The organism is Paenibacillus enshidis (assembly GCF_042136365.1).
Lineage (GTDB): Bacteria > Bacillota > Bacilli > Paenibacillales > Paenibacillaceae > Paenibacillus > Paenibacillus enshidis.
In genome coordinates, this window is sequence record NZ_JBHHMI010000010.1 from 1 (window position 1) to 57,671 (window position 57,671).

Genomic DNA, 57,671 nt, shown 5'->3' on the forward strand with positions numbered 1-57,671 from the left:
CTATACGATTACGTCAACTGGTTTAACAAGCATCGCATTCACGGAACACTGGGATACATGACACCCGTTCAGTACCGCCAAGAGGCCCTTAAAAAAGCTGTCTGATTTACTGTTGACAATCCAAAAAAACACCCGCTTCCCTGAAGTTAAAAACGGGTGTTCACTTATCTATTTATATATTATTAACCAAAAAAATTAACAAATTATAATCCTTCTCAAGTAGGTAACGTACCATATTTCCTTACCCCTTCTGCCTAAAAAACTCATGATGTAGCTTCAATGAGCGCCAGATTCGATCATTACTTCCTTCTTGCGGTCGGCGAGAAGGCCGAGGTTGCTGTAGATTTTGCTTTTCTCGATTTTGAGCTGCACTGTATTGATCCGTCACCATCCTCGGAACCGAGGATATCTATCAGTGTAATTTCATTGCCTTCTTTGTCAGTCCCTATAGGATTATGCAAGGAGACTACTTAAATGAAGTATCAATAGAATTCGATCAATATCCGATTCACCCGATGAATCGATCCGCTCCAATGTCTTAGGAGCATAATCTCTGAAGTAAGCTCAAGTATCCTTCTCCTAAATTTACAATCAGAGCAACAAACAAGCTGTCGCCCGGTTTTCTATTTCTCACCAGGAAACAAAATAGCAACAATCAGAATCTCACTCTTATACTGCTCAAAGTAAATCCTAAACCTCTTTATAACGATGCGGTATATGCCTGCATATGGACCATCTTCTTCTGTATAAGCTTTACCTAAGATAGGATTGGAAAGTATGGCTTCTGTTTCAAGAATCAATTGAGAAATAAAATCAAACGTTCCGCGGGGGAAAATCGTTCGCTGCGAAACTGGGAGAGTTTGTTTCTTACAGCCGGAGACCATAGAACTACACGACTCATTATCGAAAGTCCTCGAGAGAAAATGACTTTAGGATTTCCAATGTCCTCATCGCTTGACCAAGCTTGTATTCACCTCTATTGAATCAGGTTACTGAGCGCTATGATGTCAAACAGCCCACAACATGAGGACATGATGGGGGCTGTTTGACGCTTATAAATATACAAAAACAGACGACCGTTATCGGTGCGCCTGTTATGTAAAGTAATATTCGCTTTTACCCCTTCTGCTTATAAAACTCATGATACAGCTTCATGAGCGCACGCTTCTCGATCCGCGACACATAACTGCGGCTGATGCCCAGTTCCTTGGCGATTTCGCGCTGAGTCCGTTCCTCACCGCCTGTCTCCAGCCCGAAGCGCCCGACCACCACTTCTTTCTCGCGGTCATCGAGAATGTCGAGGTTACGGTAGATTTTACTTTTCTCGATCTTGAGCTGCACCGTATTGATCACATCATCATCCTCGGAGCCGAGGATATCGATCAGTGTAATTTCATTGCCTTCCTTGTCAGTCCCTATCGGATCATGCAAGGACACGTCCTTGCGGGTTTTCTTGAGGGAACGCAAATGCATGAGGATTTCATTTTCGATACATCTGGCCGCAAATGTTGCCAATTTGGTGCCTTTGCCGGTTTGAAAGCTTTCGATGGCCTTGATGAGGCCAATGGTGCCGATGGAGATCAGATCCTCCAGGTCTTCGCCGGTATTATCGAATTTTTTTACGATATGTGCCACTAAGCGCAGATTATGCTCGATCAGCATATTACGGGAATGTGCGCTGCCTTCGGCCATCAGCTTTAAATGTCTGGCTTCTTCCGGCTCGCTGAGCGGCTGGGGGAATGCATTGTTTTTGACATACGAAACAAGCAGCGTCAGTTCCTTGATAAACAGGGCAATTGCGGTAAACAGTCCGGGCACGGATGACACCTCCTGAATTTTTGCCTGATACCGGCCTTTCGTATCATTTTTGCGGTCTGTTCATTGTATGTGGGCACCTGCCCATCCGTGCCTGTACGTATGCAAAAAAGGCCAGTTATGCTGTTCATTTCAGGAAATGGGGGGAAAGTCATTCTATTCACCCCCGTTTAATATTCTTATACCATCCTAGAATCTCATCACAGTCTTGCTCGGTAACCCCCGGCATACGATATTCCCGTGCGTTCGCCGGAGAATAGATGTCCATTTTCAGCTGATATAGGTGAAGCAACCGCTGCCACCATGATTGTCTTATATTTATGGACTCTGTGGATTCACGCAAGAGATACACGGTTGTCTGATTGATGCCGGCTTTGCGTAAAACAAACAAATTCGCACAGATATCCCATTTTGTCTGGTCATAGATGTACTTTTTATATCTATAGACTAAATACAATACGGGAACGGTTGTCAAAAACCATAAGGTAAAATAACAACCAACAAGGATACTCAGTAGAAGCAACGATAAGATTGGAATCGCCGCAACAAATTTTGCGTTCTGGTGTAAAGCTCGCTTTGGAGTTCTAAGCTGAAACTCGGGTGTCAGCCAGTTCAACACGCCCGCTAATTCCGATGTTCGGATAGAAGGGATAAGCAATTTCACTCTCCGTTCCCCATGGTAACCGACGCAATCCATACAAACGGATGCATATCCGTACAAACGCCCAAACATCAGTTTTTTGATTCGAAGGGATTGGATTCGTTTCGCTTGGATTTGCACCGATTTTCGCCCCATCCACCCATGATGAATGGAAATCACGTCTCCGTTTCTTGAAATATGCCAACCTCTGTACCGAAATTGTGCCATCCCTATGGAGAATAACCAAGTAACCATTACGCATATCCCCAAGAAAATCAACAGATACAGCACCACTTTGATGCTTTCATCCAAGGTTACCCCACTCCAAGTTTCCTTCCCAAACCATTCGATAAAGCTGACTTGTTCTTCTTCCGGCGTAGGATATAACCAACCCCACACATGTTGAATGACGGCGATCGTGACGGGAAGTCCCAGCCAGAATGTATTCGAACTCATGGACAGCATCAAAATTTCTTTTTTGGTAACGTAATGTTCTCTTAGCACAGGGATCATACTTCGGTTTTCGGCGAGTCCGATTGACCTCTTGAGTAAATCCGCCATTTTCCCAGATGTAACCAAGTGAGCAGCAGCATGAGCATTGGAATCACTCGTTTGCAGTTCGACATTAGCGATCCCAAGCAGCCGATAAATCCAGCTTTGCTCGATTTGTATATTATTAATTTTCATCAGTGGTATCGTTCTCTGTGTTACAGTAAAGACACCTTTTGTGATATGTAGTACCTTATGATCCAATTGATAGGTTTCTTTATACCAAGACAGGATCGACCAAACTCCAGCTACAACACCGTACATTGTTGCTGCGATATATACCCAATAAGCTTGTTGCCCTGTCCCAGCTCGAATCTCATTTAACAGAAACGCGGCAAAGGGAATAATCAAATAACGGATTTGACTGTATATTTTATAGACAACTGTAACGGGATGATGCCGTTTAATCATAATAAGCATCCTTTTCGTCTAATTTGGACAATTCGATGATTTGTCTACGCAGCCGAACAGCGTCCTCCTCTGCCAGTCCCATAATAAAATGATGATCTCCTGCCGTTGTGATGGTTAGCTCAGATAAACCCAGTTTTTTAGCAAGCATATCTTGTTCTTGATCCACATGCTGCACCCGGCTAATCGGAATAATGGAAGAGTTGTCCGACCACGCATTCCCCCATCGAATCATGATTTCATCGTCACCGAGGACATAGCTTCTGCGGGAGTATTTTTTATGGACCCCGTAACAAACAAAGGTGAGCCCCCTGATAAAGAAAAATAGTACCGCCAGGCAGGAAATCATCGTTAACCATCCCCAGGCTGGCAACCAAACTGCCCGGATAATCAAAGGCATGCTGCAGATAAGTATCCATTTAAACGTATGTAGGATATACATAATATTCCAATAATAAATAACATTCGGATGAAGCTTTTGTTCCACCTCAATCAACTCCTATTACCGCTCTATAAAACAATATATCATAGCGGATTGACAATAATTTGTCAGCGAACGAATGTTCTAAATGCAAAAAACGACTATCAGACATAGCCGTTTTTATCTCTTGGTTATTGGGTAACTGTCCATTTCATTCCACTCTTCCTCACGCATTTTCTTGACTTCATCTGCCAACTGTAGCACCGAGAAGTAAATAAAGCAGAGCCATTCGGATAAACAGGCCGTTTTCGCTTTGCCTGAAATAAATGGCCCGAGGATCAGAGTCCAGCTCCTGCGCAATCTCCTGATTCCTCGGCAGGGGATGCATGAGCAGCGACTGATCGGAAAAGCGGTTCATGGCCGCCTGGTCGATAATGATCTCTCCCGAGCCTGCCTGCTCTCCGTTCATCCGCTCCGTCTGGGTTCGTGTATGATACAGCACATCGACGAACACGGGAATATCCTCCAGGGAAGAGAGCGCATGGTAGGTTATGCCGCGGTCTTTTAAATAATGAATATATTCGTCCGGCAGCTCCAGCCCCTTGCGGCTCAGACCGTATACCTCGATATCGCTGTACAGAGCCAGTCCCTTCAGCAGGGAATGGATGGTTCGTCCATTTTTCAAATCACCGAGAACCGCGACTTTGGTGCCGGAGATTCTTTTCTTGAAGCTGTGAATCGTATATAAATCCAGCAGCGCCTGCGTGGGGTGCTCTCCGGTGCCCCCGCCCGCATTGATGACAGGCACCCTTGCCACTTCAGTGGCTTTGCGGGCAGCGTCATTTTCATAGTGGCGAAGGATGATCGCATCACAGTACCCCTGCACAACCCGTATGGAATCCAAAATGTTCTCGCCTTTAATCGCCGAAGACATTTCCCTGGCATTCTCCGTGCTGATCAATTTGGCTCCGAGCCGCTGTACCGCAGATTCGAAAGAGAGGCGTGTACGTGTGCTCGGTTCATAAAACAGGGTAGCAACCACTTTGTGCTTGAGTACATCGTCAAAATCCCTTGGATGGCTTTTCATTTGGTCAGCCAGTACGAACAGTTCATGAAGAAGGTCGGCAGTAAATTGTTCCGATGAAATTAGATGCTTCATTTTTTCCTCCATTGGGCTCGCATTTGTTTTAGAAGATTGTAGTCAGCTCATCAGCGGATGTAAATACTTATTTTTTAGGCCGGAACCTGCCCTGATAAAGCACGGCATCGACCAGTTCATAATCCTTGAGATGTATATGTACCTCCAAAGCCCTGACGATAAACAATCTCCTGGCAGGATCGTAGATAATATCTCCCGCAGGGTCCAGATCATATAGAGGCTGCGTGAACTTCTTGGCAAGGTGAAACAGCTGAAACACCTCTCCCCAAATGATGCGCCCCGGATCACGGCTGTAATCCAGCAGCAGCTTCTTCAATTTCTCCAAATCCAAGGGAATAACCGCCTTTATCCGCCTGATTTCGACATTTTACACTTGGATCTAATTATATTCCTCGCCAGGTCTTATGTCACTGTTTTGGACTGAAATTTCTTCAATTGTCAGGAAAATAATTTAATCCCATGGGCCTAAATCACAAAAGCCTGAAACTCATATTTTCAGTGAGTTTCAGGCTTTTTCATAGTCAGAGAGTCTGCAGGATGCTCTGATTTAGCGAAGTCACTCCACCTTGAAGCGGGAGGCGGATGTGGCCAATGCACTTGTCAGCTGCTCTATGCTTTCCACCATCACCGCCAGCTGATCCACCATGGAGGACTGCTCCTGAGCAGTTGCCGTCACTTCTTCAGCCGATGCGGATACTTCCTGTCCGGCAGCGGACAGGCTATGGGCGGATTCCAGCAGTTCGTCCTTGCTGTGATTCATGGTTGTAATTTCCTGTGCCATCGTTTGAATCCGGCCCGTAATATCTGTCACATCCTCTATAATATGCTGAAATGAATCCCTGGTTTTTTCAACAAACTCATCCTGTAAACCGGCAATATTCTGAATTTCGCCCACACTCTGATTGCTTTTCTCCACCTGAACAAGGGCTTGCCGGATAATACCCTCGATCTCCCCTGCCTGCCGTGAGGATTGTTCCGCAAGCTTGCGGATCTCATCGGCCACTACCGCAAAGCCGCGTCCATGCTCCCCGGCCCGTGCAGCTTCAATCGAGGCATTCAAAGCAAGCAGATTGGTCTGGGCTGCGATTTCATTGATAGCTCCCGTAATCCTGCCAATTTGGGCGGAGCTTTCGGCAAGCATGGAAGTAATGGCGGAAATGTTGCTTACTTCCCGTTCATTTCTATGGTTAACTTCAATCAGAGATTCAATAATTTCGTGATTGGCATGGAACACATTCATGATGGAAGCCGCTCTTTCCCTGATTGCTTCCGAGCTATGGCTGATCGAGACCATTTTGTTGCCAAGCTCCGTAAATTGGCCCACCATATGCTCTGTATTTTGCGACTGGGATTCCATGGCCTGGGATATTTCCATCGTAGCAATCGATGTTTCTTTTATAGATACCGCCGTTTGCCTGGAGGTTTCCTCCAGCTGTTTCGTGTTGCTGTTTAACACTTCAATCGAACGGTTCATATGCCCGATCAGCTGCCTGTTATTTTCCGCCATTACGTTAAAACTGTCCGCCAGATCACGGAATTCACTTTTGAAGCTGCCTTCCGCCCGAATGGTCAGATCTCCTTCCGCCTGCTTTTGGAATAATTCTTTAATACGAACAATAGGGAGCGTAATGGCACGGGAAAGAAAAATCCCCGCAATGCCAGCAGCCGCAACAGCAGCTAGTATTACGATAACCATATCCTGCAACAGCTTCACAAGCGGTCGGATAATATCACTGAAGCTGTCTTCGACAAAAACCGTCCAATCGGCGCCGGGAACTTTGGAATAACGAATGTATTTTTCACGATTGGTGATCTCGCCTGTCTGAAGATCCCGGGAAGGCTGTAAGCTCAGCGCATTGGCATATTCCGGGGCTTCCAGCACCTTTCCGGCAAGGGATTCATCCTTGGAGTCATATACAACCGTGGCGTCGCGGCTGGTGACAAAAATGTGGCCTTCGTTGTTGATCTGAATGCCCTGCAGCATGTCCACAAACATCGACGTATCTATCGAACTGCTCAATACACCCAGGACACTGCCGTCGTCCCCTTTAATGGGTTGTGCGAACGTAACCCCTAGTTTCCCAGTCGTTTTGGATATGAGCGCATCGCTGATGACAGGCTCTCCTTTAAGTGCCTCCTTAAAGTACTCACGATCGGAGCGGTCTCCCTTCACCGAATCAGGACTGCTGGAAGCGACCACCGTACCCTTCGTGTCGATAAGCGCCATCACCTGAATGCCCAGGCTTCTCTCAAGGTTCGCAAGCAACAGGCTGTTGGCTTCCGTAATAAGCTCATTGTCCTGAGAGAAAAACTGTTCATCCGGTGCACCCTCACTGCGGTCGATCAGCAGATCTTTAAGCATTTTATTATTTGAAGCTATGAATGTGGACTGCTGCTCCAGCTTCACGATGGAATAAATATTTTCACCGATCCTGTCAGCGTTGGCCTTGACCTCGTCCATGCTCTTATCCAGCAGCATCTTTGCTCCGAACAGATACATCACCACACCTGACACCGTCAGTGCAATGACCAACAGAACGCTGATGTACAGCGGCAGCTTGACTCGAAGTGAAAGACTTGATAAAGCGAAACGCCTTCTGACCTTGCTTTGTGGTTTCATATGATGTCTCCTTTGATTTGAGTCCAATACGAGCCTTTATGAAGGCATGACATATATATCGGAAGATCTGTTTGAAAAAATTATTCATAAATATAAGAAAATCCCCTTTCGACGTACATTCAAAGAAGAAAGACCTTAAAAAAGACTCTATAGCCTGTAGGCTAAAGAGTCCCAAAATTGCAGCCACTATAATCAAACACTTAAAATCCCCGCACACGGTGTTACCTCGAAAGTCTTGGCCAGAGCGGCCAGCTCTTCGTCCGTTATTCTCTGCCTGATGTCTTTACCGGCTATCAGCATGTAGATTTGCGCAGCCTTCTCAATCGTTTCAATCAATCCGAACGCTTCATCCAGGGTGCTCCCCGTTCCGAATATCCCGTGATGCGGCCATAGCACCGCCCGGTGCTGCTTCATTTTGTCAGCTGTCGCGCGGCCAATGCTGCCGGAACCTGGTACCATCCAGGGAATAATGCCCAGGCCCTCGGGAAAAACGACAATGCACTCTGTACACATTTCCCACAGTGTTTTTGTGAATTTTTTCTCATTTAATTCATGCACAAAACTCATGGCAACCACATGGGTCGCATGATTATGAATAACTGCCCGGTGCTGCGGGTCCACCTGCAGACGTTCGATATGACTCATAAAATGGGAGGCAAGCTCGCTTGTCGGCACAGCTTCGCCCCGAAGTCCCCACACAAGCTCGATATGTTCCCCGTCCGCCGCGACCCGCAGTACGCCCAGATTGGCCTCCGGGTCCCTGATCACATTTTTGAAGTATTTGCCTGAGCCTGTCACGATGAAATAGGTGCCTGCCAGCTCATGCACCGGGAACGCAAGCTTGATGGTGCGCTGCACTTGATGAATATCCATATATTTTGCAACCGTATCTTCATCGAGAATCCAGCTGACATTGCCGCCGTTCCGTTCATCCCAGCCGAATCTCCACATATCCCGGGTCAGCTCGGCCATTTCGCGGACAAACGGGATGTCAAGACCGGGAACGGCGGTTTCGCCTTTTTGCATGCCTAAGGTGCTCATGAACTCCACTCCTTGATCAAAGTGTATTTTGGATTGCTCCTGTTCATTATGATTTGCACCTTTAGCGTACTGCCGGATGTAGTGAGAGTCAATAAGATTATATTTGTTTGTGTTGTTTTGTTTTTGTTTGTGTCTATTCCATGAAAAAAAGGAACGGCTCCCTGTCCTAGGCTTTGGCCTCCTGCAGAGGCAGTTCGCCGGACCCGGTAATGTTGGGCTTCCCGTTTTTATTTTGGAATTTGGCCCAATAAGCGGTCAGGATCGGCACCAGAATGGAAGTGACGATCACGCAGGCTGCAACGAGCGCGGTAGCGGATTGGGCCGCAGGCAGAAATTCAGGCTTCATATTGGCCACGATAACCGGATTCGCCACGGCCGCGCCTGCTGTGCTGGAAGCCGCAAGGCCGGCGGTTCCGTTGCCGCCGCCGATAAATTTGTCAGCCAGCATGAGCGGAATGCCTGTAATGATAATGACTGCAATCCCCAGCAGAATTCCGAGCAGGCCTGTCTGGAGGATCACACCCAGATCAATGGTACAGCCAAGCGCAAAGCCGAAGAATGGAATCAGCGTATGCGTTGCCTTACCGAAAAATTCACGAAAATCAAGATCCAGGTTGCCCAGCAGGAAACCGATCAGGAAAGGCAGAACAGCGCCAACAAAGGTTTGCGGCTCAAACACAGCAAGTCCTGTGCTGCCCAAAATGATCATCGTAACGAGCGGGCCGGATTCCAGCGACATCAGCACAAACGCGCCCGCTTCCTCCTTGGAGCCGTACTGCTGCATAATGGAAGCATACAGTCCCCCATTGGTCATATCCATGGCCGAAACCAGTGCCAAAATGGATAATCCCGCGAAAAATCCGGTCTGGATACCTCCCTCCGGCAGGAAGCTCGAGGCAATCATCGCCACAACCCAGGCGACAGCAATTTTGGTCAATACGAGTGTACCCGATTTTCTGAGTACCGTGCCTGTTGCGCGCACATCAATGGACGCCCCCATGCAGAAAAACCATACGGCCAGAATCGGCACCGTGCCTGTCATCAGTCCATTGGTAAATGACCCGAAATACTCACCTGCACCAGCCCAAAATGTATGCACAAGGGCGCCAATGAACAGGGGAACCAGCATCATTCCTCCAGGAATTTTCTCAATACTTTTTTTAATTTTCATCCATACCATACCTTTCTTTTAGCCATCACACGAATTAAAGCGCTCTCATTTTCGGCTCAATCCAAGCTCTCGTATCAGCTGTGCTAACATATCATGATTTTCTTTCAGCTGGCGGCCGAAACCTTCACCGTCTTTCACCAGCAATCCCAATCCGTTCTCTTCCATCTGTTCCTTGAATTCCGGATCTTCGACTGCGTTCATAAAAGCTTGCGTCAATACATCCGTGACCTCGTCGGGTGTGCCTTTCGGCACCGCAAGTCCCCTCCAGGTTCCTGCGAAGGTGACATCCAGCCCGGTGGCCTCCTTCAGGGTCGGAACTCCCGGAAGCGCTTTCGAAGAGACGGTATCATTAATTGCCAGCGTACGCAGCTTCCCCTGTTGCACGTAGGTTTTCACCTCTGCCGGACTTACAGGCACTGCATCCACAAACCCGCTCAGGAGCGCCGATACCGCTGGCCCCGCTCCCTCATACGGAATATGCGTGAACGCAAGACCGCTTTCTTTTTCCAACGTCGCTGCAGCCAGATGCCATATGCTCCCTGTTCCCGCATTGCCCATTTTGATTTCACCGGGATGGGCCTTGGCGTAATCCAGGAATTCAGCCGCCGTCTTCCACGGCGCGTCCGCCCGTACGGTGATGGCGGATGGATCATGATTAATCTGCGCAATCGGCTTGAATTGCTCATAGGTGATCGGAAGCAACCCGAGATGGGGCAGAATCGTCAGCTCCGTTACCATGCAGGTGATGGTATAGCCGTCCGCTTTGGCATCCGCACCTTCCATTAATCCGATGGCGCCTCCTCCACCTGTCCGGTTCACGACGACAACCGGCTGACCGAGATGCTTTTCCGCCGCTTTTGCGAGTGCTCTCGCCATAATGTCTGTTCCGCCGCCGGCAGCATACGGGACGACCAGTGTGACCGGTTTGTTGGGAAAGGCAGCCGTACTGCGTTGCTCCGCCTTCAAAGTCCAACCGTTCCCTTGAAAGGTTAAGAACCAAACCCCTGCCAGCACCACAGCCGCCGCTGCGAGTGCTGCCCAGCTCCGCCTTCTTCTGCTTTTCACGTCATCCCTCTTTTCTTCACGTATGCGGCCGTCGCCCGGCTTGACCCTCCACAGTGTAATCCAGGGTGAGGGGCCGATCCATCGTTCAATCTGCTTAACTATCTTCAATAATGCCGGAGTAGCGCGATTTTGGCGGATCTGCATATCTGTTGGCAGATTTGCTGCTTTCCCGGAATTTGCCCGGGGTAACCGCTTTGATTTTACGGAATACACGAATAAAGCTGTTTTCATTCTGATAGCCGACCATACTGGCGATGCTGGCAATTTTGTAGTTGCTTTCCGTGAGCAGCTCACATGCTTTTTCGATACGCAAATGGGTCAGGTAGTCATATACGGTCGATCCGGTTTGTTCTTTGAACATACTGCTGACAGATGACACACTCATCCCGACATGTGCGGCGATATCCTGCAATCCGATATTTTCCTGCATATGTTCTTCCATGTACTGAATCATATCCTGTACACGCTTGTACTCCTTTGTATGGCTGTGAACCTGAAACTGTTCCGCGACTTTGGCGGTAACCTGGCACAGCATTTGCTCAATGTCCGCCAGATCCATCGTCTGCACCTGGCTCCAGTTATAGTTGTTGATTTCCTCAGGCGGGTCCATGCTGCGGGCGGCAGTGATGTCCAGAATTTCCTCCAAAATATGATCCGCCGCCCTGTAGACCTGCTCCGGTTCTACACCATGCTCCCGGATGAGGGAAGCCCATTTCGCCACCAGCACTGCGTTCACACTGCTGTCCCTGGTCTGCAAAGCCTGAATGATCTCGGCTGACCAGGCTTCCTCCATGCCGGCGTTCATATGGTTATCCCAAGCCGCATGCTCGCGCATCCGCCCATAGCCTTCGTACAGCCTGTAAGCAAGAATCTTGCGTGCAGCAGCATACGACTGCTCCAAAGCGAAAATATCCTGCACCTCCGGGCCAATAGCTGTGGAGACGGACAATTTCAGATGCCTGTTGACAGTTTCTATCAGCTTCTCCGCATCCAACCGCAGTTCCCCGGCCCCGGCCGCACCATCCTTCGACTGCAGCAGCACCACAAAGCTGTCCTTCTTCGCCGTTATGCATACCGTCCTCCAGGCCGGAGCGAGCACCTCTTCCATAATATTTTGCAGAGCATATTTGAGCAGCATCCTGTCTTCCTCCATAAAAGAAGCAGCCCACTGCCAGTACCGGTCAATGGACACCACCATGACAGTCAGCGGACCTGCGCTCCAATCATGAAAATAATGGCTCCATTTCGTACGGACCTCCTTCATCCCAATGCAGCGGTTCAGTATATCCTGGATATACTTGCTCCTCAGCTCAGGCAGGCTTCTTTCCGCCACGAATGTCCTGCGCTGGAATTCCCCCACCCATTTGCCGATCACAGGCTCCAGATCATACAAATTGCCCTGGGGGCTTCCGCCGGAAGCCGGATTCAACAGCTGGTGAATTCTGCGCAAAGGCCGGAAAGCCGCATAATTATAGTAGTAAATAGCCGAACAGCCCACGATGATCGAGACCAGGGACAGGAACAGCATCATGTTTCTCGCCAGCTTGACATTTTTGAGCAAATGGTCCATCGGCACCAGAGACACCAGCCTCCAGCCGGTCACGTCCGAGAAGGTCTGGTTGGCCATATATTCCTGGCCCTGTACCTTTACATAGCTGAACGGGCTGACATCAAGCTCCTCTATAACCGCGTCCATGTCGGACGGCTGAACACCTGTGTTCAGCTTCGGATAGATCAGCTCTCCGTCCAGGTTATATACATACTGCTGGCTGGACAGGTGCGTATACATTTGCGAGAAAAACAGATCGTAATCCAGATTGACGATAACCGCCCCTGCCGCCTTGCCATCCGCCATCACCGGCCTGACAATGCTCAGCAGCTCGGTGCCGCTATCCCCCGCTTCAGAACCTAGCCATCTCCGCTTGATCAGCAGCGGGCGGTTCTCGATATCCTGAACCCATGCCGTCCACGAGGCATCCGGCGCTTCCTCCCATTTCGCCTTGTAGCCAAAGTCGCTGGAGACCACGGATTGATCGGCAAAATCGGCTACCGTCACCGATTGAACTTTTTTGTCCGCTGCGACGCTTGCCAGCAGCTGTTGAACCTCAGCAGCCTCAGTCCGCTTCCCGGAAGCAGCAGCATTCAGATATGACATCATTTCCGGGCGGTAGGACAAATCCACGGCCTTCTCGTCTGCCTCCCGGAAAGCACGGTTCGTAACATCCATATTAATTTGCAGCAGCTCCACGTTAGGCGCATTCAGATCGGTATCCAGACCTTCACGGTAGCGGGCGTACGACCCCAGCCCAATCAGCGTAATCAGCAGGGATACGCATAAAGTGAGCAGCAGAATTAACCGGGTTTGTTTGTTTTTCAGCATATATCTGAATTTAAAACGGATCATGTATGCTTCATCCTTCCATGCTTGCAATCTCGCAGAAACGCCCGCCTTGAGCGGCCTGTTTTGTCAAATATATGAATCCGCCTTCTTTTTCAAGAAAATGGATATCCTAATCTATTGTAGCTAATTTCCAACAGAATTGCAGTGCCGTTTTTTACACATGGCGAGAACACAAAAAAACGGCAGACGCCGCTGCCGCTTTTTAGAGGTAGTTCAAAAAGTCATCTTTTGATCACGAAGGAAGTCAGGAAGCGGACTCGACATCGAATCTTGAATTCAGCCGGGCCTTCCGGTGCTCACGTACACAAAACGTACGCTCCGCTCCTCAGTCCCTAGCTTCATCCAACCTTCTTGGTGCTGAAAACCTGACTTTTTGAACACGCACTTTTAGAAAAGTGTGGAAGGGATATTTCATTTTTTATCGACCAGCAGCATCTGCACCGGCTTTAACGACACGGCAGGACGGATCGTTTCCTCCGAAATGACCTTCAGCTTGAGCAGGCTTGAGATTTTCGCCGGATCCGCTTTGGACAGCAGACGCCAGACCTCAGGGTCGGACAGCACTTCATACAACTTTTCATCGTCATACTCCTTGTTATTCTTCTGCACCAACTTCAATGTATACCCGCCCGACTCGAGCTCACTGATTCCACGGTTTTGGCAGTATGCGGTGATTTCTTCGCGCAGGGCCGCCAGTTCCTTCTCCGTCTCCTTCTGCCGCTGCTTCAGCAGATAATACCGCTTCACTTTTATATCCATCCTCTCCCCTCCTCTGCTATGTATGTATGCTGCCGGGCTGTTTTTTAGGACATGACGGTTACACCCGGTACAATGGAACTTTAATCATAGGGCTTTCTATTTCCATTTGGCGTTTGGAAAAAATTAACTTGGTCTAAATTACTAATTTTATTGTATTCTCCATATATTGATTGAATTATAAACTTCTTTTATACTTCTTGTATCCGGAAACTAAGGGAGGAAAAACATGTGGACAAGAGCAACCGTTCCGGAATAGAAGATCTGGACACCCTTGTAAATATGCTGAACATGGCTTTTTCATTCGAAAACTGGGACAAGATCATAGAGCTGTCTGAAGACTTGCTCTCCCTTGTTTCCCTTAACCAAGCCGACACATTGAGGTCGAGCCGTACAAAACCTTTAGTTTCTTACTACGGTTATGGTCATATGATGAAAGGACAAGCTCTGAAAAAGCTGCAGCAATACGATCAAGCCCTGGTATGCATTGCAGAATATGCCGAGTTGGGCCGGTTCGAGGGCCTTGACGATCATGGCCGTGAAGAAGTAGAATACTATCGCTTCAAAGCCAAAGCTAATCTGTTTGAAATCAATATGCTTTCCGGACAAACGGAGGTGCTTGGAGATTACGTCCGCTTTCTGCAGGAAAATCCTTCTGAGATGCTGCCCGGCCTGACCACGATTGTGGAGGCCGCCCATAAGCATGGATTGAACATTGACGCCATTCTGGAGCAATTCTCCGAACAAATCCGGGAATTCGGCCATACAGAAGAGGCCGTCAAACTGGCCTATTACCATTCCTTCCTGCTGGAGCTGGCCAAATACCAAATCGGCCGGGATGAACAAGGTGCTGCGGCGGAAAGCATTTTGATCGTTCTGGAAGCGGCTGAGAAAATGAAGGATCATAGTAAATTCAGAAAATGTGCCGCCCTGTTCGAGATCATTCGGGACTTGGCATCCCCGGCGCAGAGAGAACGTTACAGAGGCATAATGCAGACGATTGTTGAAAAGGAGCTTAAGTAATACCTCCATGGAAAAAGTTAAAAACAGCTATACCGCATTTGCCGGTAGCAGCTGTTTTTTGTCCTCATTTCCGGATGCTATGTTACAATACATGCGACAAATACATATTAAAGGCGGTAGATTCATTGATTTATGTCATCAAATTCGCATACAGCTTCGTTCTGCCTCCCGGGCTGTTCGTGCTGCTGCTGCTGGCGTTTGTGGTATGGTTATGGCGATGGAGGCGGGAGCGTAAAGCGGCGTCGATTCTGCTGACGATTACGCTTCTCTTCTATTTATCCTCCACCAATTTGGTGGGAGACGCCCTGATTGCCGGGCTGGAAAATGATTATCCGCAGCCTTCCGCCGTGCAGGGCGACGTCATTGTCGTCCTGGGCGGAGGCGCCGCATCCGGGACGCCGGATGTGGACGGGGAAGGCAATATGTACGGCTCGGCGGCCAACCGTCTCATCACCGCGGTGCGGCTGCATGAACAGACAGGGTTGCCCGTTTTGTTCTCGGGAGGCCAGGTCTTTGCGGATAACGGCAATGAAGGGGACATCGCCCGCCGGCAACTGCTCGGGATGGGCATCCCGGACAGCAGCATTCTGATCGAGAACCGGTCGCTCAATACGGAGCAGAATGCGCAGAATACGGCAGCCCTTTTGCGGGAGAAAGGGTTGTCCCGGCCTGTGCTCGTAACCTCCGGCTTCCATATGACCCGGGCGGTTCTGCAATTTGAGAAGGCTGGCGTTACGGTGCAGCCGTATCCGACCGACTATCTGGTGAGCCGGCCGATGAAGATGTATGCTGGCAGACTGTCCCCCTCTGCGGGGGCGATGTCCAATATGGGGCTTGCGCTGAAGGAGCACTTGGGGATATTGGCAGCCAGGCTGGATTAGCGGGAAAGCGAATAAATGCAAAAACCTCGTTCCAGGTACAAGACAGACGTCCAAGGTACAGAGAACGAGGTTTTTTCATTCAGCCGAGCAGCTCTGCTGCAGCAGCCGGCTTGAATTTTTGCTCAAATCCATGCTGCAACAGTTGGGTAATGACACCCGGAATTCCGGAGCCAACCTTGATGCCATTGATCATCGTGACCGGCATCACTTCCTTGGTCGTGCTTGTCACGAACACCTCATCGGCGTCCATCAGTTCTTCGAGGGTAAATCCTGCATTCCGGTACGGAATGCCGCTCAGCTTCGCGAGCCGTTCCACCACTTGCTTCGTAATTCCGTCCAGGATCAAAGGGCCGTTCGGATGTGTAATAATTACACCCTTCTTGACGATCATCACATTGGAAGCCGTGCATTCCGTTACCCGCCCGTCACGAACCAGAATGGCTTCTTCCGCACCTGCATCCGCCGCCTCCTGCCGTGCCAGCGTATTGGCCAATAGATTCAGGGATTTAATATGACACTTATGCCATCTTTCATCGTCCAGTGTAATCGTGTTAATGCCTTTTTTAAGTTGCTCAACAGGACGCACAACTTCTTCACAGTAACCGAGCATACTCGGCTCGGCGGATTCGGGAAGCAAATGCGACCGCTTCGCTGCGCCACGCGTAATCTGCAGGTACAGAATTCCGTCCTTCTTCCCAAACGTTTCGGCCAGAGAATCCACCATAGCGGACAGCTCCGCTTCGCTCCATGGCAGTGTGATTCTCACTTCGCGCAAGCTTTGGAACAGCCTGTTCAGATGGGCCTGCTTCTCAAACAGCTTGCCGTCATAAATCCGGAACACTTCGTAAATACCGTCACCGAAATAGTAGCCGCGGTCCAGGTAAGAGACCTGAATTTCATCTTCCTGCACAAGTCTACCGTTCCATAAAAACATGATCTCCACTCCTATCTTAGTGAATTGATTGGCATAAGAGGCCACCTACACTTTGCGGTTCATCTCTGTGGGTATTCAAATACAATCTAGCTGTATCATGCACATTTTTTGTATATTTACTTAATTAAATGATTTTTACACTTCACCGTCAACTGTTAATTTCCGATAATCCCCTCGCTTTCGTGGATTGTTTATATCAAGTTTGCTAGATTGCCCGTATCGTCATATAATCAGCTTTAGGCAATCTTCATTGCATTCTCGAACACTATCTAGGAGGACCGATATGTTACTGCTGGTTTCTGCCATGCTGTCTTGTCTGCTGGTCATACTGCTGATCCCTCCCCTTCGTAAATTAGCCATTAAGATTGATTTTGTTGACAAACCCCGTCCTGATCTGGAGCGGAAGATCCATCGTGAGCCGATACCGCTTACTGCCGGAATCGCTATCTTTATCGGTTTTTTTGCCACCTATTTTATTTCTGCCGGCTTTACAGGTGCCGGGCTGACTGACAAATCTGCGGCCATTTTCTGTGGAAGCCTGCTCATTCTCGGCATCGGCATGCTGGATGACTGGTACAAAACCCGTGGAAAAGAGCTGGCCTCCTTGCCCAAAATGATCGTTCAGGTGGCCGCTGCACTTATTGTTTATTTTTCAGGCATCGCTTTTGAAGGCTTCACCAATCCTTTCAACGGACATTATATCAGCCTCCCGGAATGGCTGCAGCTTATCCTGACCATTTTGTGGATTTTCGGCGTGACGACAGTCATTAATTTTTCCGACGGGATTGATGGCCTGGCAGGCGGCCTGTCCGCCATTTCAGGTGGCACCCTCTTTATTGTAGCCCTGACGATGGGACAAAGCGAATCAGCACTGATGTCGGTCATTCTCGTCGGTTCTGCAATTGGGTATCTCCGCTATAACAAACCGCCGGCCCGTGTATTCATGGGTGATGCCGGTGCTACATTCCTTGGCTTCATGCTAGGCATTATCGCTTTGGACGGGGCTTTCAAGGGGGCCACCCTCGCTTCCCTGTTCATCCCGATTTTTGCTCTGGGAGTTCCGATACTGGACAATGTCATCGTGATCATCCGCAGATTGATCCAGCAAAAACCAATCTATAAAGCCGATGCCTCGCAGGCTCACTACCGGCTGCTTGCAATAGGACTAAATCAGACCCAGACACTCGTTTTTCTCTGTCTGCTCAATATTTGCTTCGGGCTAACCGCCATTATTCTTGCACTTCAATCCGATATGTAGCTTCGCCTATATGATTGATCCACCGTTTCCGGTGGATCAAATTTTAAATTCTCCTGAAATGTAGATGCTTGCGAACTCCCAAAAAACATTTGACCAACAAGAAATAAATGGTTATATTTGTAACATAATAGCAATTTTTATCAGGGGTGGTTTATTTGAATGATACAACCACGATTCGCTCCGAAATGGAGGATTATATAAAACAGCACGGCCTGAATATTACCCAGTTTGGCAAATTGTCAGGTTTAAACCCTGGCACCATGAGTGCCATTTTGAACGGTAACCGGGTGATGGCCGTCAATCAATTGGACCGGATCACCGCTACGCTTGCCTTGCCTGAAGGTTACTTCTATGAACAATATATACAGGAATATTTAAATGAAGCTTCTCCGAACTGGCGCAGAATCAGACCCTTTATGTACCGCTGTGCCGAGTTGAACAAGCTTGGGTGCATCCGGCAGGCTCTGAAGTTATTAATGGACAATTTGCTTTATTCCCCCCTGCTGTTTGAAATGGCGGAGGTGTTTTTTCAAGAGGGAAAAAAAGAAGCGGCCATCCTTTTATTTGAATGTGTGGCCGCAAACGAGAGAAGCCAGTATTCGGAGCGGCTTGCTTTCTGCCAGTACCGTCTGTTTAGCCTTAAATTGGGAGGCGACCAGGCACTGAATTTGCTCGTTGCCCATCAGTTTGAGCCATATGTAGACCGTCTTGACGAGACAGATCAGCTCGATGCGCTAAAGGATTTGGTAAATACATACCGCTCTTTGCGGCAGTGGGATAAAGTAAATGAGCTGGCACAGCAAATGGGACATAAGGCACAGATTCAATATAATCTGGAACAACGGCAGACTCGAAAAAACGGCAGGGAAAGCAAAAAAATGTCCAGACCATTATTTGTGTATATTGCTTACGCTAATTTGTTGAGAGCCGCCGTTTGTGACGCAAGGAAAGATTACAAGCAGGCACTGCAATTTACCTATGCCTATGCGGATTTGAGCTGGGTGGAGGAAACAGACCCTGAAACAGTGCATTGGAAGGGCCTTTTTCAGCACTGGGCGCAGGTCAATACCTATGTAAACAGATTAATGATGGGGGATATCAGCATACTTCCCAAGTATGTAGAATATATTGAGGGTAAAAAAGAAATATTTTCAGAGCTCCTGAACATTGTGGAGGCAGCCAACCTTTACAATATCGACGTCGATCATATCCTGGGCCAGTTTAATGATGCCATCCTGTCCTATGAACAGCAGCCAACCTCGACCGATATTTACACGCAACAGGTCATTCCGGAACAAGCCACACGCTTCTGGTATGAACTCGCTAAATATTACTTGAGCAAAGGCCGTTACTCCAACGGGTTCGGGTACTTGTTTAGGGCAATGGAAAAGTCTTCGGAAATTAATAATAAAACGGTCATTATTAATTGCGTAGGCTTATATGAGCGCTTTAAAAAATTCGCGGCAGACGAAATCCAGCACCAGTATCAATTTTATATCAAAAAGGTGTGGGCAGAAAATGAGAAAAAAGATCCCATTGTCATTAATTATTAGCCTTGTTTTTGTACTCTTCCCTTTAATCCAGGCTCTGAATGCGCTCAATGAAACTTCCGAGCAGGTTGGAGGAGCATAAGGTATTCTTTAAACTTTGTACTCTTTTTGTATTCAAGAGACGATTGACAGAAATGCTTTAGTTTCTGTTCAATCGTCTTTTTTTGCTGCAAGACAATAAAGCCGACTGCTTCTGGCAATCGGCTCTTTGGCGAGAAACTTTTGCCGGGTCGCTCGCAACTTTATTTTAACCGCTAACACCTTTTTTTGACCTTCATCCATTTTTTGCAACGCAAAAATACTTATCCTCCGATATGGGACATTTCCACCTTGGTCGATCCGCTGTCCTTGCCTGTCCCGCGTTCGAGGGAATATTGGTCATGCCTGTTCGTCCAGATGGATGAAATGGTACCATCAAGCTGCTCGTCACTGTTGCCGGACCGCAGCAGATGACGCAGCGAATGTCCTTGCGATGCGAAAAGGCAGGTGTATAACGTTCCGTCCGCAGACAGGCGGGCCCGGGTGCAGGATGCACAAAAAGCCTGGGTAACTGATGAAATAAATCCGACTTCACCTCTGCCGTCCAAAAAACGGTACCTGGCCGCCACTTCACCGAGATAGTTCGGTTCAACCGGCTCAAGCGGCCAGCGTTCTTCGATCCGCTGCAGCAGCTCCTTCGTGCTGACCACATGCTCCCTGTTCCAACCGTTGGTGTTGCCGACGTCCATATATTCAACCATCCGCAGAATATGGCCTTTATTCCGGAAGTATTCAACCATGGGCAGAACGGCGCTGTCGTTTACTCCCTTCTGCACCACCATGTTGACCTTCACCGACAGGCCTGCCGCCGCGGCGGCATCGATTCCGTCAAGCACAGGCTGAACCCGCCCTCTCCCCCCGTTCATGAACAGAAATGTATCGTCATCGAGCGCGTCCAGGCTGACCGTAATGCGATGCAGCCCGGCCCGCTTCAGCTTGCTTGCATTTCTGGCCAAAAGGCTGCCGTTGGTCGTCAGCGAAATATCTTCCACGTCCAGCGCTGCAAGCCTTGTAATAATCTCCGGCAAGTCCTTGCGCAGCAAGGGTTCGCCCCCGGTGATGCGCAGCTTGCGTACCCCGAGCGAGACGAAGACGCGGGCCAGTCTGCTGATTTCTTCCGCTGTCAGCATATGCCCCTTGGGCAGATATGCATAATCCTGATCAAAAATTTCCGCAGGCATACAGTAACGGCAGCGGAAGTTGCAGCGGTCTGTGACCGAAATACGCAAATCCCGCAAATACCTGCTATGCTGATCGTATACAGTCATCGAGATCCCCTTCCTGCCGCTGCTTAAGCATATTTGTGTAATACTCCTAGCGTACCACAAATTGGCCCGTTATGCCTCCGGATATGTTTTAATGTATTCTTCCAATTGATCCAGCCAATTGCCGATGTCTTCCTTGACCAACGCGCTGCTGAAACGCCCCAGTTCCTTGCCCGAATGGCTTGCAACGATGGTGGGAATATACTTTTCCAGCGCCATCCTTTGATAGAAAAAAACAGAGCCGTCTCCTGTGAGGAAAACAAGCTCCGTTCGTTGATTTTTCTTTGAAGGTACGTCAAATGTACGTCGATAGACGTTATAATGGCTGGACAGAAGCGGGAGGTGTGGCGATAGTCACGATACAAGCGCGGTCCGCTTCCGCTCCGCACGCGCCCGGGGTTGGGCTAAAATGCTTCATATGGCTATGCAAAACAGCAGCATGCTCCCTCAGCTCCGGCTCGTTCATATCAACCGCAGCCACCCGGATTTCTTCAGGCTCAATGTGCACCGTCCGGAAGGACGGCGAATCCAGGCAGGCTGACAGCTGAACGAACGTCCACCGCTCCCTGCGGACGATAGAATCCACATGCGTATGTCCGTTGAAATACAGTCCTGTGCCTTCCTTTTGGCTTAAAATATCCCACAGATCCACATCCGGATGAATCGATCCTTTATCCGCCATCGAGCCTGCCGTTGTATCATAAACAGGATGATGAGCGAACACGAGCAGCGGCTTGCTGCCAGACAGCTTCACCATTTCCAGCAGCCAGTGCAGTTGCTCGTCATCCATCCAGCCGCTCCAGTCCTCACAATCCATTTCACGCGTCGTATCCAGAAATACCAGCAGCACTTCATCGGTCATCACCGCATGATAGCCGGCTTGTCCTGTAAAACCGAGCACATCACGCTTCGGTTGACCATACACGTCGTGATTGCCGAGCACATGATAGAAGGTTCTGTTATGGCTTCTAATCCGCTCATATACGTCCTCCAACTCGGTGGGTGTCCCGAAGTTTGTCAAATCCCCCAGCGCAATATGCGCATCTCCTTCCAGCTCCAGAAAACGGTCGAGCACGGCCTCGTAAAACCGTTCCCTCGCCTCTGCCCATTCCTGAACATTCCCGTCCGCATCATGATAATGCAGGTCTCCCATCAGAACCAATTTCATCCGTTTGTCTCCTCCCGGGTATGAAGTTATCCCTGATTATAGGGAAGTTTTGTGAATTGTAGGCTAGGATTCGATGAAATGGATATAAAATTTGGTTAAAAGGAAGTCATTTCAATTCAATATCGGGTATTGCCAAAGCGTAATAATTACGATATTATTCTAATCGTAATTATTACATATTAGGAGGATTTCGTATTTTGATGACTACGAACCAAAGCAAGCCAGTACCAGCCCTATTGTTTCTCCTGGTCTGCATCAGTCTGTTAAGTGCATGCGGACAAGCTGCTCCGGCGGGTGAGAACTCCTCGGCCGCCAAGCATATCAGCTTCCTGTACAATTTCTCCACCAATTCTCTGGACCCGCATGTGGACTCCAGCTACGTTCCGCTCAGAGCCGGCATAACGGAAACGCTGGTCAGGCTGGATGAGGATAATTTGACCGTAGCCCCTTGGCTGGCCGAAAGCTGGGAAAGCCGGGATGGACAGCACTGGACGATCAGACTGCGGGAAGACGTTACCTTTCAGAACGGCAAAAGCATGACAAGTGAAGCTGTCAAAGCCTCTCTGGAACGGGCGCTTCAGGAGAGTGCAGCCATCCGGAACGCGCTGAAAATTGATACGATCAAGGTAGACGGGCACACGCTGAAAATCACAACGACACAGCCTTTCCCCGAATTCGTGTCCGAACTCGTCAATCCGAATGTCTCCATTATCGATATCACCGAACCCGATATCGTTAACAACCCGGTCGGCACCGGCCCTTTCAAGCTCAAGGCTTTTACGCCCGGAAGCAAGCTTGAACTGGAGCGCTACGATGAGTATTGGGACGGGGCTTCTCCGCTGGATTCCGTCACCTTCGCGTTTAATGAAGATGCCAATGCCCGTTCCCTTGCCCTCAAATCCGGGGAGGTCGATATTGTATACCGCCCGGGGGTGGAAAGTCTGGAAGCACTTGATGCCGTGGAAGGGATCAAAGTCGAATCGACAGCTACTTTTCGGGTGCATCAGCTTACCATGAACATGGAACGTGAGAGCATGAAGGAACTCAACGTGCGCCGCGCCATGAATGCGCTAATTGATCGCCAGGAAATCGTGGATACGATTTTGCTCGGATATGGTGAGCCTGCCATTGGCCCGTTCCTGCCTTCCCTGCCGTTTGCTCCCAAATATGAAGACAGCAGGCTGGAGACCGGTCCCGAGACGGCTGTGCAGTATTTGAAGGAGGCGGGTTACTCACTTCAGGACGGTATGATGCAGAAGAATGGCAAGCCATTGCGGCTCACACTGCTGACTTACTCGTCCAGGGCTGACCTGCCCTTGATTGCCCAGGTATTTCAGTCCGATGCCAAACGCATAGGAATCGATGTGCAAATTCAGCAGATTGATACGCCAGAAGAATATATGGCCGCCAACCGCGACTGGGATCTGGCCACCTACAGCAACCTGACGGCTCCGCGGGGAGATGCCGGCTATTATTTAAATGCAACCTATCACCCGACAGGGGCGCTCAACTTTAGCGGGGCTTATGAAGAAGAACTTACAGAGATCATTGATGAGCTTAACCGCACCGTCGAGCCCGGGCAGCGGGCAGTGCTGGCTGAAAAGGCGGCAAATTATGTGCACAAAAATGTGATCAATTCCTTCGTCCTTCATCCTTCAACGATCGTTGCTTATAACGAAAACAAGGTTGCCAACTGGGTGACGACAAGAAGCGAGTATTACATGATGACCAATAAGCTGGATGTGAAAAAATGATTCGGATTCTGATCCGCAAATTTGCGGAAGTGCTCCTGTTTATGTTGTTTATCACGTTTATCAGCTTTCTGTTTATCCGTCTTGCGCCCGGCGATCCGACGCTTACGATCCTGAATGTGGACGAGCTGTCCGTAAGTCAGGAGCAGATCGAAGCCCTGCGGGAGGAAATGGGCTTCAACAAGCCGCTGCTCGTACAGTACGGTCTTTGGCTGCTTGATTTCGTGCGGCTCGATTTCGGACAATCCTATGTCACCGGCCAGCCGGTTATGGAAATGATCCTGACAGGTCTGCCCGCCACACTGGAATTAACCGCAGGCGCGCTGCTCGTCATGCTGCTGGTATCAATTCCGCTCGGATCGCTGGCAGCATTGCACCGCAATAGCTGGATTGATCAGATCAGCAGAATTTTATCGATTATCGGTGCGGCTGTTCCAAGCTTCTGGCTGGGGCTTATCTTCATCGACCTGTTCGGCGTGCGTTTCAACTGGCTGCCGACCATGGGCAGGGACGGACTTCAGTCCCTGCTGCTGCCGTCCCTGACGCTCGGGCTTGCCATCTCGGGAGTGTATGTACGTCTGCTCCGCTCCAGTCTGCTCGATTCGCTGAGTCAGGAATTCATTCGCGCAGCGAGATCACGCGGCCTGTCTGAACGACGCATCTTCGTGATGCATGCGTTCCGGCACAGCCTTCCGCCGGTTATTACCGTGTTCGGCGTCAGTCTCGGCAGCCTGATCGGCGGTGTGGTGGTAGTTGAGGTGTTATTCGCTTATCCGGGGATAGGCAAGCTGGTGGTGGACGCGATCAGACAACGGGATTACCCGCTAATCCAGGGTTACATCCTCATTATGGCGGGCTTCGTGTTTGTAGTGAATACGGCCGTCGATCTGTCCTACCGTTATCTGAACCCGGAAATGAAGCTGAAGGAAAGAGAGGCATGGTCATGAAAGCAGTGTCCCTTCATTTTATCGGACGGAAAAAACACGGCTGGCAAGCCGTCATTGCGCTGCTATTCGTACTGTCTGCTGTGGCGGCAGCCCTGTATGCCTTCGTGTATTTGCGGCACGACCCGACGCTGGCCGATCTGAGTGAGCGGCTGCAGGATACGAGCCTGCAGCATCCGCTCGGCACCGATCATCTGGGGCGTGACGTATTAACCCGGCTGCTGCTGGGCGGATGGCAGACGATGGGCTACAGCCTGCTGGCCCTAACGGCAGCGCTGCTGATCGGCGTTCCGTTCGGCCTGATTTCCGGTTACTGCCGTGGCTGGGTTGACCGCCTCTTCATGCGCATTGCAGATAGCTTTCTCGCCTTCCCGGACACCATCGTCGCCATTGTGCTCAGCGGGCTGCTCGGTGCAGGAATCGGCAATCTGGTGCTTGCTATCGTCATCGTCAAATGGGTCAGCTACGCCCGGCTTGTACGCAGCACGGTCCTGATCGAATCACAGAAGGAGTACGTGCTGATTGCCCGCATTAATGGCTTGTCTCCTACCAGTATCATGCGCAAGCATCTTTTGCCCCATATTGCAGGCCATGTGCTTGTACTTGCCAGTCTCGATCTCGGCAAAATCATTCTGCTGATCTCCGCCTTCTCTTACATCGGGCTTGGTGTACAGCCGCCACTTGCCGAATGGGGGGCCATGCTGAACGATGCCCGGCCTTATTTTCAATCCAAACCCGCATTAATGATCTATCCGGGTCTGGCCATAGTCATAGTGGTTTTGCTCGCCAATATGCTGGGGGATTATTTGCGCGACCGTTTTGATGTGAAAAAGGAGGTGCTGTCTTGATTTTATCCATAGAGCAACTATCCGTTCGCAGCCGAGAGAAAGCACTTGTTCACGAGGTATCGCTATCTATTCGCAAGGGAGAATGGTTTGCTCTCGTTGGGCAAAGCGGCAGCGGGAAAAGCCTGCTCTCGCAGGCCGTCGGGCAAATGCTGCCTTCCAATCTGCGGGCGGACGGTCAAATTCTGTTTCAGGGGCTGGATCTGCTGAAGCTGCCTCCATCGCGCGCACGATCTATACGCGGCCGCACTTTGTCGTACGTCTTTCAGGATTACCAGGGCTCCTTTACCCCGTTTCGGACCATCGGCCAGCATTTTGACGAGTATCAGAAAACGCACGGCATTGCACCAGTTGCAGTTCGCAAGCAGCGGGCTGTAGAGGCGCTCGAATCAGTGGGGCTTGATGGCCAGCTTCTCTTCCGCTATCCGTTCCAGCTGAGCGGGGGACAGCTGCAGCGGACATCGATTGCCATCGCGCTCCTGCTGTCGCCCGAGTTGTTGATTGCGGATGAAGTCACGACGGCGCTGGACAGCGTATCCGCTCACCGCATTCTGCAGCTGCTTGCCGCCAAACAGCGCCAAACCGGCTGTGCCATCCTCTTCATTACTCATGACTGGCGTCATGTCAGACGTTATGCCCAGCGTATCGCTGTGATGAAAGAAGGAAAAATGGTCGAATCCGGCAGCAGGGACCGTATCCTGGATCATCCGCAGCATGACTATACCAGACAGCTCATTCAGGCTGCACCTGTATTGCCTGTACCGGAAAGCAACCTGCCTTCCAGCCTAATGGAGGTGGAACGATGATGAGCCTCCTGGTTGTAGATCGTCTGACCAAATCCTACCGGGAGGGTAAGACTGCGGTGAACGGCCTTTCTTTTCACTTAAACAAGGGAGAATGTCTGGGACTTGTGGGGGAAAGCGGCTGCGGCAAGAGCACATTGGCCCGCTGCCTGCTGCGTATTGAAACCATCGACAGCGGCACCATTGCGTTGAACGGTCAGCCGATAGAGCACCTTAACGAGCGTAAGCTAAGACCTTACCGGAAGCAGATGCAGATCGTGTTCCAGAATCCGTCGGCTGCCCTTAATCCGAAGCTGAGAATCAAAGACTCTCTGATCGACCCTTACGAACAGTTCAACCATCAGCTAAGATTGAAGCATTTCACGTTTACTTCCAAAGCCGCATATATCAAGCAGCTGCTGGAGGCTGTTGAACTGCCGGCCTCTCTCGCCGACCGGTACCCGCATGAACTGAGCGGCGGCCAGCGTCAGCGGGCAACCATTGCCAGGGCCATCAGTATCGAGCCGGAAATGATCGTGCTGGACGAACCAACGGCCAGCCTGGACGTGATCTCCCAAGGGGCGGTGCTCAACTTGTTAACATCATTGCGGACCCACTTGAATCTGTCCTACTTGTTTATATCTCACGACCTTGCCGCCGTACACCAGATGAGCCAGTGCATTCTCGTTATGAAAGAAGGTAAGCTCGTTGATCAGTTCAACCGTGATCATATATTCAAAGAAGATCGTCATCCATATACCAAAGAGCTTATTTCGATTTTTTAAGTATATATAGGCTCCCCTCTATCTGCTGTGGAGGCGCTCCGGGAACGAACCATTCCTTTAATTAATGTTGCCCCCGAATTTTGTTTCATTATTTTTAAACGGAAGAAATTCGGGGACAGCCTCTTCTGAGTTTTTATAATTTTGAAGTTATGTACCTTGACCGACTGAGAATACATCGTTAAAGGTAAGCACCTTGCTTGCCTGTCGTTTACCCAAATTGCTTAAAATAACTCCTCTCGTACGCCAGTCCCGAGTCAAGCAGTTCAAGAAGCTCCTCAGCCGTGTACATCTTTTCCTCTGTCTGCTTCACGGCATTCTGAATTCCCTCGACCAAATGTCTCAACAGGTTACGGCTTTCCCCTTCCTCCAAAGAGCCCCATTTTTCCATATAATCCTGCAAGCTGCCACCTTCTGAATTTGGTTATTTCCCCTGTTCCTCAATATTTCGCTAAAGTAAGTTGTCCTCCCTGCTCGGCGTGTCAGAATTGTTGGTGCAGAGAGGGCAATGCTTGGTACTGATTCCGAAAAAAAGGACCCTGCCGAGGTTCGGCAGGGTCAAGCATCTATATAAAGGGGGTTATTGATTACAACTATAAAGCCTGTAGATTAATGCAATATGAAGAGAAACTAAAATTCCACTTAAAAATCGGATTTCGGCAAAATTTTTGCCGTTTGAAAAGGTTGCTATCGTTTCATCCGTGTTTCTTGTCATCTTTGCGGAGCTTGTCCCCTTTCCAGCCGCCTGTAAACGGTTCCGGCTCGCGCTCCACAATGTCCATGGCCTTCTCTGCTCGCCGCCCTTTGAACAAAGTGATGATCTCCTCCAGATCCTCGCGATCCAGCAGGGAAACCCCGTTGGCGCTGGCCAATATATCGCAGGAATCCGTATATCTGCCGGATGTAATGACGATGGACTTGTGCGCACGGTAATAATTCATGGAGGCGTAAATCTCCTGAACGGCTCCCAAGCCGACCGGACTCTGCAGCCCGTAACGCTTGGCCTGCACCACATTCCGCAGTCCACTGCGGTCGGTGAACACAAGATCCGCTCCGAAATCACGGCTGCCTGTCGTTTTGTACACCTCTTCATAGCCCAGTTCGCTTAGCAAACGGTACAAATAGGTTTCAAACTCGGAGCCGTCCTCCATACGATCAATATCCTTCATTGTAATTTTACGGGGATTGAGCTCCCGCAGTACCCGCGCTCTCCGGCGGCGAATCCACCCGGCAACAAACGCCGCCAAAATGAGCAGGCCTATGATCCATACTGTCAAAGGGCCCAAATATGTATATATAATGTCCATGTTCTGTTACCTTTCTGTTTTTCCAAACCATGCGCTCTTAAAAATAGGTTTCACGCATCGGGCTGCCCTTCTTCCGCTCCCGTGACTTCATCAGGATGTAACGCTGTAGCCCATTAGCTCCTTCGATGGCAAGGTCTCCATACTTCTCGGCTTGATCATGCTCCCCCCTGCGAAAAGCGGCCTCCGCCTCCAGTGCATGAATGAGGACCTGCTGCTTTAGCAGCGCCTTCTGAGCTTCGAAATCATCCCAGTCATTTTTATAGATGGCAATCAGTGCTTTGAAGTAAGGGCCGGGATTTGGATGTCTGATTTGATCAACTATGCTCTCTGCCTTAGCTATATCCCTGCTCTCCAGGTCGATCTGGACTTTGGTCGTAAGCTGCATCTGCTTGCCTTTGACCTTCTCCTGCTCCCGTGCTGCCTTTTCCAGATCACCGTTGACCATGTAATAAATCATTCTGAAGTAAGGATTTTCGGCCTGTTTTAGCGCTTTTTCAATCTTGGCATAATTCTTCATATACTTAACAACATAGACGGTGTAAGCAAGGTTGATGATCTGGATTACAGCTGCTACGCTGAGCACCCAGACCAAAGGCTTTAAAGAGACTCTTTCATTGGCCATTCCCGGGTCTTCACCCATAAATCCCGTGACTAATCCAATCACAATCGCAATCCCGATGAGCCAGGGCCATTTAATTAACTGCAAACTATTTTCTCCTCCCACTGTAATTTTGTATGGCTGCTTTCATTCATCATATTTTTTAATTGTAACTAAGGCACGGCCCCATTACCATAAGCAAGAAATAAGAAAAACGTCTATCGTCGTACATTCACAGAAGCCAGACCGCGTTTAGTAGTAGATTTTATTGAGATATTAAGGGTATTATTCCAGAAAATTTATACTTTCTGGCGTATAATATAATCTAGCCGCTTCAACAAAACCTCCTCCCTGCTTCTTTTTTATGGAATTTCCATAAGCGAAACATAATATTATGTCTTTCTCGGCCATCCTTTTTTTCGGCATAATAATTTTTTTCAATATAGGACTAATAGTACGATTTTTTACCATGTAAAATGAATAATAGAAATAGACATCCTTTTATCCATATCTCCTACTCTTTCCTCATCGCTTGCTCCCGGTATTGTCCGGGTGTAACACCTTCCAGCTTCTTGAACAACCGATTCAAATAAGAAGGGCGATAACCGATCTGCTGTGCGATCTCATTTACCATCATGTCTGTTCCGATTAACATTTCCTTTGCCTTATCAATCTTTAACCGCATAAGGAAATCAATATAATTGCTGCCGGTTACTTGTTTAAACGCTTTGCTGAGCGTAAAAGGGCTAGTTCCCAGATGCTCCGCGCACCGTTCAAGCGACAGATCGGAAGCGAACGTCAATTTTATATAGTCCATGGCCCGCTCTACAAGGAGGCGAAGATGCAGCGTTTGGTCCCTCTTCAGTGTCTCGCAGTAAGGCTCAACAATCCTGTGCTTCAGCCATACCGTAATTTGATCAGGCTCGCGAAGCTGGCGGAGCTCTTCGTACAAATCGTCATCGCCGTATAAGGCACGGGGATGGTAGCCTGTTTCCAGGATCGCATGCTGAATGCTGCCCAGCAGTTGAACGGCTCCGTCCTGAATGAACATCTCCTTACTCCCTTCCCTGACCAGCGTCTCCATAAATGATTGAATCGCATCGTATACTTCATCCTTAAATCCCATACGAATCGCCTGCGTAACTTCCTTTTCGGCCGCAAACGGATAAGGAACCGTATCTCCGGTTACACCTGGCAACAGCTCTTCCAAAGATAAAATCTGGTTGCCCTCCCCAACTTCACGATAGCGTACAACCTGCCGAAGCTGCTGGAGCGAACCGGGAATATCCGTAATCCTCATCATTGGCGTACCAGCCAAAACGGTGCTGTGAAATTTCAGTACGGCACTCGACGCTTGCGCAAGCGAATTTGCGAGATGAAAAGCCCGACTGCGAACCGTTTCTGCAGGCTCCTCTTTATTGAAGGACAGCAGAATACCGACAGACATATCCTGAAAATTGATGGTGTCCGCTTCTTCGTCAAGCGCCCTCGTTAGCTCCTGTACTAAATTCTCGGCCGCAAAAGAAACAAGCTGCACGTCGTTCTCCTCGAACCTTCCCTGCTGCCGGCCAAGGCCTGTCACCTGAAACAAAATAAGCAGAAAACCCTTATCGTTCACAGTCCAGCCAAAACCACTCATCCGCTCACGCAGCTCTTCCTCATTCAAATAATAGTAATGCCCTTGAATCAAATGCAGCAGAAAGCTGGAGCGCAGCCCGGGCCTGGCTTTCTCTAGCTTATCCCGCAGTTCATGGCTTTCTTCATAGAGATGGCGCCACTCATTCTCGAGAAAGCCAATCTCATCCGGGTTCGGCTCACTGAGGTGCCTGTTGTCCCGGAATAAGCGAACCAGCCTTGAAATGGGAGAATACATGCGTTTGGAGGCCAGCCAGGACAGAAGCAGCGCAAGGACAAAGCCGCATAGACTGATGGCGATAATGATCTTCGACAATAATTGGACAGGCGCTGTTAACGAGGAAAGCGAAGCGGCGGTTACATAAGTCCACTCCAAGCCCAGCTTGGAAAAATCACCGTACGTAACGGTATAGGTCCTGTTCTCCCATTCATACAGGAAGGTACCGCTCTCGCTTGTTCTATGCCGCATAATTTGCGCGCTTAATGCAGACTCAAACGGCGATCCTTCCGGCAGCCCGGCCCCTTTGTCCGTAACGACAAAATTGCCCTGCTCATCAAAGATGAATGAATGGCCGGATTTGCCAAGTGACAGCTCCCGAACCATCTCCACCAGCTTGTCTCTGTTTAAATAAAAGACTAAAAGACCATACGGTTCCCCCACGCCTGGCACCTTTTGGGCAAGCACAACTTCATGGTTGTCTTGTTGATTAACGCGAGGAAAACCGTTCAGCCAAAAGGAGCTTTTATTGGGGCTGTCTATGATCCCGCGATACGCAGCTTTATCCTCGTAGCCGTCAACGGCTTCAATGCCGTCAGGATCGGATACAATCCGTGGAGAGAGACCGTCGAGGTAGAGATGAACCTGATCGATAAGCGGATTAAATCCTTTCATGCCAACCAAGGTACGGTACAATTCCTGGGTAGTGCTGTATTCCTGCTTGAGATCGATATTCCGCAGGCTGCCGTCAAACCGGGGATCATACGCCCACTGCACAGCTGTCAGCTCAAGCTGGTTTAAGTCCTCCTCCATCCGCTTCAAAGCGTTCTGTAGCAGCGCTTCATTGGAATAGGTGACTTCCTCTTTGATGTTAGCGCTTCCAAATATGTAAAATAAACATCCCATGATAATGGTTGGCAAGCAAGTAATGCCGAGCATAAGCAGCAGGCTTTTCCGGTAAAATTGGCCTTTTACGGCAGGCAGCAAAAACCCCGTTTTCCGTATGCGGGCAAATAAATGTTTCATCCTATTCCCCCTCACAGTCCCTTTTGAATATATGAATTTCATTCACCCATAGCAAAAACCCTCTTTTGAGGGGCGTGAAAAAGAGGGTTTTTGTCTATTATTGAATGCCTGCTGTGCGCTGCTGATAAGCCGCGTTGATTTCCTCCGTCATTTTAAGCAGATCCGGATTGCTCTTAAGCTCATGAACGAAATTGTCCCATTCACTAACCGGCAATTTGCCCAAGATTATTTTCGTCTTCATATCCTGTATGCTTTTCTGCAGCTCGTTCCCAACCCTCGTGCTCGTTTCGGAATAAAGACCGGCCGCGGGATCCGGTACGCTGATTTTCGCTCGTTCATCGATAATTTTTTTGTTTCGCTCCAGCACATCGTCAGGCATCCCCGAACGGTAAGCCCGTAAATATTTATCATATTTGAGGAAAATTTGGCCGAGCGCCTGCTGGGCGACGATATCGGTTTTGGCTTGCTCCGTCGGCACCTTGATGCCGTTCTCTTCGGTATAATGCACATCCTTAAGGCCATAGTTTGCCAGATCGCTGCCTTCTTCGGACGCACCGTAGTCCATCAGCTCAAGCAGCTTTTTCATCTTCTCTTCCGGCACGGTTTTTGGGATGGCGAACATGCCGAAAAATCCGGCATCACGATTGACATATCCGTTGAGAGAAACAAGCGGCTCAAAATCGGCTTTCGGATCTGTTTTGCGAAGCTCTTCAGTCGGCTCCCATGCGGCCTCAACCGTATCCTGGAACCCGCCTGCCCGGCCAGCCTTCAGCATATCCTTCGCCTGCGAGTTTTTCAACGTCGCCAGGTCCTCAGGAAGAAGCTTCTCTTTATATGCTTTGTTTAGCCATTGCAGAGCGTCTTTCATTTCCGGAAGCAGGTTAACATTGACCAGCTTGCCGTCCACAAGCTTCCAGTCCCCGTTGTTTTGAACAAAAGCATTCTGCAGTGAGTTTAAAGTACCCATGCTGGATTGATCTACATACCCCGCATAACCGATCGTATCTGCCTTGCCGTTGCCATCCGGGTCCTGTTCGACAAAAGCCTTCAGCACCGTATACAATTCATCGGTCGTCTTCGGAACTTCAAGACCAAGCTTATCAAGCCAGTCCTTGCGGATGTACAGGAAGCTGCCGCCATCCACCGGACGAACGCGCGGGATGCCGTAGTTTTTCCCGTCCGCCTGCTTCGTGTTGATCCATGCCTCCTCCGGGTATTTCATCAAATTCGGATAGTCCTGGATATACGGCGTTAAATCCCAAAATGCCCCTTGCTGCACCATCATGCGCACCTGTGCGGTAAATGCGTTATCAAGCAGCATCAGGTCGGGAATATCACCTGAAGCCAATGTGACGTTAACCTTGTCTCCATAGTTGTTGGGCGACACCCACGTAATGTTCAATTTGGTATTCGTCCGCTTGCCGATTTCCTCTACAATGACATTGTCTTCGCCCGGCGGCTCGGGCGTATAATACACCGACATGATATCCACATTTAACACTGCGTCGCCCGCTCCGGACTCGCCGCCGTTACCGCCGCAGCCGGCCAGCAAAGCAAGGCTGAGCACGATGGAAACGATGTTTCGCGCGGGTTTCCAAGAGAAATGTTTGAACATATTTTCCCCTCCAGGATAACTTTACTTTTTTTATTCCTTAACGGAACCGACCATCGCACCTTTGGCAAAATGCTTCTGCAGAAAAGGATACACAAGCAGGATCGGCACCGTTGCGATAACAACCGCGGCCATCTTCAGCGTCTCTGGCGGAATTCGCTGCTCCGACATCATCTCGGCCGCGGCCGAGCCGCCTGCTGCTGTTGACGCATCAATCAGCATGTTCTGAAGCAGCACCTGCAGCGGTTGTTTTGAAAAATCGTTAATATAGAGCAGCGCATTAAAAAAGGTGTTCCAATAAGCGACCGCGTAAAATAATCCGAATGCGGCCATGGACGGCAGCGAAAGGGGCAGGATCACCCGGACCCAGACGCTAAAGTCATTGCATCCGTCAATTCGCGCGGCCTCCTCCAGGCTCGCCGGGATGCTGTCGAAAAAACCTTTCATCAGCAGCACGTACCAGCCGCTTGTCAGCACGGGCAGAATCAGCGACCAGGTGCTGTTGATCAAATGTAAATCGCGCACCAGCAAATACGGCGGTATAATGCCGGGATTAAACAAGGTGGTGAGCAGAATCGCCAGCAGCATCAAGCGTCTGCCCTGCAGCCTTTTGCGGGATAGAGCATACGAAAGACCCGAGGTGACGATCAGACTGAGCGCTGTGCCGACGATCGCCAGGAAAGCGCTGTTGCCGGTCGCCCGCATAAAAGCGTTCGTGGACAACAAATATTCATAAGAGGCCAGGCTCCACTTCTCCGGAAACAGGACGAGTCCGCGCCGGATATACTCTGACGGATCGGTAAATGACACGATAAAGACATAATAGAACGGAAAAAACGTAATCAGAGAGACCAAACCAAGTACGGCGGCATTTACAATGCCAAACAGACGATCCCCCAAACTTTCTCTCAAGAGCCTCCACCTCCAGCCAGGATCACTAAATATAGTTTGGAGATAGTTTAGTAGACGCCTTCTTCACCGAATTTCTTGGCAAGCCGGTTTGCGCCAATGACAAGCAGCAAACCGACAATGGATTTAAATAAACCAACGGCTGTACTGAAGCTGAACTGCCCCTGCTTGATGCCCAGACGGTAGACATACGTATCGAACACGTCGGCCACCTCGGACACGGCTCCGTTCATCATTAGAAAAACCTGCTCGAACCCGACATCCATCATATGACCGATCCGTAAAATAAGCAGAATCACAATGACCGGACGGATCGCCGGCAGCGTTACATGCCAGATCTGTCTAATCCGGCTAGCCCCGTCCATCTTTGCCGCTTCGTACAGCTGCGGATCGACGCCCGCGATCGCGGCCAGGAATATAATCGTCCCCCACCCGGCATCCTTCCAGATCGATTGCACCGTCAGAAGCCCCCAGAAATAATGGCTTTCCGTCAAAAAATCGATTTTCTCCCATCCGAAGCTCACCAGCAGCTTATTAACCACACCGTCCCCCGTAGATAACAGAAGGAAGGTTATGCCTACGATGATGACCCATGACAGAAAATGCGGCAAATAAATGATCGACTGCACGATTTTCTTATAGGAAGATACGCGAATCTCGTTTAACAGAACGGCCAGCAAAATCGGCAGCGGAAAGAAAAAAATCAGATTGAGCAGATTGATCGCCATCGTATTGCGAAACAGCATCAGGAAATCCGGATTCGCGAAAAAGCGGATAAAGTGTTCAAATCCGACCCAAGGGCTGTTCATGACACCCTGGTAAGGAGAATAATCCTGAAAGGCGATGACGATCCCCCACATCGGAACGTACTTAAAAATAATGAAATACAAAATCCCCGGCAGTGCCAGCAAATATAAATACCTGTCCCTCCTGAGACCTGCCAAAGCAAAGCTAAAGCTCGAAATTCCCCTGTTAACTTTTGGTGTTCCCGCTCGCGCATTGTCGGAGGACTTATCCGCTTGAACTTCCATTATCGCCCCTCCCTATTGTAGTGAAATTTAGTCAGGTACTCCATGGATGCGCTTTCAAAATCATAGGGTTAACATACCTTCGTGTTCAATTTCCGGCAATAGCTCATTCTTGTATAGCGATTTCCGGGCATTGATTTTTCTTGCCAAAGACATAAATAAAACCCCGCCTGATTAGACGGGGCACAGCTCGCAAATTCAGTTTACTCCCTGTTCAGCAGCTCCTCGCCGGCGATTCCCGGCTGGGTCATCTGATATGGGTCGAGAATAATGTCGAGCTCTTCTTCGGTCAGCACGTTATAGAGCAGGCATAGCTCGCGGACGGATTTGCCTGTTGTGATGGCCTCACGCGCAATGCGGGACACCACTTCATAGCCAAGGTGCGGGTTCAGCGCTGTGATGATGCCAACGCTGTTCTCCACATACTCCCGGCAGCGTTCTACGTTGGCCTGGATGCCCTCGATGCAGTGCACCCGGAACACCGTGAAGCCCTGGTTCATAATCTCCAGTGACTGCAGCAGATTGTATACGAGCACCGGCTCCATGACGTTAAGCTCCAACTGGCCCGCCTCGGAAGCAAGGCAAATCGTATTATCGTTGCCGATGACCTGGAACGCGATCTGGTTAATGACCTCAGGGATAACCGGATTCACCTTGCCGGGCATGATGGATGAGCCTGGCTGCCGTGCAGGCAGCAGCAGCTCGCCGAAGCCGGCGCGCGGACCGGAGGCCATGAGCCGGATATCATTGGCTACCTTGGACATATTCATCATGCAGATTTTAAGGGAGGCAGACACCTCTGTATAGGCATCCGTATTCTGTGTCGCATCCACCAGATGCTCGTCGGCATGCAGTGGAAAACCGCTGATCTCCGACAGCACCTCGGCAACACGCTGAATGTAACGGCGGTCCGCATTCAATCCGGTTCCTACCGCTGTTGCGCCCATGTTGATGCTCAGCAAATGCTCACGTGTCGCGGCAACCCGCTTGATGTCGCGGCCCAGCACGCGTGCATAAGCGTCAAACTCCTGGCCCAACCGGATGGGAACCGCATCCTGCAGATGCGTGCGGCCCATTTTAATTACACCATCAAACTCCTGTGATTTGCGCTGGAACGCATCACGCAGCTCATTCATCGTACCGAGCAGTTTGTCCAACATCACCAATGTCGCAACATGGACCGCTGTCGGGAACGAATCATTCGTCGACTGGGCCATATTCACATGGTTGTTCGGACTGAGCTCTTTATAATCTCCCTTGGACAATCCCATCAGCTCAAGCGCGCGGTTCGCAATCACTTCATTTGTATTCATATTAATGGACGTGCCCGCCCCACCCTGGATCGGATCCACGATGAAATGATCAAGCCATTGGCCGTTAATCACTTCTTCCGCTGCCTTGACGATTGCTTCCCCCTTTGGCCGATGCAGCCGGGTAAGCTCTATATTGACCGTTGCGGCCGCCTTTTTCACCATCGCCATCGCCTTGATCAGTTCGGGGTGCAAACGCTGTCCCGTAATCGGAAAATTTTCCGCAGCTCTCATCGTCTGAACGCCGTAATAAGCGTCATCCGGCACCTCTTTTGTGCCTAAAAAGTCATGTTCCAGCCTCATTCTTCATTCCTCCGCTGTGCGTACTCGTATTGCAATTTTCCCGGTACAACTTTCCTTTTCGGGTCCTCACTCATTATACGGTTCCCGCGCAGCAGATTTCCAGTCAAACATCATGAGTTAATACAAAGGGCGCCAAAAGCTTCAAGACACATGATCCTCCCGACCAACAGGATATCAAAAGTCTGTTCTATTCGAATCATTTACTAAATTCAGACCGGGCGAATTCTGTGGTACACTAATCACAATATGCATTCAAAAATAGAACCGATAGGATGAACACAATGATGGAACATTTGATTAACCCGCATGTAACAGACATTCAGATCAGCGGTATTCGTAAAATCGCCAACAAGGCAGCAGGCATACCGGACGTTGTGTCCCTGACCCTCGGGCAACCCGATTTTCCGACTCCCCGCCATATTATGGAGGCTGCTCACCGTGCCATTGATGAAGGACGCACCGCCTATACACCAAATGCGGGATTGCCTGAGCTGCGCGACGCCGCCGCCAATTACATAGCAGGCAAATACGGACTTTATTACCGGGGAAATGATGAGGTTATTATCACGAACGGAGCCAGCCAGGCGCTTGATATTACGCTGCGTACCATCCTTTCCCCTGGCGACGAGGTGATTCTATCCGGGCCGATCTATCCGGGCTACGAGCCATTGATCCGTCTGTCAGGTGGTATTCCCGTTCTTGTCGATACCCGTCATTCCGGCTTCAAGCTGACAACCGAGCTGCTTGAACCTCATCTGACGTCCAAAACAAAGGCGGTCATTCTCGGTTATCCGTCCAATCCGACGGGACGCGTCATGACGGCAGCAGAACTGCAGCAAATCGCTGAGCTGCTGCAGGAGCGTGAAATTTTTGTCATTTCCGACGAAATTTACAGCGAGCTCGTTTATGATGTGCCTCATGCCTCCATCGCTTCCATGAAGGGGATGCGTGAGCGAACCATTGTCATCAACGGCCTGTCCAAATCCCATTCCATGACCGGCTGGCGGATCGGCTTTACCTTGGCACCCGTTGAAATTACGCAGCATATGGTCAAGGTCCACCAATACAATGTGACCTGCGCCAGCTCGGTCAGCCAGTACGCAGCCCTGGAGGCATTAACGGCCGGCGTCGATGATGCGCTGCCCATGCGCGAAGAATACCGCAAGCGCCGGGACTATGTTCACAGCCGCCTGACTGCGATGGGCATGCCTTTAGAGAAACCGGAAGGGGCCTTCTATTTGTTCCCATCCATTCAGCAGTTTGGTCTGACATCCATGGAGTTTTCGCTGCGCCTGCTTGAAGAATACGCCACCGCTGTAGTGCCGGGGGACGCGTTTTCCATGTATGGTGAAGGTTATATCCGCCTCTCCTATGCGTGCTCGCAAACGGTTTTGGAGCAGGGGCTGAGCAGACTGGAAGCCTTTATGGGGAAACTGTCATTAAAAAACGCTCATCGTCATAATTCCCAAGAGGACTGACCGTGTCTAACGGAAATTTTTCTTACGATTATAGAATCGTTCCCCTCAAAGTCTGGTAGCCAGAGTGAGACGAGTGTCTATAGGGTGTAGGGTGTGGCGCGTGGTGTCTGGTGTCCGTTGCCTGATGCCTCTTCATACAGCTTTGCACGATTATCCCTTTTGTTCAGAATGAGTGAGTTGAGGGCACGATCAAACAATAATAGACCCATTCAATGGTCCTGAATCGCGTAACTACAGGCATTTTCGGCCGCCGGGACTCTGTTTTTTCGCACCTTATCAAACGGGATAATCGTGCAAAGCTACCGGACAGCGAGTTCACATGCCTTGCCACGATCGATTGGAGGCTTGATTTTCAAGCACGGATGATTAGGTTGAGTCCATAAAATGAGTTAACTTAACTTTCGCGGTTTCTTACTCAAAAAAAGCCTCCGCCCCACTTTACAGTGGAGCCGGGGGCTTCTTTGTACTGCCTGGCTAATCCAGACTCATTTTAAACTGTAAAAACAACTCGTTATAATGAGCCAACATGCGTTTGCCCAGATTGTTATACACCTCAAGGCGCTTGAGCAGCTCGGCATCCGGATAGAAGCGGGTGTCGCCAGAAATATCCTCCGGCAGCAGCGCCAGGGCCGCCTTGTTCGGGGTAGAGTAACCGACGTATTCGGTGTTCTGTGCCGCCACCTCCGGATCCAGCATGAAGTTGATAAATTTATGGGCCGCCTCCACATGGGTGGCCGTCTTCGGGATGACCATATTGTCAAACCACAGATTGGAGCCTTCCTCCGGAACGATGTAATCCAGCTTCTCGTTCTCCCCCATAATTTCCGAGGCGTCACCGGACCAGACGAGCCCAACCGCAGCTTCCTCATTGGCCAGCATCATCTTGATTTCATCGCCAACAACGGCCTTCACATTCGGGGAGAGCTGCTTGAGCTTGGCCAAGGCCTCCTGCAGATGGGGCTCATTCGTATCATTGAGCGAGTAACCGAGGCTGTTCAGTCCCATGCCCATCACTTCACGGGTTCCGTCCGCCAGCAGGATATTGTTGCGCAGCCTGGGATCCCAGAGATCGTCCCAGCTATTAAAGTCAATTCCCTGTATCAATTCGGGATTGTATACAATTCCGACCGTCCCCCAGAAATAAGGGATTGAATACGTATTGCCTTCATCAAAGGACAGATTCATAAAGCGGGAATCGATATTTTTCAGGTTTGGCAGCTTGGAATGATCAAGCGGAATCAGCAGATTCTGTTCCTTCATCTTCGAAATCGCGTATTCCGAAGGCATAGCCACATCGAAGGAGGTGCCCCCCTGCTCGATTTTTGTCAGCATCGCTTCATTCGAATCGAAGGTCTGATAGATGACCGTGATGCCTGTTTCCTCCTGGAACCTGTCCAGCAGCTCCGGGTCAATATAATCGCCCCAGTTGTAAATGGTCAGCGTATTGCCGCCCGAGTAGCCTTCACTGGAATTCAGCCATGCGGCAACCCCCATCAGGATAAAGGCGGCAGCAAAAACCGATACGAACACTCTAACAAGGGAATTCATTGCGACACCCCCGCTTCCGCCGCAGACTCTTTCACCCGGGCCACCTTTTGCATGGAAGTCTGGTTATACCTGCGGTTAATGAAATAGTAGCCGATGACCAGCAGTACCGTGAACAGGAAGATCAGCGTGGACAGGGCATTGATCGACAATGCCACACCTTGCCGGGCACGGGAGTAGATTTCAACCGACAGGGTTGAATATCCGCTGCCTGTCACAAAGAAGGTTACCGCAAAATCGTCCAGGGAGTAGGTCAGGGCCATGAAGAAGCCCGAAAAAATCCCCGGCTTGATAAACGGCAGAATGACCTTTGTCAGCACGTCCCGGCGGCTGGCCCCCAAATCGAGGGCGGCATCCACCAGCGTCGGGCTCATCTCCTGCAGCCGTGGCAGAATCATCAGCACCGTGATCGGGATGCTGAAAGCGATATGCGATAGCAGCACAGACACGAAGCCCAGCTTGATGCCTGCTATGGTAAACAGAATCAGGAACGAAGCCCCGATAATGACGTCAGGATTGACGATCAGCACGTTGTTCAGCGAGAGCAGCGCGTTTTTGACCCGCCTGCGCTGCATACGCTCAATCGCCAACGCTCCCATAATGCCGATGATCGTGGCAATAGCGGCCGACAGCAGCGCAATTACCAGCGTATTGATCACAATAATGATGAGCCGGGTGTCCTGGAACACCTCCATGTACCATTCCAGCGTAAAACCTTCAAAGCCGTGCATCGTGCCGCCACTGTTGAAGGAGTAATACATCAGATACAAAATCGGCGCATACAGCACCAGAAACACAAACAAGAGATACACGCTGCTGAGCCTGGACTTATTTTCCACGCTGCACCTCCCCTCTGCCGCCAAACAGCAGCATGAGAATAATCATGGCGACAACCAGGAATACCGCAACCGTTGAGCCCATGCCCCAATCCTGAGTGACCAGAAAATGCTGCTCAATGGCCGTACCCAGCGTAATCACCTTGTTGCCGGCAATGAGCCGGGTAATCATGAACAGGGACAGCGCGGGAATAAATACAGCCATGCAGCCTGAGCGCACTCCCCCCAGCGTGAGTGGAAATACCACCCGCCGGAAGGCTGTCCACTTCGAGGCCCCGAGGTCGCGCGCTGCAGCCAGCAGTGATGGGTTGAGCCCTTCCAGCGCATTGAAAATCGGCAAAATCATAAACGGGATAAAGATGTACACCGATACAAATACAAAACTGAAGCTCGTGAACAGTAGCTGCTGCTCTCCGATGCCAAAGACGCTAAGCAGGCTGTTGACAGGCCCCTTTGTGCCGAAAATACCGATGAAAGCGTAGGTCTTCAACAGCAGGTTGATCCATGTCGGCAAAATTATGAGCAAGAGCCACAACTGCTTGTGTTTCGTCCGAGTCAAATAATAGGCCGCCGGGTAAGCTACCAGCAGTGAAAACACGGTTACAAGCAGCGCATACCAGAAGGAGCTGAGCGTCATTTGCAAATATACCGGTGTCATAAAATTGGCGTAATTCGCCAGCGTAAAATTCCCGTCCACATCAAAAAAGGAATAGTAAAGGACGAGCAGCACAGGCGCCACGACAAACAGCACAATCCATAAATAATAGGGCAGCAGATATACTGCGCGCGTATTACCGGACATGTGGCTGCACCTCTTCATAAGCCTCCAGGCGGCGGTCGAATTCTTCCTCGGTCTCTCCGAATCTCATGACATGGATCGCCTCAGGGTCAAAATACAAACCGATTTCACTGCCAGGATCGGCACGGCGGGTGGAATGCACCAGCCACTCATGGCCTGATTCGTCATAACAGCTGATTTCATAATGGACGCCGCGGAACAGCTGTGTATCCACCTTTACCCGCAGCTTGCCTTCATCGACGCCGGTAATCTGCATATCCTCGGGGCGGATGACGATTTCCACCTCTTCGTTGGGGCGAAGTCCCGCATCTACACACTCGAATTGGCGGCCGTTGAATTCGACCAGATAGTCGGACACCATTTTTGCCGGCACAATATTCGATTCGCCGATGAAATCGGCCACAAAGCGGTTGATCGGCTCGTCATAAATATCATTTGGCGTCCCGCTCTGTTCAATTTTGCCGCGGTTCATGACGAAAATTTCATCCGACATGGCCAGAGCTTCCTCCTGATCATGTGTTACGAAGATAAACGTAATGCCAAGCCGCTGCTGCATTTCGCGCAGCACGTATTGCATTTCCGTCCGCAGCTTCAGGTCGAGTGCAGACAACGGTTCATCCAGCAGCAGCACTTCAGGCTCGTTGACGATGGCCCGGGCAATGGCAACGCGCTGGCGCTGGCCACCGGACATTTCGCTAATGCTGCGCTGCTCGTAGCCCTCCAGATTGACGAAGCTCAGCGCCTGCTTCACCTTAGCGTCAATGTCACGCTTGTTTATTTTTTTGATGCGCAGACCAAATGCGATATTCTCATACACATTCAGATGCGGGAACAGGGCATAGTCCTGAAACACCGTATTGACCTGGCGCTCATTCGCAGGCACGCGGTTGATCAGCTTGCCGTTCATATAAATAGAGCCTTCCGTCGGCTCGGCAAAACCGGCAATCATGCGCAGAATCGTCGTTTTGCCGCAGCCCGATGGCCCCAGCAGTGTGTAAAACTTGCCTTTTTCAATAGTAAAGCTGACATTCGACAGAACGGGCGGATCGTTATCATAACGCTTCGTTACGTCCTCGAACCTTATGATCGGCTGCTCTTCCATTATGACCTCCTGTTGTCCGAACCACCTTCAGGCTGCTCCGGGGCGCTGCTGTGCGCCATTTTATTTTGTTGTTTCACATGATCACGAATTCAATCACGGCAAAATCCCTTTCCCATGCCGTTAAAGCAAGGAAAGGGGCGATGCAGTATAAGAAAAACGTCTATCGACGTACATTCAAAGAAGACAGACCACGTTCAGCGAAAAAGACCGCTACGACTGTGATTTCCAGGTAAAGTAATCGGTCATAACCTGAATGGCCACACCGATGGCATCTTCCTTCGGCTCAAGCTTGGCATGATGCAGGCCGTATGGCGTGTCCACACCCAGCCAGAACATAAATCCGGGAATACGTTCAAGGAAATATCCGAAATCCTCTCCTGTCATCGCCTCACTGCATTCCACCAGCTGCACGTCCTCACGTCCATCGAGCCAGTCCATAAATTCGCCGGTCAATTGGGCCTCATTGAACACCTGCCGATAGTTTGAGCCGTAATCGATCTCGGCCTTGCACTCGAAGCCTGCTTCAATGCCGCGCAGCAAAGCCTCGATTCTGGACTTGATGACGGTCATCGTCTCCGCCGACAGCGTGCGGATCGTGCCTTCAAGGCGGGCTGTTTCCGCGATGATGTTCTGCTTGGTGCCGCTCTCCACCTTGCCGATCGTAATGACGGCCGCATCCAGCGGATTGATATTGCGCGCCACAATGGTCTGCAGCTGTCCGACCAGCTGGGAGCCGGCCACCACCATATCATTCGCCCGGTGTGGATAGGCCGCATGGCCTCCGACACCTGTCAGATCAATAAACAGCTCGGACGTATTGGCGAATAAAATGCCGGGACGTGTAGCAATTGTGCCTACCGGATACTCGGGGGCGATATGCAGCCCTACGATCTGGTCAGGCAGCCAATCCGCCAGCTCCTCACTTTCCAGCATCGGCAGCGCCCCTCCGGGTCCCTCTTCGGCTGGCTGGAACAGCACGACCAGATCGTCAGCCATCGGCTCAGTGGCAAAATGGGTTACAATGCCGAGGCCGATGGTCATATGAAGATCATGGCCGCAAGCATGCATATAGCCCGGATGCCGCGATTTGAACTCATATCCGGTCTCCTCCTCAATCGGCAGAGCGTCCATATCCGCACGATAGCCGAAGCGGCGCTTGGGTGCCGTCCCACGAATCAGCACCAGAATCCCCGTTCTCCAGGTGCGCACCTCCAGCCTGTCCTGCGGCAGGCCGGCGATATAATCGAGCAGATAGCACTGTGTCTTGAACTCCTTGAAGCCCGGCTCCGGTATCTGATGCAAATCGCGCCGGACCTGGATGTAGGTACTGAAGTTTCCTGATGTCATCGTCGTTCCAGACCTCCTTTCGACACATGGTTACATAAATCATCATAGCTTATCATTGTAAGAAGAACGTCAATCTTAAAAAACAAGTTAAGGCCCGGCGCGTCCGCCGAGCCTTGTCCGAGGTTTGCCGTCTACGTATCCTGAAATTAAAGGGTGCGCAGCTCCTGCAAAATTTCCGTTTTGGATCTTGTCTTGTCGTCAACCTGCTTGATCACCTTCGCAGGTGTTCCCGCCACGACGGAGAATGGAGGAACATCTTCCGTTACGACAGCGCCAGCAGCCACGACGGAGCCTTCGCCGATACGTACGCCTTCAAGGACAACAGCGTTCGCGCCGACCAGCACATCGTCCTCCAGCACTACCGGCTGCGCGGAAGGCGGCTCAATGACGCCTGCAAGCACGGAGCCTGCGCCAACATGACACATTTTGCCGACTTTGACACGTCCGCCAAGCACTGCACCCATATCGATCATGGTGCCTTCGCCGATTTCCACGCCGATGTTAATCACCGCGCCCATCATAATAACAGCATTGTTGCCGATGCCAACCATGTCGCGGATGATCGCGCCCGGCTCAATGCGCGCATTGATGCCCTTCAGGTCCAGCATCGGAACAGCCGAATTGCGGCGGTCATTCTCTACCACATAATCTTCTTCTTTGGCATTATTGCTGTCGAGCACAGCCTTGATATCGGCCCAGTCGCCAAATACGACGCCAGCGCCACCAGAAATAAAGGATTGAACGTTCTCCCCGAAGCTCACGGAAGCCAGTTCACCTTTAACGTATACTTTAACAGGGGTCTTTTTCTTGCTGTTCTTGATCAGATTGATTACGTCTTGAGTGTTCATTTCAATAGACATCTCGGTTCAACCACTCCTTCATCGCAGGTCATACGCTTTCCTTATGGATACAATCATGCTCCTTTTGGAAACAAGCATACACTATAATCCTTTATAGCATAAAAGACAGGGCCCCGCAATTGACACCTTTCAACTCATGCCATTGCGAAGCCCTTATGAACAGCAGTTTTCCGCCGCTTCATGAAATCTTTATTGCAGTGTGTTCAGCGTTTTGTAGATATGCCCCATAAAGCCTTCCAGCGCATCTCCCTGCGGAGCATTGATTTTAACCGCAAAGCCCTGGCCTTCATTCTCCAGCACGATGTATTTCTGAGTTACACCGTTGCCGGTAGCGGAGAGGAATAATTTGGCGCCTTCAAGGTCAGCGGGAATATCTGATCCTTCTGCCTTCTCCACTTCACCGGTTGCCGTCAGTTCTTCTCTGCCTTCCTTCTCCAGCGTATCGAGCTTAAAGTCGGATGGCAGCTTGGCAATCTCCGCATAGTAGTTATCGTCTACAGCCATGGCAACCCTGTTCTGGTCCGGGAAAAAGGACATCATATCGAATACATACAGCGAGTAGCCCTCTCCCTGTGCCAGTTCAGCCGTGCGTTCCTCCGTCGTACCTTCCAGATTCACCTCGAACGTTGCTGTGCCAGGACGTGCGCTGCCTTGTCCGCCTTGTGCGGAATCATTGTCACCATGTGAATCAGCATCCCCTGTTTTCGTAATTTTAGTAAGGGTAAGCTGCTTGGTTGTATCTCCTGCAATCGGTTCTTCAGTATACTCAAAAGAAACGGCATCCCCTTCATTCAATTGGGCGATCTCCGCGTCCACACCTTCGCCAAGCTGGAACGCTGTTGCTTTGCCGTCCATTTCGATTTCCACGGTATGAGGATCGGACTGTCCGTTATACACCCCTGTACCGGTAAGCGTCTCCGGTGTCTGGGCAGCCGGTTCGGTCTGCTCCGGAGCCGGAGTGTTGGCGGCTGGAGTATTATTGGCCGGCGGACTGACCTGCTTGCCGCCGCAGGCGGACAGGACAAGAGCCATCACGGAAGCAAGCACTGCTGCTAAGATCATTCGTTTTTTTATCAAAAGTAACACCTCCACATGATATAGACGACAATTTACTGGAAAAGTTCCTCATCTTACTAACTTGCAACCCCGTACGCAAGCGGGAAGGTCTTTGGCTCGCTAATACGTGAATTTGTTTCCGGGCTATTCCACACCTGCCAGCGGTCAGGTATAATGATATTTTGTCTGACACTTTTAATCTGAATTCATGGAGATGCATAATGAATACCCATCAGAAATCGTTCTACTCTCTGGAGCTCCTCTACGTCATCGGTATTATCGCCATTTCGTTTTCTTCCATTTTTATAAGATGGTCGGAAGCAGAGGTATCCGTCATCGCCATGTACCGATTGTACCTGACGAATCTGCTGATGCTGCCGCTGGCGTGGAAATACCGCCATGAATTGTTCAGGCTTACAGGCAGACAGTGGCTGTTAATGGCCGGATCAGGAATCATGCTCGGACTGCATTTTTTATTCTGGATGAACTCCCTGCGCCTGACCACGGTTGCCAGTTCTACTGTTATTCTAACGCTTGAGCCCATTCTTGTCATGCTCGGGTCGTTCTGGTTCTTCCGCGCAAGGGCCAACCGCATGATGGTTGTCGGCATGTCCCTTGCCGTTGTCGGCTCCATCGCCATCGGGGCCGGAGATTTCCACGCATCTGGAAACGCGCTGTTAGGAGACTTTCTGTCACTGCTCGGGACCATTGCCGTGTCCGCCCATATGCTGATCGGCAAGCATTTGCGGGATTCCATAAGCGCCTATGTATACAACTTCTGGGTGTTCGCCATAGCCGCCAGCTCGCTGGCTATGTACAATGTCGGCAACGGATTTGCATTTACCGGTTATGCCTGGCGTGAATGGGGACTGTTCCTGCTGCTGGCAATCGTACCGACCCTGTTCGGCCACTACCTGTTCAACTGGCTGCTGAAATATATCAACGCGACAGCCGTTTCTATGGCCGTACTCGGCGAGCCCGTCATCTCCTCCATCCTCGCCTGGATGCTGCTGGATGAAAGGCTGACGGCCGTGCAACTGCTCGCTGGCATGCTCATTTTGTGCGGTGTGTGGATGTTTATCCGGTTCGGGAGTGACTTTAAGAAGCCTGTTAGTGCTGCCGGTGACGCTGAACTAAGCAAGGCGGGTTAGTGTTCCTCTCGTGCCCCAAGACAGCCGCCGCTATGTTATGTGTGTGCCGATGTGCTATTGTACCATTGTGCTGCGCCAATAGCTTAGGTTTTCGAGCCGATATTGCGCCCGCCGGAAATCTAACGGTTGTGGCAGCAGCTATTTTGCGAAAAATGGCCTTTTCTAAATTTTAACGGTTGTAGCTGCTGTTATTTACCTTTTATCGAGGCGAAAATACCAGGGTTAGGTGAAATAAGCGCCACGGCAACCGTTATAATTTGAAAATCAACGTTCTTGGAACCAATAGCGTTTGTGGCAACCGTTAGAAAAGTTTTATGGTTAGAAATTTATCCTTTGTCAGATTTGTTGCGACGCTATTGATAAAATAGCGGCAGTTCAATCCGCTTTGGAGCGAAACAGGTATGATTTTACAGAATAAGGTCTCTACGGGCCGCTTCAGGCAAAGAGGAACCTCGGGAACGTAATGTTCATTGGGATTCCTCTTTGTTGCATTGGCTTCATTATAAAATCCCGTTCTGACAACCCTTTTTCCCGGATAAGAAATCTGACTCTTTGCAGAAGCCAAATTCTCCTTCTTATTGTAGAATGCTTATATATGGAATGGAAAGGTGGACAAAATGAAGATGAAATCAGTCGTATCCCTGCGCTGGCTGCTAGCCCGCTTGTATGAACCCGATCTGGTCATCGTGGACTGCCGCTTCTGGCTGAACGATCCTGCAGCAGGAGAGCAAAAATATCTTGAAGAGCACATTCCCCGCGCAGTTTATCTGGACCTGGATAAGGACCTGTCCGCACCTGTAACCGAGCACGGCGGGCGTCATCCGCTGCCGGATGTGGAAACGATGAGTCGCACGTTCGGACAGGCCGGGATCAACCGGGATAGTCGCGTCGTCATCTACGATGACAACAACGGCATGAACGCGGCCCGAGTCTGGTGGATGCTGTCCTATCTGGGGCATGAGAACGTCTATGTGCTGGAGCAGGATTTCACGGCCTGGAAGCTGGCCAACTATCCGGTGACGCAGGAACGGCCGGTTGTTGTTCCCACGTCATTTACAGCTCAAGTGAAGCCGGATATGCTGGTACAGATGGAAGATGTGCGCAAGGTGTCCAGCCAAGCGGGACCGGACGACAAGCTCCCGGCTGGCTCCCCCATCCTGATCGACTCCAGGGACCACCGCCGTTATCTCGGACTGGAAGAGCCATTGGACAAGAAAGCAGGCCATATACCGGGCGCGGCCAACTTCTTCTGGAAGGATGTCGTGAACGAGGACGGTAGCCTGAAGAGCAAGGAGCAGTTGGAGCAGCATTTCAGTGAGTTGGATAAAGACGCCGAAATTATTGTGTACTGCGGCTCCGGTGTATCGGCTTGTCCAAATGTGCTGGGGTTAAAGCAGGCAGGGTTTAACAATGTGAAGCTGTATGCCGGAAGCTGGAGCGACTGGATCAGCTACGAGGAGAATCCGGTGGCCACAGGGGAAGAATAATAATGAGGAAAGCTCGCTTTCAGCGCGGGCTTTTTATTTTGCAGGCTGCCGATCAGCATACATTTTGTCCGACGTTGCGCGGAATCAACCAGGAGTCACCTTCGACATTTCGATGATTCAGTGTGTCCATAGCTGACCTCAAAACCACTATGATATACTAGAGCCCAAGACAGAGCGAAAAAGCCACCACAGAAGTATGCAAAAAGGGAGGATACACCCGTGCGAACCGCAGGCAAAAACAAAAACATTCCCGTCATTCCCGCCCCTTCGCTGGGGACCGACAACTTCCGGCTGCTGCGGTTCAATCAGGAGATGCCTGGCGTTGAGCTTGAGGTCTACAACTTACACCGTCATGACTGTTTTGAATTATTCTGGGTTACGGAAGGACACGGCAAAGTTCAAATTGATTTTCAGAGCTACAGCTTTTCTCCTAACATCATGAGTCTTATTGCCCCAGGTCAAATTCACGGGTGGAGCGGCAAAGAACCCAACATGGCGTTCGACGGTTATCTGCTCATTTTCTCCAAAGACCTCCTTGCTGGACACCAACTGGATAATGCAAGCTGGTTGCAAACATCTCTATTGGATTTGATGGGTGATAATCCGTTCTATAATTTAAGCCCTGATCATGCTTCTGTATTCAACGAGCTGTTTCGCCTGCTGGAACGGGAACTGGAAGAGGAGCGCAAAGACCAGACAGATGCCGTCCGCAGCTATATCCGGTTATTGTTGATTGAAGCGGGACGAATTCATGACCAGTGGCAGCAAGACCACCGCGAAGAAGCAGGCTTCAGGCTGACCAAGCAGTATCTGGCCCTCGTGGAGTCCCATTTTCGCTCCGTGAACAGTGTGTCGGAATATGCGTCCATGCTTCATGTCACCACCAGCCATCTGGTTGAATCGGTCAAAAAAACATTAGGTAAATCGGCAGGCGAAGCGCTACGCGAGCGCCAGCTTCTCGAAGCTAAGCGCATGCTGCGGTACTCTTCCTCGACAGTTGATGAAATTGCGCACCATCTGGGCTTCCGCGACCCTTCCTACTTTGGACGTTTTTTCAAAAAAAATGTAGGCATGTCTCCGACCGCCTTTCGCAGACAGGACTGACACACGTAACCGCCTCTTCGCATTGAAGGTAGAGTAAGGGATGAGGTATCAGATCGGCCCCTTCTCATCAAACTGCCCTTTCGCATACGGCTTCCGATGCGAAAGGGCGGTTTTTTGCTTATTTCAGGACAAGGCAACGAAAAAACCGGACTTCTTATGGCACTTTCCCGTTTCGCGTTGACGCTGAGAATGGTTATCAATAGTATAGTGCTCAGAAGGAGGATCAGCCTATGAGTCTTGAGCAATTAATCCGGGAACGGAGAACGATTCGAAAATTCAACACCAGCCCTGTTCCACAGGATTTGGTGATACAGCTTTTAAAGAAGGCAGAGCAGTTGTGCCCTTATGACGGCAAAGCACGCTGGCGCTATATTTATGCTGGCTCCCCCGAAGAAAGGGAGCGGCTTACGGGCTATTTATTGGAAAAGATCACTGACAATAAAATTGCCAAATTTGCGCTGGGGCCGCTGCTCAAGCCCTATCAAAAACTCTTTAGTGAGGTGCCCGCCTATATTATTGTCCTTGCCAAAAGGGAAGCAGTGCCGCTAAAGCATGACGCAACCTACGGAACGGTATGCCGTATTCTACAAAATTTCCAGCTGCTCGCATGGGAGCAGGGGTTGGGAATGACCTGGAGAACTGAGCCGTTTATTCAAAACGAATTATTTTTCGGAAACATCGGCCTGCAGGAGGATGAGCGGTTTGTGGGCATTATGCTGCTCGGACATTTTGACAAGGCTCCCAAAGGGCGGTCGCGAACACCTGCCGAGCAGCGATGGACGGTCATCGGCGGATCATAATTCTGTCACACACCAAACTTTAAGGAGGATTATTACAAGGTGAAATTGTTGGATCGCACCATTGCAGAGCTGAGCAGACTTGAGCCGGAACATCGTCCGGTGTTACAAAAGCTAGTGCTGGAGTTGCTCAACCACGCCATATGGGCCCCCAACCACAGACTCAGGGAGCCGTGGCGGTTTATTTTTGTCCCACGTGTTGAAACGGAGAAAATAGAATGGCTCAGTCATGAAGCGGGGGCGCATTTGATCATCGCCAGTCAGAACGACAGCGACCCGTATAAGCACAATGAAAATACAGCCGCCGTGTTTTGTCTTGTGCAAAACTTTCAGTTGCTCGCCTACGAGCGGGGACTGGGCGTGAACGTCATTTTCCGTGAATGGATGTATGACAGCGTAGCATGCCGGAAGCTTGGCGTAACGGGGAAGGAAAAAATTACGGCTGTGCTAGAGCTTGGCTTTGGAGTGGAACGACCTGGGGCTGCATCCACGCGGCCTGTACGGCCGGCTGATCTGAACTGGAGCCGGCTCTGAAGAGTCTGAGCTTCCGCCAATATTCCTATTATCGTTTTCATACGCCCTCCATTTGGTATAATCAGGATAACTACTAATCTCTCAGATCATTCTGACATTACGGGGGCAGCTATGGACCAACAACTTATCGAGCAATTGACTCAATGGCATGAGGAGGACGAGCATCAGCGGATTGTGGACACCGTGCTGGCGATTCCCGAGAACGACCGGGATTATGAGACGATCAGCCGGTTGGCCAGAGCTTATAACAACCTGGGACTTTACGATGAGGCGCTTGAGCAATTCGACAGAACCTCTGAAGAAGGCGAGAAAGATCCCAACTGGCATTACCGGGTTGGCTTTGCTCTTTATTATTTGAAAAGGTATGAAGAAGCGGCGCGTGCATTCGACATTGCAGACAGCCTTGAGCCTGGCGACGAAGATACCGTTCTGCTGTTAAAATGGAGTCGGCAAAAAGCGGAGAAGCAGCGCAGACAGGAGCAGCGCTTGGCAGCCAAGCGGGCAGCGGCATCAGACTCTTACGATTCGGCCGCGAACTATGCTCCTTTTGCAGGAATGTCACTTTCGGATTTCTGGGAGGACAGCGAGTATGCCAGGAAGTCCTATATCTCCGAGCCGCCCACAGATGAACTGATCGTATCCGTCGAGGAAGAGCTGGGGTATAAGCTGCCCGCCTCGTATATTGCTTTAATGAAACAGCAGAACGGCGGGATTCCGAAGAACACCTGCTTTCCGACAGAAGTAGCGACCTCCTGGGCAGAAGATCATATTGCCATCACAGGAATTCTGAGCATTGGACGGGAGAAAAGCTACTCGCTCTGCGGGGACCTTGGCAGCCGTTTTATGATTGAAGAATGGGGTTATCCCGACATTGGGGTTGTCATCTGCGACTGTCCTTCGGCAGGCCATGACGTGGTGATGCTGGACTACCGGGCATGCGGCCCGGACGGTGAACCGGAGGTCATACATGTGGATCAGGAGGGCGATTATGAAATCACCTTTCTGGCCGAAAACTTTGAGGAGTTTATCAGGGGCCTGGTGAATGAAGAGGAATACGACACCTCCGCGGAAGACAAGGAAGCTGATCTATACAAAGTAGCCCATGGAAAGTTCTCCCCCCTGCTCGCGGAGTTGTGTGCCCAAGTCACGGAAGTGGAACAGATTGAACAAAAAATCCGCAAAATCTGTACCCGCATCGTCGAAGAAAAAGGCCATTTTTCCTTTCATGCAGACGAACGGTCGTATCTGATGTATGATGTGCAGTTTTGGCTGTACACGAAGTGTTATCCGGATACCAGCCGTCAGCAGTACCTGGATGTCTATCCGAAAATGATTGCATTCGGCGGCGAATTCGGCCAAGACGGCTATGCTCCAAGCTGGATTACCGACTGGCTGGACCAGCGCAAGCGTGAAGGGCGGATTGTACAGGAAAACGGCCAGCTCCGCTTCACGGAACAGGCCAAAGCGGGAGTGATCAAGGCTCTGGAGAATTTGGCCGATTAGCCAATTCAGTAACCGGAATAGAAACTCACCCATTGCCGGACAAGAACAAAAGCGAAGCCCGCGTCAATCGCGGGCTTTTACTTATGAGCCAATCCCTTTCTGTCAACACTTACCTTTAGGAAAGTAGCTGAACTAAAAGTGCATACTTACATCATTGCGATCAGCCTTTTATACTCATGACATACATCAAATTCAAGGAGGACAAATCGATGAAAACTCTTGTTGTTGTAACTCATCCAAGCATGGAAGAATCCGTCATTAACAAGCGCTGGGTGGAAGAGCTCCACAAATACCCGGAAAAGTATACTGTACACGAATTGTATAAGGCTTACCCTGACGGAAACATTGATGTGGAACAAGAACAGCAACTCATTGAATCACATGGCAATCTTGTTTTGCAGTTCCCTGTCTACTGGTTCAACTGCCCGCCCCTCTTAAAAAAATGGCTTGACGATGTCTTTACGTATGGCTGGGCTTATGGTTCGAATGGAGGCGATAAACTAAAGAACCGCAAAACGGCTTTAGCCGTATCTGCTGGCGCCAAAAAAGAAAATTATAGTGAAGCGGGGCCGTACCGCTATACCCTTGAGCAGCTGCTATCCCCTTTTGAGACTACCTTCCGATACTGTGATGCGGATTACCGTTCGTTTTTTGCGTTTTATGGTACAGAAGGTGATCCTGGCGAGAACGCGCCTGACGCAGAAAATGAAGCGCCTGCAAGCAAATTGGACAAAAGCGCACAAGCTTATTTAAATTTTATCGACAATCTGTAACCGGCATGTTCTCCTCTCCCCAGTCGCACATCATGTTCAACACCGGCATGAGAGAAAGACCACGTTCGGACAATGAATATTCAACCTTTGGAGGCACCTGCGGAAATTCCCTGCGTACGATCAGGCCGTCTGCCTCCATTTCTTTTAGCATCATGCTTAGCGTTTTAAAGGAAATGATGCCGATGCTCCGCTGCAATTCATTAAACCGCATCACTTTATTTTCATACAACCAGTACATAATGATCATTTTATATTTGCCGCCGATTAAGGACAACGTATATCCAAAACCGGTATCTTTTAGCTTCACGCCAGTAGGGAGACAGTTTTCGGACATTAGTTACACTCTCCTTCAAATGACCATTATCCAATCTTATGGAGAGAAAGTAAAGCAAGATCACGGCCCTTTAAACATTTCACCTCAGCTATTGTATAATAGAAGGGAATCAGACACAGGGGGACGGTTAGCCGTGATTGAAGTCATCACCTACGCAGAATGCTTGATAAGAGTGCCTCACGAAGAGGAATATGAACAATATATAGAAAATGAGCTGCTGCATTTGCAGAACGAAATTATTACAGAGCAGATCGTCTCCATCGACAAGCCTGTGCGCAACCACGCCAATTGGACGCTGGAGGCCCGGGTGCTGGCCCGCTTTATCCTCAATATCCCCGAGCAAAGCCCGGGCAAAAAGGTTGGGGATTATCAGGAGGATGTCGTTCCTTTCCTGAAGCGGTATGTGCCAAAATGCAATCATATCGCCAGCACCAAAATCGTGCAGATGAAAAGAGCATTGTATACGGACTGAAATTTCACAAAAAATGGACAAGCAAAACGGCCTGCAGAAGCCCATTCGATACGAATCGGTTTTTGCAGGTCATTTTCATGGCTCAGTATATTCCCATCATGCCTGCTAATTAAACAAGCCGCGGTACTTGCTCGGCGTAATCTGCTCGATTTTCTTGAACGTCGCCACAAAATGGCTCACATCTTGGAAGCCCACCTTGCTCGCAACCTCCTTGAGCGGCAGCTCGGGCCTTGCGACCAGCAGCTTTTTGGCCTCACGGATACGCAGCTGAATCAGAAAGGCATATGGACTCATGTTAAAGGTCTCACGGAACAAATGGCTGAGATGCTGCGGGCTCACGCCTGCTTGCCGGGACATCTCCTGCAGCCCGATATTCTCCGCATACTCGCTCTCAAGCCACTCCACAACCGGCCTGATCCGGTCATAATAATGTGATAGGGACGGCTGGTTTTCCGTTTTACCATACTTTTTCAGCATAATTAAAAACCGGTACAGCTCCTCGGATGCATCCAGTCTGGAAAACTCCGCGCCTTTGCCGATCTTTTTCAGCATACGCCATATGAGCTCGGAAAATGGAAACTCCTCCGACTCGGTATATACCTTCGACGCCCCAATCTCAAGCGCATTCAAAATACTGTCGGCCGAGGCTCCGCCGAACGTAACATACAGCGTTGACCACGCATCTCCCATGCTGTAATAGGAATGCTCCGTAAAAGGCATCAGCAGAATGCCCGCGCCTTTGCCAAGGGTGTACTCCTCGCCGGAAAAGGAGAATACCCCCTCTCCCTCGACGGTCTGCAGCCAGTGAAAATAAGGATATCCTTCAGGTCGTGCAAAATCCTCTTCCTGTGGATTGTAGCCAATGCTCTCCACAAACAAGGGCAGAGGCTTCTCCTGTCCGGAAAATGTGTATCTGATCTTCTTCAAGGCCGCTCCTGCCCCCTCCTCATCATACCGAAAAGCCTGTTCACTATGGAACAGGCTTACAGTTCAGGCTTATTCTATTTTACCGGATTGCATCCCGCTTTAAAACCGCATATCCGTAAGCAGGCAGTTCGAGCTCACCTGTGCGCTCAGTTTGATCCAGCAGGTCCTTGAATTGGCCATCAGGCAGCTTTACCTGATGGGCGCTGTCCGCAAAATTCATAATGAAGATATAATCATGCTCTCCGTCGGAACGCTGCTGCACACTGATTCCTTCCGGAACCTCCATATCCAGAGCCTGCCCGATCCCGAGCTGTCCCACCAGCTTGCCATAGAATTCATCATGGAAGCACGCCTCATTCCGTGAAGCAATATAATAAGCCACGCCCTTCCCGAATGGATTGACCGTCAGCGCAGGAGATCCCTTGTAATAGTCCTGCTCATACTCGGCCAGCACCTCGGCGGTTTCGGCATGGATCACCTCGCAGTATTCGCTGGTCTCATAGGCTCCTTCCAACCCAAGCCGGTTCTGATTGAAGCGGATGCTGTTCCGGTCCGCATCATACAGCGTATCAATTTCCTCTGCCCAGATACCAAGCAGCTTGCGCAGGGGCCCCGGGAACCCGCCCAGGAAGGTCAGATCATTTTCATCCACAATGCCGCTCCAATAGGTGACAACGAGCGTTCCTCCCTGCTGCACAAATTGCTCCAGTCTTTCCGCTACTCCTGGACGAACCATATAAAGCATTGGGGCGATGATCAGCTTATATCCGGAAAAATTCCTGTCCATGTCGACGATATCCACCGGAATGCCGCGTTTCCAGAATGCTCTGTAATGGGCCTGACAGGTGGCAATATAGCCCTTCTCCCTCGGCTTGAGCGCCTGCGCGTCATCCATCGCCCATTGATTTTCCCAGTCATAAATCAAAGCTACCTCAGGCTCTACCGAAGTCCCGCGGATTTCTCCGAACTTCTGCAAAATATCGCCCACCTCGGCCACTTCCCGGAATACACGTGTATGCTCGTGCCCGCTGTGGTCCACCACCGCTCCGTGGAATTTTTCCGAAGCGCCCCTGCCTTTCCGCCACTGAAAATACAGGATGGAGTCGGCGCCGTGAGCCAGGGACTGCACAGCCGATAAAGCATGCATTCCCGGCCGCTTCAATTTATTCACATTATGCCAGTTCACCAGGGATGGCGTATTTTCCATGACAAGGAACGGCTGTCCGCCTTTCATGGAGCGGTAAATATCATGCACAAAGGCGACGTCTGCCGCCAGATCGGCAGTTTGCTGAAAATCACTGTGCCAGGCCGGATAGCTATCCCAGGATACGACGTCCACTTCCTTGCCGAACTTGGCATAGTTAAGGCCAAGGAACGGGCCCATATGGGGATAATTGCCCATAAAGTTGGTCGTCACCGGGATATCCGGCGTAATCTCACGCAGCGGGGCGATTTCGTTACGGTAAAAGTCAATCGTCTGATCCGTTACAAAACGCTGCCAATCCAGATTATGGCCATGCACCTGATTCTCGCCGTGCGGAGCCGGGGATTCGATCTGCTCCCAAGCGGAGAATCTGTGGCTCCAGAAGCCGGTCCACCAGGCATGGTTCAGCTTGTCGAGCGTTCCATATTTCTGCTTCAGCCATTCGCGGAAGGCCTCCTGACACAAGTCGCAGTGGCACTCTCCGCCGAATTCATTGGAAATATGCCATAAAATCAGTGCAGGATGATCCTTGTACCGCTCGGCGAGCTTTGTATTGATCTCCCTTGTTTTCTCGCGGTAAACGGGAGAAGTAAAACAGTGATTATGGCGCAACCCGTGCAGATTGCGCTGCCGGTTGCCCTCCACCCGCAGCACCTCCGGGTACTTGGCGGACATCCAGGCAGGTCTGGCGCCGCTCGGAGTTGCCAGAATTACCTTCATATTTCTTGCCGCCAGGTCATCCATAATCCGGTCCAGCCAGCCAAACTCATATCTGCCTTCCTCCGGCTCGATCGCGCTCCAGCCGAATATGTTCAGCGTAAAAGCGTTGCAGTTCGCCAGCTTCATCAGCCGGTAATCCTCCTGAATAATTTCGGGGTAATCAAGCCATTGATCCGGGTTATAGTCCCCTCCGTGCAGCAGGCCTGTCACCGCCGGATGAAACGGGGCATATTTTTTGGACATGATCGTTTGCTCCTTCTCGCTTTAAAATTTTGCGGGCCAGGTCACATTGGCCGATATAGCTAATTGTAAAGCGATTACAATCCGATCGAAATGTAATAAAATGATGATTCGATATAAAAATATGAAACCGCAATCTTGGGCTCAAACTTTTTCATGTTAATAGTGATAAAAGCTGTTCAAGCCTGT

The 57,671-nt window shown here is 50.2% G+C and carries 53 protein-coding genes and 1 pseudogene (1 of these 54 running past the window's edge); 19 read left to right on the forward strand and 35 right to left on the reverse strand.

The window, feature by feature from the left end; translation table 11 throughout:
• A partial coding sequence (locus ACE41H_RS12960; protein WP_375355854.1) for an IS3 family transposase occupies positions 1 to 105 on the forward strand: 105 nt, incomplete at its 5' end.
• A gap of 189 nt (positions 106 to 294) precedes the next feature.
• Here ACE41H_RS12960 and ACE41H_RS12965 read toward each other — a convergent pair.
• The 12 genes and pseudogenes from ACE41H_RS12965 to ACE41H_RS13020 all read right to left on the reverse strand — a co-directional run.
• Positions 295 to 467 (reverse strand): annotated as a pseudogene (locus ACE41H_RS12965) (RNA polymerase subunit sigma-70); the annotation flags it as partial.
• Positions 468 to 1,116: 649 nt separating this feature from the next.
• The gene (gene sigK, locus ACE41H_RS12970; protein WP_375355693.1) at positions 1,117 to 1,818 is read right to left on the reverse strand and encodes an RNA polymerase sporulation sigma factor SigK; all 702 of its coding nucleotides are present in this window, start codon (positions 1,816 to 1,818) and stop codon (positions 1,117 to 1,119) included.
• A 157-nt stretch (positions 1,819 to 1,975) separates the two neighbouring features.
• The gene (locus ACE41H_RS12975) at positions 1,976 to 3,415 is read right to left on the reverse strand and encodes a PH domain-containing protein (RefSeq protein ID WP_375355694.1); all 1,440 of its coding nucleotides are present in this window, start codon (positions 3,413 to 3,415) and stop codon (positions 1,976 to 1,978) included.
• Positions 3,408 to 3,899, reverse strand: a complete 492-nt coding sequence (locus tag ACE41H_RS12980) for a PH domain-containing protein (protein ID WP_375355695.1) — start codon at positions 3,897 to 3,899, stop codon at positions 3,408 to 3,410. The genes ACE41H_RS12975 and ACE41H_RS12980 overlap by 8 nt, the downstream gene beginning before the upstream one ends.
• Before the next feature lie 178 nt (positions 3,900 to 4,077).
• Positions 4,078 to 4,992, reverse strand: coding sequence for an aspartate carbamoyltransferase (gene pyrB / locus ACE41H_RS12985; protein ID WP_375355696.1), 915 nt, complete (start codon positions 4,990 to 4,992; stop codon positions 4,078 to 4,080).
• Positions 4,993 to 5,059: 67 nt separating this feature from the next.
• Positions 5,060 to 5,323 (reverse strand): hypothetical protein, encoded by a 264-nt coding sequence (locus tag ACE41H_RS12990; protein ID WP_375355697.1) that lies wholly within the window; start codon positions 5,321 to 5,323, stop codon positions 5,060 to 5,062.
• Between the two features lie 225 nt (positions 5,324 to 5,548).
• Entirely contained in the window at positions 5,549 to 7,612 is a 2,064-nt protein-coding gene (locus ACE41H_RS12995; RefSeq protein ID WP_375355698.1) for a methyl-accepting chemotaxis protein, read from the reverse strand.
• 192 nt (positions 7,613 to 7,804) lie between these two features.
• Positions 7,805 to 8,653, reverse strand: coding sequence for a rhamnulose-1-phosphate aldolase (gene rhaD, locus ACE41H_RS13000; RefSeq protein WP_375355699.1), 849 nt, complete (start codon positions 8,651 to 8,653; stop codon positions 7,805 to 7,807).
• Between the two features lie 166 nt (positions 8,654 to 8,819).
• The gene (gene kdgT, locus ACE41H_RS13005) at positions 8,820 to 9,824 is read right to left on the reverse strand and encodes a 2-keto-3-deoxygluconate transporter (protein WP_375355700.1); all 1,005 of its coding nucleotides are present in this window, start codon (positions 9,822 to 9,824) and stop codon (positions 8,820 to 8,822) included.
• A 45-nt stretch (positions 9,825 to 9,869) separates the two neighbouring features.
• Positions 9,870 to 10,790, reverse strand: coding sequence for a tripartite tricarboxylate transporter substrate binding protein (locus ACE41H_RS13010; RefSeq protein WP_375355855.1), 921 nt, complete (start codon positions 10,788 to 10,790; stop codon positions 9,870 to 9,872).
• A gap of 193 nt (positions 10,791 to 10,983) precedes the next feature.
• Positions 10,984 to 13,293 carry a helix-turn-helix domain-containing protein gene (locus ACE41H_RS13015; protein WP_375355701.1) on the reverse strand — a complete coding sequence of 770 codons (2,310 nt, stop codon included), beginning with the start codon at positions 13,291 to 13,293 and terminating at the stop codon, positions 10,984 to 10,986.
• Positions 13,294 to 13,701: 408 nt separating this feature from the next.
• A complete protein-coding gene (locus ACE41H_RS13020) occupies positions 13,702 to 14,049 on the reverse strand; it encodes a hypothetical protein (RefSeq protein WP_375355702.1) in 348 nt (115 codons plus the stop codon).
• A 228-nt stretch (positions 14,050 to 14,277) separates the two neighbouring features.
• Here ACE41H_RS13020 and ACE41H_RS13025 point away from each other — a divergent pair, with 228 nt between their 5' ends.
• Positions 14,278 to 15,069 carry a DNA-binding protein gene (locus ACE41H_RS13025; protein ID WP_375355703.1) on the forward strand — a complete coding sequence of 264 codons (792 nt, stop codon included), beginning with the start codon at positions 14,278 to 14,280 and terminating at the stop codon, positions 15,067 to 15,069.
• 125 nt (positions 15,070 to 15,194) lie between these two features.
• The gene (locus ACE41H_RS13030) at positions 15,195 to 15,950 is read left to right on the forward strand and encodes a YdcF family protein (protein WP_375355704.1); all 756 of its coding nucleotides are present in this window, start codon (positions 15,195 to 15,197) and stop codon (positions 15,948 to 15,950) included.
• Positions 15,951 to 16,029: 79 nt separating this feature from the next.
• Here the strand turns inward: ACE41H_RS13030 and dat are convergent, their stop codons facing one another.
• Positions 16,030 to 16,884 (reverse strand): D-amino-acid transaminase, encoded by an 855-nt coding sequence (gene dat / locus ACE41H_RS13035; RefSeq protein WP_375355705.1) that lies wholly within the window; start codon positions 16,882 to 16,884, stop codon positions 16,030 to 16,032.
• A gap of 283 nt (positions 16,885 to 17,167) precedes the next feature.
• On the opposite strand from dat, the gene ACE41H_RS13040 reads away from it, so the two are divergent.
• Together ACE41H_RS13040 and ACE41H_RS13045 are read left to right on the forward strand one after the other, a co-directional pair.
• A complete protein-coding gene (locus ACE41H_RS13040; protein ID WP_375355706.1) occupies positions 17,168 to 18,142 on the forward strand; it encodes an MraY family glycosyltransferase in 975 nt (324 codons plus the stop codon).
• Positions 18,143 to 18,297: 155 nt separating this feature from the next.
• Positions 18,298 to 19,695 (forward strand): transcriptional regulator, encoded by a 1,398-nt coding sequence (locus tag ACE41H_RS13045; protein ID WP_375355707.1) that lies wholly within the window; start codon positions 18,298 to 18,300, stop codon positions 19,693 to 19,695.
• A 299-nt stretch (positions 19,696 to 19,994) separates the two neighbouring features.
• On the opposite strand, the gene moaA is transcribed toward ACE41H_RS13045, so the two are convergent.
• The 3 genes from moaA to ACE41H_RS13060 all read right to left on the reverse strand — a co-directional run bounded on the left by moaA (position 19,995) and on the right by ACE41H_RS13060 (position 22,164).
• Positions 19,995 to 20,999 (reverse strand): GTP 3',8-cyclase MoaA, encoded by a 1,005-nt coding sequence (moaA, locus tag ACE41H_RS13050; RefSeq protein ID WP_375355708.1) that lies wholly within the window; start codon positions 20,997 to 20,999, stop codon positions 19,995 to 19,997.
• Positions 21,000 to 21,068: 69 nt separating this feature from the next.
• Positions 21,069 to 21,215: a YbbN family protein gene (locus tag ACE41H_RS13055; protein WP_375355709.1), complete on the reverse strand. Its 147-nt coding sequence runs from the start codon at positions 21,213 to 21,215 to the stop codon at positions 21,069 to 21,071.
• A gap of 97 nt (positions 21,216 to 21,312) precedes the next feature.
• Positions 21,313 to 22,164 (reverse strand): metallophosphoesterase family protein, encoded by an 852-nt coding sequence (locus ACE41H_RS13060; RefSeq protein WP_375355710.1) that lies wholly within the window; start codon positions 22,162 to 22,164, stop codon positions 21,313 to 21,315.
• Positions 22,165 to 22,364: 200 nt separating this feature from the next.
• Between ACE41H_RS13060 and nikA the strand changes: the two genes are divergently transcribed.
• Genes nikA through ACE41H_RS13085 form a run of 5 tightly spaced genes read left to right on the forward strand, consistent with a single transcriptional unit; the run spans position 22,365 to position 27,271 of the window.
• Entirely contained in the window at positions 22,365 to 23,918 is a 1,554-nt protein-coding gene (gene nikA / locus ACE41H_RS13065; protein WP_375355856.1) for a nickel ABC transporter substrate-binding protein, read from the forward strand.
• The gene (nikB, locus tag ACE41H_RS13070) at positions 23,915 to 24,862 is read left to right on the forward strand and encodes a nickel ABC transporter permease (RefSeq protein WP_375355711.1); all 948 of its coding nucleotides are present in this window, start codon (positions 23,915 to 23,917) and stop codon (positions 24,860 to 24,862) included. The genes nikA and nikB overlap by 4 nt, the downstream gene beginning before the upstream one ends.
• Positions 24,859 to 25,707 (forward strand): nickel transporter permease, encoded by an 849-nt coding sequence (gene nikC, locus ACE41H_RS13075; protein ID WP_375355712.1) that lies wholly within the window; start codon positions 24,859 to 24,861, stop codon positions 25,705 to 25,707. Before nikB ends, nikC begins: the two co-directional genes overlap by 4 nt.
• Positions 25,704 to 26,510 (forward strand): ABC transporter ATP-binding protein, encoded by an 807-nt coding sequence (locus ACE41H_RS13080; protein ID WP_375355713.1) that lies wholly within the window; start codon positions 25,704 to 25,706, stop codon positions 26,508 to 26,510. The genes nikC and ACE41H_RS13080 overlap by 4 nt, the downstream gene beginning before the upstream one ends.
• Positions 26,510 to 27,271, forward strand: coding sequence for an ABC transporter ATP-binding protein (locus ACE41H_RS13085; RefSeq protein WP_375355858.1), 762 nt, complete (start codon positions 26,510 to 26,512; stop codon positions 27,269 to 27,271). Before ACE41H_RS13080 ends, ACE41H_RS13085 begins: the two co-directional genes overlap by 1 nt.
• Before the next feature lie 208 nt (positions 27,272 to 27,479).
• Here the strand turns inward: ACE41H_RS13085 and ACE41H_RS13090 are convergent, their stop codons facing one another.
• The 8 genes from ACE41H_RS13090 to aspA all read right to left on the reverse strand — a co-directional run bounded on the left by ACE41H_RS13090 (position 27,480) and on the right by aspA (position 37,213).
• The gene (locus ACE41H_RS13090; RefSeq protein WP_375355714.1) at positions 27,480 to 27,671 is read right to left on the reverse strand and encodes a hypothetical protein; all 192 of its coding nucleotides are present in this window, start codon (positions 27,669 to 27,671) and stop codon (positions 27,480 to 27,482) included.
• Positions 27,672 to 27,963: 292 nt separating this feature from the next.
• Positions 27,964 to 28,575 carry a restriction endonuclease gene (locus ACE41H_RS13095; RefSeq protein ID WP_375355715.1) on the reverse strand — a complete coding sequence of 204 codons (612 nt, stop codon included), beginning with the start codon at positions 28,573 to 28,575 and terminating at the stop codon, positions 27,964 to 27,966.
• A 37-nt stretch (positions 28,576 to 28,612) separates the two neighbouring features.
• Positions 28,613 to 29,281 carry a hypothetical protein gene (locus tag ACE41H_RS13100; RefSeq protein ID WP_375355716.1) on the reverse strand — a complete coding sequence of 223 codons (669 nt, stop codon included), beginning with the start codon at positions 29,279 to 29,281 and terminating at the stop codon, positions 28,613 to 28,615.
• A 406-nt stretch (positions 29,282 to 29,687) separates the two neighbouring features.
• Positions 29,688 to 32,051, reverse strand: a complete 2,364-nt coding sequence (locus ACE41H_RS13105; RefSeq protein WP_375355717.1) for an AraC family transcriptional regulator — start codon at positions 32,049 to 32,051, stop codon at positions 29,688 to 29,690.
• 97 nt (positions 32,052 to 32,148) lie between these two features.
• Positions 32,149 to 33,666 carry an extracellular solute-binding protein gene (locus tag ACE41H_RS13110; RefSeq protein WP_375355718.1) on the reverse strand — a complete coding sequence of 506 codons (1,518 nt, stop codon included), beginning with the start codon at positions 33,664 to 33,666 and terminating at the stop codon, positions 32,149 to 32,151.
• Positions 33,667 to 33,696: 30 nt separating this feature from the next.
• Positions 33,697 to 34,575 (reverse strand): carbohydrate ABC transporter permease, encoded by an 879-nt coding sequence (locus tag ACE41H_RS13115; RefSeq protein ID WP_375355719.1) that lies wholly within the window; start codon positions 34,573 to 34,575, stop codon positions 33,697 to 33,699.
• 47 nt (positions 34,576 to 34,622) lie between these two features.
• The gene (locus ACE41H_RS13120) at positions 34,623 to 35,603 is read right to left on the reverse strand and encodes an ABC transporter permease (protein ID WP_375355720.1); all 981 of its coding nucleotides are present in this window, start codon (positions 35,601 to 35,603) and stop codon (positions 34,623 to 34,625) included.
• Between the two features lie 200 nt (positions 35,604 to 35,803).
• A complete protein-coding gene (gene aspA, locus ACE41H_RS13125; protein WP_375355721.1) occupies positions 35,804 to 37,213 on the reverse strand; it encodes an aspartate ammonia-lyase in 1,410 nt (469 codons plus the stop codon).
• Positions 37,214 to 37,497: 284 nt separating this feature from the next.
• Between aspA and ACE41H_RS13130 the strand changes: the two genes are divergently transcribed.
• Positions 37,498 to 38,691, forward strand: coding sequence for an aminotransferase A (locus tag ACE41H_RS13130; RefSeq protein ID WP_375355859.1), 1,194 nt, complete (start codon positions 37,498 to 37,500; stop codon positions 38,689 to 38,691).
• A gap of 474 nt (positions 38,692 to 39,165) precedes the next feature.
• Here ACE41H_RS13130 and ACE41H_RS13135 read toward each other — a convergent pair whose 3' ends face one another.
• From ACE41H_RS13135 to ACE41H_RS13165, 7 genes are all read right to left on the reverse strand, one after another.
• Positions 39,166 to 40,239 (reverse strand): ABC transporter substrate-binding protein, encoded by a 1,074-nt coding sequence (locus ACE41H_RS13135; protein WP_375355722.1) that lies wholly within the window; start codon positions 40,237 to 40,239, stop codon positions 39,166 to 39,168.
• On the reverse strand, positions 40,236 to 41,075 hold the full coding sequence (locus ACE41H_RS13140) for an ABC transporter permease (protein WP_375355723.1): 840 nt from the start codon (positions 41,073 to 41,075) through the stop codon (positions 40,236 to 40,238). Before ACE41H_RS13140 ends, ACE41H_RS13135 begins: the two co-directional genes overlap by 4 nt.
• Complete coding sequence (locus ACE41H_RS13145; RefSeq protein WP_375355724.1) at positions 41,065 to 41,874, reverse strand: ABC transporter permease; 810 nt, start codon at positions 41,872 to 41,874, stop codon at positions 41,065 to 41,067. The genes ACE41H_RS13140 and ACE41H_RS13145 overlap by 11 nt, the downstream gene beginning before the upstream one ends.
• Positions 41,864 to 42,973 (reverse strand): ABC transporter ATP-binding protein, encoded by a 1,110-nt coding sequence (locus ACE41H_RS13150; RefSeq protein ID WP_375355725.1) that lies wholly within the window; start codon positions 42,971 to 42,973, stop codon positions 41,864 to 41,866. Before ACE41H_RS13150 ends, ACE41H_RS13145 begins: the two co-directional genes overlap by 11 nt.
• Positions 42,974 to 43,183: 210 nt before the next feature.
• Complete coding sequence (locus tag ACE41H_RS13155; protein ID WP_375355726.1) at positions 43,184 to 44,320, reverse strand: N-acetyldiaminopimelate deacetylase; 1,137 nt, start codon at positions 44,318 to 44,320, stop codon at positions 43,184 to 43,186.
• Between the two features lie 146 nt (positions 44,321 to 44,466).
• Entirely contained in the window at positions 44,467 to 45,180 is a 714-nt protein-coding gene (gene dapD / locus ACE41H_RS13160) for a 2,3,4,5-tetrahydropyridine-2,6-dicarboxylate N-acetyltransferase (RefSeq protein WP_375355727.1), read from the reverse strand.
• Positions 45,181 to 45,369: 189 nt separating this feature from the next.
• On the reverse strand, positions 45,370 to 46,257 hold the full coding sequence (locus ACE41H_RS13165) for a DUF8580 domain-containing lipoprotein (RefSeq protein ID WP_375355728.1): 888 nt from the start codon (positions 46,255 to 46,257) through the stop codon (positions 45,370 to 45,372).
• Between the two features lie 200 nt (positions 46,258 to 46,457).
• Between ACE41H_RS13165 and ACE41H_RS13170 the strand changes: the two genes are divergently transcribed.
• The 7 genes from ACE41H_RS13170 to ACE41H_RS13200 all read left to right on the forward strand — a co-directional run bounded on the left by ACE41H_RS13170 (position 46,458) and on the right by ACE41H_RS13200 (position 53,585).
• Positions 46,458 to 47,387: a DMT family transporter gene (locus ACE41H_RS13170; RefSeq protein WP_375355729.1), complete on the forward strand. Its 930-nt coding sequence runs from the start codon at positions 46,458 to 46,460 to the stop codon at positions 47,385 to 47,387.
• Positions 47,388 to 48,010: 623 nt separating this feature from the next.
• Positions 48,011 to 48,874 carry a sulfurtransferase gene (locus ACE41H_RS13175; protein ID WP_375355730.1) on the forward strand — a complete coding sequence of 288 codons (864 nt, stop codon included), beginning with the start codon at positions 48,011 to 48,013 and terminating at the stop codon, positions 48,872 to 48,874.
• A gap of 219 nt (positions 48,875 to 49,093) precedes the next feature.
• Positions 49,094 to 49,978, forward strand: a complete 885-nt coding sequence (locus ACE41H_RS13180) for a helix-turn-helix domain-containing protein (RefSeq protein WP_375355731.1) — start codon at positions 49,094 to 49,096, stop codon at positions 49,976 to 49,978.
• Positions 49,979 to 50,208: 230 nt separating this feature from the next.
• Positions 50,209 to 50,778 (forward strand): nitroreductase family protein, encoded by a 570-nt coding sequence (locus ACE41H_RS13185; protein WP_375355732.1) that lies wholly within the window; start codon positions 50,209 to 50,211, stop codon positions 50,776 to 50,778.
• A gap of 39 nt (positions 50,779 to 50,817) precedes the next feature.
• Entirely contained in the window at positions 50,818 to 51,309 is a 492-nt protein-coding gene (locus tag ACE41H_RS13190) for a nitroreductase family protein (RefSeq protein ID WP_375355733.1), read from the forward strand.
• A 111-nt stretch (positions 51,310 to 51,420) separates the two neighbouring features.
• Positions 51,421 to 52,812 carry an SMI1/KNR4 family protein gene (locus ACE41H_RS13195; protein WP_375355734.1) on the forward strand — a complete coding sequence of 464 codons (1,392 nt, stop codon included), beginning with the start codon at positions 51,421 to 51,423 and terminating at the stop codon, positions 52,810 to 52,812.
• Between the two features lie 209 nt (positions 52,813 to 53,021).
• Positions 53,022 to 53,585, forward strand: a complete 564-nt coding sequence (locus tag ACE41H_RS13200; protein ID WP_375355735.1) for an NAD(P)H-dependent oxidoreductase — start codon at positions 53,022 to 53,024, stop codon at positions 53,583 to 53,585.
• On the opposite strand, the gene ACE41H_RS13205 is transcribed toward ACE41H_RS13200, so the two are convergent.
• On the reverse strand, positions 53,569 to 53,919 hold the full coding sequence (locus ACE41H_RS13205; protein ID WP_375355736.1) for a winged helix-turn-helix transcriptional regulator: 351 nt from the start codon (positions 53,917 to 53,919) through the stop codon (positions 53,569 to 53,571). The genes ACE41H_RS13200 and ACE41H_RS13205 overlap by 17 nt on opposite strands.
• Positions 53,920 to 54,052: 133 nt before the next feature.
• Here ACE41H_RS13205 and ACE41H_RS13210 point away from each other — a divergent pair, with 133 nt between their 5' ends.
• A complete protein-coding gene (locus ACE41H_RS13210; protein ID WP_375355737.1) occupies positions 54,053 to 54,391 on the forward strand; it encodes a hypothetical protein in 339 nt (112 codons plus the stop codon).
• A gap of 105 nt (positions 54,392 to 54,496) precedes the next feature.
• Here ACE41H_RS13210 and ACE41H_RS13215 read toward each other — a convergent pair whose 3' ends face one another.
• The 3 genes from ACE41H_RS13215 to ACE41H_RS13225 form a co-directional block, all read right to left on the reverse strand.
• The gene (locus tag ACE41H_RS13215; protein ID WP_375355738.1) at positions 54,497 to 55,318 is read right to left on the reverse strand and encodes an AraC family transcriptional regulator; all 822 of its coding nucleotides are present in this window, start codon (positions 55,316 to 55,318) and stop codon (positions 54,497 to 54,499) included.
• Between the two features lie 79 nt (positions 55,319 to 55,397).
• Positions 55,398 to 57,485: a beta-galactosidase gene (locus tag ACE41H_RS13220; protein WP_375355739.1), complete on the reverse strand. Its 2,088-nt coding sequence runs from the start codon at positions 57,483 to 57,485 to the stop codon at positions 55,398 to 55,400.
• Positions 57,486 to 57,636: 151 nt separating this feature from the next.
• On the reverse strand, positions 57,637 to 57,671 hold the 3' portion of the coding sequence (locus tag ACE41H_RS13225; RefSeq protein ID WP_375355740.1) for a DUF6138 family protein. It continues 1,630 nt past the right edge of the window; 35 of the gene's 1,665 nt are visible here — the last part of the coding sequence; the start codon falls outside the window, past its right edge — the gene reads right to left on this strand; the stop codon is at positions 57,637 to 57,639.

Bases quoted from the DNA above. Each gene is read 5' to 3' on its own strand.
- ACE41H_RS13040 (WP_375355706.1), top strand. From the start codon at position 17,168: ATGTTACTGCTGGTTTCTGCCATGCTGTCTTGTCTGCTGGTCATACTG.
- ACE41H_RS13200 (WP_375355735.1), top strand. From the start codon at position 53,022: ATGAAAACTCTTGTTGTTGTAACTCATCCAAGCATGGAAGAATCCGTC.
- dat (WP_375355705.1), bottom strand. From the start codon at position 16,884: ATGTTTTTATGGAACGGTAGACTTGTGCAGGAAGATGAAATTCAGGTC.
- kdgT (WP_375355700.1), bottom strand. From the start codon at position 9,824: ATGAAAATTAAAAAAAGTATTGAGAAAATTCCTGGAGGAATGATGCTG.
- ACE41H_RS13105 (WP_375355717.1), bottom strand. From the start codon at position 32,051: ATGAAACATTTATTTGCCCGCATACGGAAAACGGGGTTTTTGCTGCCT.
- ACE41H_RS13150 (WP_375355725.1), bottom strand. From the start codon at position 42,973: ATGGAAGAGCAGCCGATCATAAGGTTCGAGGACGTAACGAAGCGTTAT.
- ACE41H_RS13135 (WP_375355722.1), bottom strand. From the start codon at position 40,239: ATGAATTCCCTTGTTAGAGTGTTCGTATCGGTTTTTGCTGCCGCCTTT.
- ACE41H_RS13120 (WP_375355720.1), bottom strand. From the start codon at position 35,603: ATGGAAGTTCAAGCGGATAAGTCCTCCGACAATGCGCGAGCGGGAACA.
- ACE41H_RS13055 (WP_375355709.1), bottom strand. From the start codon at position 21,215: ATGGCGCTGGAAAAGTATATTCCCACCATCGTTGCAAGCCATTCGGGC.
- nikA (WP_375355856.1), top strand. From the start codon at position 22,365: ATGACTACGAACCAAAGCAAGCCAGTACCAGCCCTATTGTTTCTCCTG.
- ACE41H_RS13130 (WP_375355859.1), top strand. From the start codon at position 37,498: ATGGAACATTTGATTAACCCGCATGTAACAGACATTCAGATCAGCGGT.
- ACE41H_RS13020 (WP_375355702.1), bottom strand. From the start codon at position 14,049: ATGGATATAAAAGTGAAGCGGTATTATCTGCTGAAGCAGCGGCAGAAG.
- nikC (WP_375355712.1), top strand. From the start codon at position 24,859: ATGAAAGCAGTGTCCCTTCATTTTATCGGACGGAAAAAACACGGCTGG.
- ACE41H_RS13195 (WP_375355734.1), top strand. From the start codon at position 51,421: ATGGACCAACAACTTATCGAGCAATTGACTCAATGGCATGAGGAGGAC.
- ACE41H_RS13110 (WP_375355718.1), bottom strand. From the start codon at position 33,666: ATGTTCAAACATTTCTCTTGGAAACCCGCGCGAAACATCGTTTCCATC.
- ACE41H_RS13145 (WP_375355724.1), bottom strand. From the start codon at position 41,874: ATGTCCGGTAATACGCGCGCAGTATATCTGCTGCCCTATTATTTATGG.
- ACE41H_RS13185 (WP_375355732.1), top strand. From the start codon at position 50,209: ATGAGTCTTGAGCAATTAATCCGGGAACGGAGAACGATTCGAAAATTC.
- ACE41H_RS13060 (WP_375355710.1), bottom strand. From the start codon at position 22,164: ATGAAATTGGTTCTGATGGGAGACCTGCATTATCATGATGCGGACGGG.
- moaA (WP_375355708.1), bottom strand. From the start codon at position 20,999: ATGACTGTATACGATCAGCATAGCAGGTATTTGCGGGATTTGCGTATT.
- ACE41H_RS13085 (WP_375355858.1), top strand. From the start codon at position 26,510: ATGAGCCTCCTGGTTGTAGATCGTCTGACCAAATCCTACCGGGAGGGT.
- ACE41H_RS13155 (WP_375355726.1), bottom strand. From the start codon at position 44,320: ATGACATCAGGAAACTTCAGTACCTACATCCAGGTCCGGCGCGATTTG.
- ACE41H_RS13015 (WP_375355701.1), bottom strand. From the start codon at position 13,293: ATGATCCGTTTTAAATTCAGATATATGCTGAAAAACAAACAAACCCGG.
- ACE41H_RS13220 (WP_375355739.1), bottom strand. From the start codon at position 57,485: ATGTCCAAAAAATATGCCCCGTTTCATCCGGCGGTGACAGGCCTGCTG.
- dapD (WP_375355727.1), bottom strand. From the start codon at position 45,180: ATGTCTATTGAAATGAACACTCAAGACGTAATCAATCTGATCAAGAAC.
- ACE41H_RS12975 (WP_375355694.1), bottom strand. From the start codon at position 3,415: ATGATTAAACGGCATCATCCCGTTACAGTTGTCTATAAAATATACAGT.
- ACE41H_RS12995 (WP_375355698.1), bottom strand. From the start codon at position 7,612: ATGAAACCACAAAGCAAGGTCAGAAGGCGTTTCGCTTTATCAAGTCTT.
- nikB (WP_375355711.1), top strand. From the start codon at position 23,915: ATGATTCGGATTCTGATCCGCAAATTTGCGGAAGTGCTCCTGTTTATG.
- ACE41H_RS13095 (WP_375355715.1), bottom strand. From the start codon at position 28,575: ATGGACATTATATATACATATTTGGGCCCTTTGACAGTATGGATCATA.
- aspA (WP_375355721.1), bottom strand. From the start codon at position 37,213: ATGAGGCTGGAACATGACTTTTTAGGCACAAAAGAGGTGCCGGATGAC.
- ACE41H_RS13205 (WP_375355736.1), bottom strand. From the start codon at position 53,919: ATGTCCGAAAACTGTCTCCCTACTGGCGTGAAGCTAAAAGATACCGGT.
- pyrB (WP_375355696.1), bottom strand. From the start codon at position 4,992: ATGAAGCATCTAATTTCATCGGAACAATTTACTGCCGACCTTCTTCAT.
- ACE41H_RS13175 (WP_375355730.1), top strand. From the start codon at position 48,011: ATGAAATCAGTCGTATCCCTGCGCTGGCTGCTAGCCCGCTTGTATGAA.
- rhaD (WP_375355699.1), bottom strand. From the start codon at position 8,653: ATGAGCACCTTAGGCATGCAAAAAGGCGAAACCGCCGTTCCCGGTCTT.
- ACE41H_RS13170 (WP_375355729.1), top strand. From the start codon at position 46,458: ATGAATACCCATCAGAAATCGTTCTACTCTCTGGAGCTCCTCTACGTC.